This window comes from Azospirillum mesophilum (assembly GCF_053470405.2).
In genome coordinates this window covers 39,995-86,197 of sequence record NZ_JBPXMQ020000027.1, presented here as the reverse complement: position 1 = coordinate 86,197, position 46,203 = coordinate 39,995, and the positions used below count along the sequence as shown (strand labels likewise).

Here is a 46,203-nt window from a genome sequence, read left to right as displayed (position 1 = left end):
ATAAGCACCCGTTTATCTGGGGGCGCCGACGGCGCCACCGGGCGTCAAAACAATTCGGGGTCGCCGCCCTCCCAAAGGTCGCCTTAATTTAGCGGATGCACCATTTAGGCTCAAACGGCCTCACTCGCCGGCTCTCAGCGGATGCCTGTGGCATCCGCCTGCCGCCAGCGGGAACAGAGTTCCCGCGATAGGCCGGGCTTCGGCCGCATGGGCGGCCGGGTCCGCCGTCGCGGTCCAAAGCGGATTGAAATCCGCTTCAATCACAACGGATCCCCACAACAGCGAAAAGGGCGGCGCTTTCGCGCCGCCCTCGTCGTTTCCACTCGCTTCCCGAGTCGGCTCAGCCCGATCAGGCGGCCAGTTCGAGGTGATGCAGCGGGTCGACCATGTGGTGGTCGTGGTGGCTGGCATCGTACAGGTGGGCGGTGGCGTCCACCGCGGCGGCCGCCGCGTGGTTCGTATGGGCCGCATGGGCGTCCGCAGCGTGCTGCTGGGCGTGCTGCGACACCACATGCTGCAGCAGTTCCGGCTGCACATCCGCGCTGAGCGTGGAGGCCGTCTTCGCCGCCGGGAAGAAGGTCTTGTCGGCGTTGACGACCAGCGTGCCGTTCCACCACATGCCCGACTGGCCCTTCACCACGTCGACACCGTCCAGCGCGCCCTTGTCGTAGGTGACGTTGGTGGCCGTCGGGGTGACCCCGTGACCGTTAATCGTCACCTTGTTCACGATCAGGTTGCGGTCCTGGCCGTTGATGGTGGCGTCGTTGTCGTACTGCACCTGCACCTTGTGGCCGGCGTCCAGCGTGGTGCTGGTGTTGAAGGTGAAGTCCTTCGCCGTGGTGCCGGCAAAGCCCTCACCGACCTTCTTGCCGTCGATCAGCAGGTTGAAGTGCGCGTTGGTGCCACCGGCCGGGTTGCCCTGGGCGTTGACCGTGACGCTCGACGAGCCGGTCGTCGGCGTCGTGGTGCCGCCGAAGTAGGACTTGTCGGCGCCGACCACCAGCGTGCCGTTCCACCACATGCCCGACTGGCCGGCGGAGACGTTCTGACCGTCCAGCGCGCCCTTGTCGTAGGTGACGTTGCCGTCGGTCGGGTTCACGGCGTGGCCGTTGATCGTCACCTTGTTGACGATCAGGTTGCGGTCCTGGCCGTTGACATAAGCGTCGTTGTCGTACTGCACCTGCACCTTGTGGGCGTCCTGGGTGACGCTGGTGGTGAAGGTGAAGTCCTTGGCCGTGGTGCCGGCGACGCCCTCACCGATCTTCTTGCCGTCGACCAGCAGGTTGAAGTGCGCGTTCGTGCCGCCGGCCGGGTTGCCCTGGGCGTTGACCGTGATGGTCGAGGTGCCCGTGCTGGTGGTCGGGGTCGTCGGCGTCGGGGCCGGCGGAGTCGTGGTGCCACCGGTCGAGGAGCCACCCGTCGAGGAGCCTGGGGCCGGCAGGGCCGGGTAGCTGTTGTCCCCGGTCGGGATGTAGCCGCGGACGTAGTCGATGTTCATGTGCGCCGGCCACTGGGTGCTGCCGTCCGGCAGGCCCGGCCAGTTGCCGCCAACCGCCAGGTTGGCCAGGATGTACATCGGCTTGTTGATGAAGTTGTCGACCGTGCGGGTGGCGGTGCCGTCAACGTACCAGGTGATCTTGCTGCCGGTCCACTCCAGGCCGTAGGTGTGCCATTGGGTGGTGTCGACGTTGTAGACCGTGGACTGGCCGTCGTTCGGGCCGCCATGCGGCGTCTGGTAGACGTGGCCGGCCTCGTCGCCCAGCTGCTCGAAGATGTCGATTTCCGGCGGCCAGCTCTTGTCGGTCGGCAGCAGCCAGAAGGCCGGCCACAGACCCTTGCCTTCCGGCATCTGGGCGCGCATCTCGAAATAGCCCGAGTTGGCGTGGAAGGTGTCGTAGGTGGTGATCATGCCCGAGGTGTAGGGCTGCCCCGTGTTGGCACCCGACGGCGTCGGCTTGGCGGTGATGGTCAGCACGCCGTTGTTGACGCTGAACGGGTCGCCGACAACGTTGTCGTCCATATAGGCCTGGACTTCGCCAGTCGAGCTGTTGGTGCGGGCACCCCAGGGGTAAGTCGTATCCCAGCCAGACTTGCCGTCATACTGCTTGAACGTGTTGAATTCGTCATCGAAGGCAAGCTTGTACTTGGAAAGATCGACAGCCATGATTTTACCTCAACTTACTGATTTTGCGCTTTTCGAGGACCCCGTGGGGGGGGGGTGTGCTCGTTCCGCAACATTCATATAAAATTTTCGGCGACGTTGTCCTATGACAAGAAGCGGTGCGGTCATAGGACAAAGGTTGGGCATTTCCCCGTATTCCGCCCCCTCATCGTGCAGCGCAGCAGCCCTTCGCCGACCGCCAGAAATCAAGAGATTGTAAGGGCTCCGCACCTGTTCCGGACTATTCACGGTGACGACTGGAACGATACCGGGCAAGGGTGTCCAATTCTTTTACACCGGCCCTGCAAAAAAGGGGGAGGCGGCGCAGGACCGGCGTTTGACTGCCGGCCTGCACCGCCTCCCCCATCGTCTGTCGCCGGCCGGTTCGGCCCGGCCGGCCTGATCGAGTCTCGTCGGGTCAGCTCCGCCCGTAGGTGTCCTCGATGCGGACGATGTCGTCCTCGCCGAGGTAGGAGCCGGACTGCACCTCGATCAAGTGCAGTGGCACCTTGCCGGGATTCTCCAGCCGGTGGACCGTGCCCATCGGCAGATAGACGGACTGGTTCTCGTAGACGAGCAGTTCTTCGTCGCCACGGGTGACCAGCGCGGTGCCCTGCACCACGACCCAATGCTCGGCGCGATGATAGTGCTTCTGCAGCGACAGGCGGGAACCGGGCGTGACCGTCAGGCACTTGACCTGGAAGCGCTCGCCCGCGTGGATGGACTGGAACGAGCCCCAGGGCCGGTGCACATGGCGGTGCGTCACCGGCTCCTTACGGCCGTCGCGGCGCAGGCGTTCGACCAGGGCCTTCACGTCCTGCACCTTGTCGCGCGCGGCGACCAGAACCGCGTCGGCGGTGCTGACCACCACCACGTCGTCCAGCCCGACCACGGCGGTCAGCTGCCCTTCCTCGCTGCGGACGTAGCAGTTGTGAGCGTCGTGCGTCGCCACGTCGCCCTGCAGCAGGTTTCCGTCGCCGTCCTTTTCCCCGACCTGCCACAGCGCGCCCCAGCCGCCGACATCGGCCCAGCCGATGTCGCAGGGCACCACGACGGCGTTGTCGGTCTGCTCCATGACCGCGTTGTCGATGGACACCGACGGCGCCCGCGCGAAGGCCTCCTCATCCAGGCGGAAGAAGTCCAGGTCGGCCTTGCCCTGCTCCAGCGCGGCGCGGGCGGCGCTCAGCACCGTGGGGGCGTGGCGCGCCAGTTCCTCGACCAGCGTGGCGGCCGGGAACAGGAAGATGCCGCTGTTCCACAGATGCTCGCCCTCCGCCACGTAGCGCTCCGCGACCGCTCGGTTCGGCTTCTCGACGAAGGCGGCGACACGGTGGACGCCCGGCGGGTCGGCGAAGGCGGAGCCGCGCCGGATGTAGCCGTATCCGGTTTCCGGCGCCGTCGGCGTGATGCCGAAGGTGACCAGATTCCCGGCCGCGGCCGCCGGGGCCGCGCGCTCCACCGCCTCGGCGAAAGCGCCCACGTCACGGATCAGGTGGTCGGCGGGAAGCACCAGGATCAGCGCGTCGGGCGCGGTCTCCAGCGCGCGCAGGGCCGCCACGGCGCAGGCCGCCGCCGTATTGCGGGCGAGGGGTTCCAGCACGATGGCCGAGGGCTTCACCCCGATCTCGCGCAGCTGCTCCGCGATCAGGAAGCGGTGCTCGTGGTTGCAGACGACGATGGGGGCGGCGTAGTGGACGCCCTCCGCCACGCGCAGCGCCGTGTCCTGCAACATCGTCTTGTCGGTGCAGAGCTTGAGCAGCTGCTTCGGGTACAGTTCGCGCGACATGGGCCAGAGCCGCACGCCGGCACCGCCCGACAACAACACGGGAATGATGCGCTTTTCCATTCGCCAGTCCCCTTAATTGGCCAACCGCTGTCGTTTCGAAGCTGTCGTTTCGAAAATGTCTGGATCTGTGTGTCGTCCGTTCATACCCGACCCGCGGCCTCGGGGCGGATGACGCAGGGGGCTTACCGCCGGTTTTGTTGGGGGACGTGCATCCCCCTCTCGATGAATCGATCGGCATAGCGCCATTTCGCCGCCGCGGCGCGACATCCGCGCCACACTCGGCGAACGGGCATGACTGCACCAGAGGGGGTTCAGCCTTTTTGTGGATTTGCAAGCGTCGCATTGCAGCACCACTCTCATTTTGCCTTTTGGTGCAGCGGCTTGCGGCGTGACCCGAAGTGCGGGTATCGCGCCCGGCCTCACCGCAAATGCTTATGCGCGCGCAACACACACTTGCAACCACACCGTCACGACGGCGATGGCACCGCCGTTTGGACAATGGTCGGTCAAAGGCCAGCGGAAGCTGTAGGCCAGCGGGAGTTATGGAATGCTCGATGAAGTGAAAGCCGCGCCGGTCACCACGTCGACCACGTCGACCAGAGGCGCCCGGATCAGAGCGGTCGAGCCGCGGGATTTCGACGCGATCTGCGATCTGGTCGGGCGGCATTTCGACCGGCTCACGCGCGACGAATGGCAAAGGCTGTTCAAGTACCAGTGGACCGGAAGCTCGTCCAACCACGGGCTGGTCATCGACGCCCAGGGCAGCATCGTCGGCTTCGTCGGGATGCTGTATTCCGACCGGATCATCGACGGGCGGGTCGAACGGTTCTGCAACCTGACCTCGCTCTGCGTGGACTCCGCCTACCGGGCGATGACGCCGCTGCTGATCATGGCGTCCGCGCGGCAGCGGGACACGACGATCACCTGCCTGACGCCCTGCCCGATCGTGTGCAAGATCATGGAAAAGGCCGGGCTGACCCTGCTCGACACCGAGCGGATGTTCATCCCGCCCGTCGCCAACCTGCGTGGGCTGGCGCGCGGCTTCCTGCGCTTCGAGACGGATCCCGCCCGCATCCGCCCGCAGCTCGACGAGGCGCAGCGCCAGATCCTCGACGACCATCTGCCCTACGGCTGCGTCCCGGTGCTGGCGCGGCGCGGCGACCGGCGCTGCCTGTTGATCGTCAAGCGGCGCAAGCGGTTCAACGTTCCGGTCTCCGAAATCCTCCACGCCAGCGATCCGGACTTCCTGTCCGACCACATCGAGGCGATCGGCTGGCGGCTGATGCCGCTGCAGAAGACGCTGCTGATCTCCTGCAGCCGCCGGCTGTTCGGCAAGGCCGTGCCCCTCGGCTACGGCCTGAAGCGGAAGGGCTTCTTCCGGTCCCGCACCGTGACGCGCGAGCACATCGACAACCTCTATTCCGAAATCGTCGTCCTGCCGATCTGATCCCCACCGCTCCCGCCCATCGCGCGCCCGGCGCCCCGCACAGGGACGCCGGGCGTCGGTGTTGTCCGTCAGGGCCGCAACGGCGCCTGGACGCCGGCGCAAAAAAGGCCTGCCGCACCATCGGGCGCGGCAGGCCTGGTTTGACGGAACGGGGCACCGTTCTTATCCGGTCAATTCTCGCTTCCGGCCGGCGAAGACCGTGTCGCGCAGCAGCGGCCGGTCGATCTTGCCGTTGGCGTTCTTGGGCAGCACGTCGAGCACGGCCCACTGCATGGGAATCATGTAGGAAGGAAGCCGGGCCGACAGGCGGGTGCGCAGTTCGGCCGGCGGTATGTCCACCCCGGCGTTCGGGACGTAGGCGCAGCAGATGGTCGCTCCCTCGAACTCCCCACGTTCGACGGCCACCACCGCGTATTCCTTCAGCCCCTCCACGATGCCCAGCGCCGCCTCGATCTCGCCCAGCTCGATCCGGTAGCCGCGGCTCTTCACCTGGGTGTCCGCCCGGCCGACGAAATGCACGATCCCGTCCGCGTCCATGCGGGCGAGATCCCCGGTGCGGTACATCAACCCGCCCGTTCCGCCATGCTCCGGAACGAAGGCCGCCGCGGTCTTCTCCGGGTCCTCCCAATAGCCCTCCGCAAGGCCGGCGCCGGCGATGAACAGATGGCCGATCTCGCCGGGAGGCGTCGGCTGCCCGTCGTCGGCCAGCACATACAGCCGCTCGCCCCCGCAAGGGACGCCGATGGGGACGGGCACGCCCGGATCTTCGGGGCAGCGCTCCACCGTGTGGTAGCTCGACGCAATGGTCGCCTCGGTCGGGCCGTAGAGGTTCGTGAAGCGGACGTGCGGCAGGCGCTTCATCCAATGGATGAGGATCGGCGTGGGCAGCACCTCCCCGCACCACAGGACGCGCTTCAGCGACGGGAAGTCGTCGGGCCGGACGGCGTTCATCCGTGCCATGTAGTTCAGCACCGACGGGACCGAGAACCACTGGGTCAGTTCGCGGTCGCGGATGAAGGCGGCCAGCCGGGCGGGCAGGACGATCAGGTCCTGCGGCACCGGATGGAGTTCGGCGCCGGTGGTGAGGGCCCCGAAGATGTCGAAGGTGGACAGGTCGAAATGCAGCGGCGCGTGCCCGGACAGGCGGTCATCCGCGGTGATGCCGAAATAGCCGACCGCCCAGTCCACGAAGGTGCAGACGCTGCTGTGCCGGATGACCACGCCCTTCGGCTGTCCGGTCGAGCCGGAGGTGAAGAGGATGTGCGCCCGCGGCTCCGGATCGCCGGAAAGGGAGAGCGGCGTGTCCGGCTGCGCGGCGGCGTCCGGCGCCCCCAGGGCGAAGGACAGCCCCGGGACCTCCGGTCTCTCGCGCCCGAGCCAGCCGAGCGTCGCCGCCTGCGCGGCCGGGCTGACCGCGACGATCTCCGCCAGAAGCGGGGCCGACGTGTCGGTCGCCAGGATGACGCGGGGTCGGCAGGCGTCGATGATGCGGGCAGCGCGCGCGACCGGATTCTGGATGTCCACCGGGACATACAGGCAGCGCGCGTTGAGGCAGCCGAGCATCGCCACGATGGCGTCCGGCGATTTTGGAAGCAGCAGGGCGACGCGATCGCCGTCGCGGCACCCGGCCTCGCGAAGCAGCCTCGCGATGCGGTTCGCCGCCCCTTGCAGGTCGGCGTACGAGACGCGCTCGTTCGCCGTTACCAGGGCGGTCCTGTGCGGATGGATGAGTGCGGTGTGTGCGACCTTTTCGTGCAGAAGCACGTTCATATGCGGATACCCTCCCGTGCCGAGGACCCGGCGGTTCGGCGCCGGGCCTTCCCGCGGTTGGTCGACGTCCAGTCCCGTTCCGTCCGCTTCCCTGCGGGTCCTACCCGACCCCGGCCTCGGCCGTGTTGCTCGTGCCGTAGTGAAGGCAGATGGCGTTCAGTGTCCGGAAATTGTTCGCGATGTTCTCATCGAGAACAATTTCCTGATCCAGCATTTCTTCCAGGAAGTAAATGAACTGAATGAATGAAAACGAGTCGAGGACTTGCGACTCGAAGAGATCTTCGTCGTCACGCACGACACGGGCTGCGGCGGTGTTCTTTTCGATCCAATTCCGCATCAGCTCGATATCGAGCTGGCTGTTACCACTCATTGCACTCCCCCCATCTGGGAACACTATGCCTGGATGCGATCCGCCACGAAGAAACTGCACGCTGACTTCGCGCGCCGAGGGGTGCGCCTGCGAACGAACACACCGTCCTTGCGCCGCGCCCATCACGTCCCGGGCTTCCATCCTCGGCTTATTATAGAAATCGTAGCAATACAACCACATACGATATTTTGTGCTGACACCTGTTGCTACCAAACAACCCCCTTGTGGTCAAGACGGTTCCTTAGCGATTATCCATTATCCTTCTCCCATTACTGACTATAGAGAGCAACGAATTAAGTAAAAGACCTTATTCAAAATGATTAAGCCACGATCCCCTCTTCTCTTTCGGCCGATCGGCCTTGGCAAGCGGCCGGACGGCGCTCCGCGCGCGGTCGGCCCGAACAGGGCACCCGTCCGCGCCAGGCGCTCCGCCCACGCGTCCAATCGCCCCATCACTCCGTTTTAAGCCAAATGATCCGGCCAATTTCCTTTGAACCACAGCCCGCAATATCTCCGCAACACTTACTAATTTGGGAGTATGGAGTTAATAACTACACGCTTTTTTCTTGTCTTGTTTTCCATTGACGGAAGCCGGGCGGTAAGATGCTATACCATCGATACAAGGCCTCGAAAGATGTAAAGCAAAGGACCGCCCCGAACACCGAGAAAATAACAGCGCAGTCACTCGTCCGAGACTCCGCCCAATACTGATGAACTCATCGGAACGAAGGGCCACATGGCCGGCGAAGAAGCCTTGGCGCCCTTATCAGGAGGAATTGTTCATGTTCTCGCACCGAGGCTCACTCCCGGCGCCGGAGGCTTTTGAACCACGCGGCGCGGGACTGCCGCGCGAGGTTCAGGACATCACCGTTCTCCTGTTCGACGAGATGCCGCTGACCCGCGAATGCCTGTCGGTCGGCATCACGCTCTGCGACCGCGGACTGCGCGTGCTGACCGCCGCGACACTGGCCGAAGCGACCGCGATCCTGCACGGCGGCGCGCCGCCGGACGTGGCGTTGTGCAACCTCTCCGGCTTGCCCCCCGGCGATGCGGCCTTCGCATCGAGGCTGCGGGGCTTGGCCGACGTCCTTGGGCGTGTGCCGCTGATCGTCTTTTCGGACCGCGACGATGCCGAAACCGTCCTGGCGGTCTTCCGGTTCGGGGCGCGCGGCCATGTCCCGACCAGCGTCGGCCTGTCCGTGGCGCTGGGAGCGTTGCGCCTCGTCGCCGCCGGCGGCACCTTCGTTTCAACCACCTTTCTGCACCGGATGATGCAGGAGCAGGTGGTGCTGCCGGAGCAGCCAGACGCCGTGAGGCCCCCGCTGCTCACCGTCGACACCGGCCGGAACGGGCTGACGCCGCGCCAGCGTTCCGTGATGAAGTGCCTGCGCGAAGGGAAGCCGAACAAGGTCATCGCGCACGAACTCGGCATGCGGGAAAGCACGGTCAAGGTCCATGTGCGCAGCATCCTGAAAAAGCTTGGCGCGACCAACCGGACGCAAGCGGTCTATCGGACCCTGCAGGACGCAGAACAATGATTCGCCTGCATCAACGCTGAAGGCTCGGGATGACGGTGGCGCCCTGGTGAATTTGCCGGAGCGCCCCGATTACCGTGCTCAGCGGAGCCAATCCCGACACCACCCCCCGCAGACCGATGCGCACGCCGGCCCGAACCATGGCCCGGCCGGCCGCGTCCGACAGGACGGCAACCGGCGGATGGCCCGGTTCGGCGGCCAGCGCGCGGATCAGGCGGTTCGCCGATCCCCGGGACAGGCTAGCCCGCCCGATGCAGACCAGCACCACGTCCGGCCCCCGCAGCACCAAGGGCAGATTTGCCAGCACATCGGCGCTCCGCCAATGCGTCACCGCGAGATCGGATGCCTGCGCGTTCATCGCCATGGCGAGGCTTTCGCCGAACAGGACCCGGTCGTCGATCAGCAGGACGGCGATCCGCCCGGCGTCGCCCGGCGGATTCTGCGGACGCGCCGCCCCTCCGCCCCTGTTCCCGTCAGGCGCGGAGCAGGCCGGTGTGCCGCGATATCGAGCCGGCAGACCATAGCCATCCATATCGGTGATTCCGGATCCCTGCTGAGAGAATAGAACCAAGCCTCCACGGCCCACGGTTATGGCCCAGGTCATGGGCTCGGCGAAATTTATAGACCGTTTTTCTAGGCCTGTTACAGGCATCAATTTGGACTAAAGCATCTTTATTATGGAACGGCATGGTCGCGCCGCACAGTTTTCGGGCAGCGGTCGCGTGCGTGGCTGATGCCGATAGCCTACCCCCTCGGTGGGATGGACGGGATGGCTTGCACCGGCCTAGCATACGTCGGCGTGGATCCGGTCTCGCGTTCCCGCGAAGCGATCGGTTCATCGAGCGGAGGCGTCACGATGCGTGGTGAAGCCGGCCCCCTCTTCCGCAATCGGCCATCCGCCGACCGCCGCCGCTCCGTCCGCCGCGCGGCCTTCTTCGCCGCCGCCATGACGGCGGCGCTCCCGGCCCACGCGGCGACGGCCCACGCGGCGACGGCCCACGTGGCGACGGACGGTCCGGGCAGCCCCGGCTACGGGCGCCAGCTGGCCCAGGAAATCTGCGGGGAATGCCACCGTGTCTCGCGGGACCGGACGCCCAAGCCGCCGGCGATGGCGGAGGACACCGTCGCCCCGGACCTCACCGAACGGGTGCGCGACCCCGGCGTCACCGAAATGGCGCTGCGCAGCTACCTGCGGACATCCCACCCGGTCATGCCCAACATCCGCCTGACCGAGGAGGAGACCGACGACATCGTCGCCTACCTGATGAGCTTGAAAGGAGCCCCCCAATGAAAGCGGGACCCTTCGGGGCGGCGATGCTGCTGGCGCTGCTGCCCCTGGCCACGTCCGCCCTGGCCACGGCCGCCCTGACCACGGCCGCCCAGGCGGCGGACCCCGTGGCCGGCCGCCGCATCGCCGACCGCTGGTGCACCTCCTGCCATGTGGTGGAGAGCGGGTCCGGGCAGACCTCCGCCGGGCAAACCGGCACCCGCGGCACCGACGCCGTGCCGACGCTGGCGAGCATCGCGCGCGACCCGCGACGCGGGCCGGACTGGCTTCGGCAGTGGCTGACCTCGCCCCACCCCCCGATGCCGGACCTCAACCTGTCCCGCGCGGAGATCGACGACGTGATCGCCTACCTGCAAAGCCTCCCCCACTGACGCGCATAGGCGCTGACCCAAAAAATCCCCTCGCCCATCCCCGATGGGAGGAGGGAGGGGCCCGCCGAAGGCGGGAGGGTGAGGGCAAGGTTTTGCCGAGAACCCCTGGTCCACATTCCCTGGATTCTCGGGCAGGCCTTGCCCTCACCCTCCCACCGCTTCACGGTGGGTCCCTCCCTCTCCCGCCTCTCGCGCAAGCGAAGCTTGCGCTGACGGCGTCAGGCGAATGCCTTCGGCATTCGCTGAGAGCCGGAGGCGGGCGAGGGGGTGCGGGAGCGTCACTTCGGCAGCTTCACGATGTTGAACCAGTAGTTCTCCAGCCCGCTGACCACATTGAAGAACTCCTGCAGGTCCAGCGGCTTGGTGATGAAGCTGTTGGCGCCCAGCCGGTAGATCATCTCCACGTCGCGCTCGACATCGGAGGTGGTCAGCACGACCACGGGGATTCCCCGCAGGTCGGGGTCCTGTTTGATCGCCGCCAGCACCCCGCGCCCGTCCAGCCGCGGCATGTTGAGGTCGAGCAGGATGAGGTCCGGCCGCCGCGCCGCGGCGTAGCGCTCCCCTTCCCGCCGCAGGTAGGCCAGCGCCTCCACCCCGTCCACGGCGTGGTGCACGTCGCACAGGATGCGCCCTTCGCGGATGGCCCGCTTGGCAAGGCCGGCGTCGGCCGGGTCGTCCTCGACCAGCAGGATGTGGAAGGGCGCGTTCGGGACGATGCTCATGTCGTGAATCCCTGGCTGGACCCGGTGCCGACGGCCGGCAGGCATACGGAAAAGGTGCTGCCCCGGCCGGGTTCGGACGCGACGGCGATGCCGCCGCCGAGCCGTTCGGCCATCTTGCGGGCGATGGCCAGCCCCATGCCGGTCCCCGGATGATCCTCGCGGCCGTGCAGCCGGCGGAACACCTGGAAGATTTGCTCATGATAGCGCGGTTCGATCCCGATGCCATTGTCCTGGACCGTCAGCAGCTCGGCCGCCCCGTCGCGCCGCGCGCCCACATGGATCTCCGGCGGGCGGTCCGGGTGGCGGTATTCCAGCGCGTTGCCGATCAGCGCCGCGAAGATCTCCCGCAGGCGCCGCTCGTCGGCCATCACCGCGGGCAGCGGGTCGCGCGTGATCGTGGCCTCCGCCGCCTCCACCTTGGCCGCCAGCGCATCGAGCGCCTGGTCCAGGGCGTCGTCGGCCGGCACCGGCCGGTCCGGCAGCGGGATGGCGTTCTCGGCGATGAAGATCTGCACGTCGCGCAGCAGCGCCTTCAGCCGCCGCGCGCCCTCCACCACCTGGGCCAGCAGGGCGGAGCGTTCCTCGTCCAGGCTGGCGCCGATCTCCCGTTGCAGCAGCTGGGCGTAGCTGCCCATCGCGCGGACCGGCTCCTGGAGGTCGTGGGCGGCGGCGAAGGCGAACTGCTCCAGTTCCCGCTGGGCGAGCGCCAACTGGTCGGCCTTGCGGTCGGCGTCGCGGCGGGCGAGGTCCAGTTCGGCGGTGCGCTGCTCAACCAGCCGCTCCAGCGTCGCGCGCCGTTCCGTCAGCAGCAGAATGATGGTGATCACCAGCAGCCCGACGCCCAGAAAGGCCACAGCCACCGGCACGCGGTCGGCACGGTCGCGCGCCGCCGCCTTCCACCCCTCGGCCGGTGCCACCGCCAGTTCCCAGTCGCCGTCCGGGACGTGGATGCGCTGAAGGATCGGGTCCATGCCGAACACCGCCCCGTTGCCGGCGAAGACCTGCCCGTTGGTCCGCCGCACCGCGTAGACGTAGCGCGCCTCCAGCGCCGTCAGGTTCGCCTCCTCCAGGATCGGCGGCAGGTCGAACACCGCGCCGACGGCGCCCCAGAGCCCCTGCCCGTCCAGCATGATCCCCTGGCGGGCGATCACCCCGACGCCGCCCTGAAGCAGCTCCAGCGGCCCATGGGTCGCCACGTCGCGGGTCGCGATGGAGCGGCGCACGGTCTCGGGGAAGCCGGGGCGCGGGTCCTTGAGCAGGTCGTTGCCCATCACCCGCTCGTTCCCGGCCACCGGGTTGACCATGCGGACCACGAAGCCGGGGGCTGCGGAGATGTTGCGGATGCCGGGCATGGACGCGCGCAGCGCGTCGGCGAAGGGCGCGAATTCCTCGTCCAGGTCGCCCTTGTTCACCTCCACCGTCACGAAGGCGGCGAGCCCCCGCACCAGGGCCAGCCGCTTGGCGAGCGCGCTTCCCAGGCTGCTGGCGTAGGAGGTGACGGTCATGGTGGTCCCGGCGCGGACCTCGGCCAGGGCGGAGCGCAGGCGCATGCCGTCGACCCAGGCCCAGGCGCCGGCCAGCAGCAGCACGCTGGTCACGATCGCGCCGGCGGTGACCGGCCGGCAGAACCGGCTTCTGCTCTTCGGGGCGGGACCGGTCATGCGTCGCCGCCTGTCCGGCGCGGCAGGACGACGTGGAAGGTGCTTCCCCGCTCCGGTTCGGACTCGACCCAGACGCGGCCGCCGTGATGCTCGACGATCTTCTTGCAGACGGCCAGCCCGACGCCGGTGCCGTCATACTGGTCGCGGCTGTGCAGGCGTTGGAAGATGCCGAAGATGCGATCGAAATGCTCCGGCGCGATGCCGATGCCGTTGTCCGCGACGGTGAAGTGCCAGCCCTCCTCCTCGGCGGCGCAGGCCACGCGGACGACCGGCGGGCGGTCGGCGGCCCGGTACTTCACGGCGTTGCCGATCAGGTTCTGGAACAGCCGCACCAGCTCGTTGTCGTCGCCCCACAGCGCCGGCAGGTCCGGCGCGACCGTCACCGTGGCCTGGGCCTCGGCGATGGCCGCCTCCAGATTGTCGCGCGCGGCGGCGAGGATGTCGGACGCCGCGTGCAGCGCGAAGGGCCGGGTCTTGCGCCCCACCCGGCTGTATTCCAGCAGGTCGACGATCAGCCGGTCCATGCGCTGCGCGCCCTGCCGGGCGAACTCCATATACTCGTTGGTTTCCTCGTCGAGCGTGCCGTCCAGATCCTTCTGCAGCAGCGCCAGATAGCTGTTGATGGTGCGCAGGGGCTGGCGCAGGTCGTGGGAGGCGACGTAGGCGAAGGCCTCCAGCTCGGCGTTGGAGCGTTCCAGTTCCGCCGTCTTGCCGCGCAGCGCCGCTTCGGCCTGCCGCCGCTCCGTGATGTCGTGGACGAGCGACAGCAGCAGCGTCCGCCCGTTGACCTCGATGGGGCTGGAATAGACCTCCACGTCGCGAACCTCGCCGGAGGCGAGGCGGTGGCGGAACAGGAAATGGGTGCGCTGCTCGTGGCTTGCCCGCTCCAGCTCCCGCTTCACCTCGTCGGACGACAGGACGTTCACGTCGGAGATGCGCATGGTGCGCAGCGTGTCGAGCGGATAGCCGTAGAAGGCCGCCGCCGCCGGGTTCGCGTCGACGATCCAGCCCTCCACCGGGTCGACCAGCATCTTGACGGCGGAATTGGCGACGAAGATGCGCTCGAACAGCTCCTGCCGCTCGCGCAATGCCTGCTCGGCCTTCTTGCGCTCGGTGATGTTGATCATGGCGCCGACGATGCCGGCCGGCGTGCCGGCGGCGTCGACGAACACGGCCTTGGAGAATTCGATGTCGAGATCAACGCCGTCGGCCCCGCGCGCCCGCGTCTCGTACACCTGGTTGTGCGGTGCGGCCAGCAGTGCCCGGTCGGCCTCCTCGTAGGCGCGGGCGGCTTCGGGCCGGGCGATGTCGAACACCGTCTTGCCGCGCAGGTGCTTGCGGTCCATGCCGACCCACCGCTCGAACGCGGCGTTCGCGTCGATGTAGCGGCACTGGCTGTCCTTGACGAAGATCGGGATGGGCACGGTGTCGATCAGCACGCGCTGGAACTTCAGGCTGCCTTCCAGCGCCTTTTCCATGGCCTTGCGTTCGGTGACGTCCTCCACCACCCAGACGATGCCGAGCGAGGAGTCGTCCATGGACACGCGCTGCCCGACGATCCGCGCCCAGAAGGCCGTCCCGTCGCCGCGGCACATGCGGACCTCTTCCCGGACCAGACCGCCCCGGTTCATCACCGTGTAGAGCCGCCGGCCGATCTCCTCGAACATCTCGTCGTCCTCGTAGAGGACGCGCGTGGTGGCGCCGACCAACTCCTCCGCGCCGCGCCGGACGATCTGCTCCATCTTGGGGTTGACGATCTGCATCCGCCGGTCCGTCCCGACGATGGCGATGCCGAGCGGCGCGCTGTCCAGGATGGCGGTCAGCCGGGCGGCGGAGGTGCGCACCGCCTCTTCGGCCTGCTTCAGCCGGGTGATGTCGGTGTGCGTGCCGACGACGCGCAGGGGCGCGCCGTCCGGCCTGCGCGTCACCACGACGCCGCGGTCGAGGATCCATTTGTAGCGCCCGTCCTTGCAGAGGACGCGGTGCTCGTTGGCGTAGTAGGGGGTCTCGCCCGACAGATGGCGGCTCAGGTCGGCCTGGATGGCGCCCCGGTCTTCGGGATGGACCCGTCGCTCCCATTCGTCCAGCCGGTTCGACAGCTCATCCTCGCGGAAGCCCAGCATGCTCTTCCAGCCGCGGGAAAAGAAGACCTCGTCGGTCTCGGCGTTCCAGTCCCAGACGCCGTCGCCGACGGCCTCCAACGCCAGCCGCCAGCGCTCCTCGGTGTCGGACAGCAGGCGCTGCGTCGCCTCCAGCCGCCGGGTGTGGAGCAGGTGCATCCGGATCAGCCAGGCGATCAGCAGCAGCGCGCCCAGACCGGCGGCGCCAACGACGGCGGTCGCCGTCAGGACGGTCTGTTTGCGCTCCTCGAAGGGCGCCAGCGCTTCCTCCACGCCGAGCGCCACGATGGCGATCAGCGGATAATCCTTCAAGCGCCGGTAGGCGACGATGCGCAGGATCCCGTCGATCTCGCTTTGCAGGTACACGATTCCGGAAGGCGGCCGGGCCGGATCGAGATAGGGGCGGTCCACCAGATAGGCCCCGACGCCCAGCTTCGGCGCCTCGACCGCGGAGGCGCGTGCGCGCACCACCCGGTCCATGCCGACCAGCATGATCGACCCCTGCACGCCCAGGTCGTTGGTCCCGTAGAAGCCGGTGATGTCGCCGGGCTGGACGGACAGCACCATGACGCCGTCGAAGGAGCCGTCGGGCTTGCTGATCCGCCGCGTGAACTGGATCGACCATTTGCCGGACACCCGGCCGAGGACCGGCTTTCCGATGAACAGCGCGTCGTCCGCCGAGCGCTTGTGCACCTGGAAATGCTCGCGGTCGCTGAGGTCGACGCGGTCCCGCTGAAGGGTCAGGTTGGAAAAGCGCAGGACGCCATCGGCGTCGGTGGCGCTGATCTGGAAGGCCAGATCGGCGTACAGCGTCTTCTGCCAGTTCTCCGCCCGCGCCAGGAAGCTGCCGGGATGCGCGGTGTACTCGTCGCGCATGTGAACCAGCGCCTGGTCGACGCGGCGCACGGTCTGCCGGATGTTCTCCTCGAAAGCGCGCGCGAGATTGGCGGCGTCCGCCTCCTTCGCCCGCACGATCTCCGCGCGCTCCCGCTCCAGGCTGTCGGCGGTCAGCCAGACGCCGGCGGCGATCAGCGCACCCCCCAGCAGGACGATCAGGACCGGCAGGGCGGCCAGCACGCATTCCCATCGGCGCCGTTCCATTCGGCCCAAGCAGGCGGATGCGGGCTGGGTTGTGGAGGAGCCTGCATCAGGCTCTCCATCATCGGATTCGACTGTCTGCGCGCGTGTCATGGCGTCATAACTCCTGCGGCGCGACCGAAGGCGCCGGCGCGATCAGGCCGAAACGGCTAGGGCTTCGCCGGCGGACACCAGCTGGTCGTGAACGGCCGACGCCGGCTGGACACGGCCGGCCGACGCCGGTTCCGGGGCGGCGGCGACCACGCGGTTGCGGCCGCCGTCCTTCGCCTCGTACAGGGCGTGGTCGGCGCGCCCCAGGGCGCGGTCGATGGTCCCGTCCTCCTCAAGGCAGGCGGCGACGCCGATGCTGACGGTCATGCGGATGGTGCCGTCGCCCACCCGCACGTCCATCTCGCCCAGCCGCTGGCGCAACCGCTCGGCCACGTCCACCGCCTCCGCCAGGCCGGTTTCGGGAAGCACCACCGCGAACTCCTCGCCGCCCAGACGCCCCAGATGGTCGGTCTCGCGCAGCGTGTTCCGGCACAGCTCCGCCAGGCGGCACAGCGCCTCGTCGCCGGCGGCGTGGCCATAGGTGTCGTTGATCGCCTTGAAATGGTCGATGTCCAGCATCAGCACGGACACCGGCCGCCCATAGCGGCGCAGGCGCGACAGCTCGCCCTCCGCCAGTTCCAGGAAGCGGCGGCGGTTCCACAGGGCGGTCAGCGGGTCGGTGGTGGCCATGCGGCGCAACTCCGCCTCGACCCGCTTGCGCTCGGAGATGTCGCGCACCACGGCGGTGTAGAGCATGCCGTGCGGGTGCTGGAGCTTGGCGATGGACACCTCCGCCGGAAACTCGCGCCCGTCGAAGGTCAGGCCGGTCACCTCGTTGCGTTCCGACATGGCGCGGGTCGAGACGGCCGACCCGGAGAAGCCGGCGATGGCCGACGCGTGGCTCGGCCGCATGCGCTCCGGAATCAGCAGCGACAGCGGGCGGCCGACGATCTGCTCCGCCGAATAGCCGAACAGCCGTTCGGCGGCGGGGTTGAACAGGGTGACGTTCAGGTTCTCGTCGGTGGTCAGGATGGCGTCCTGGGCCAGTTCGATGATGCCGGCCAGCCGCTCCTCCGACAGGCGCAGCTGCTCCTCCAGGCGCTTGCGGGCGATGGCGTGCTGGACGGCGCGCCAGACCAGGGCGCCGTCCGCCTGCCCCTTGACCAGATAGTCCTGCGTGCCCGCGGCCAGCGCCTGGAGCGCGAAGTCCTCGTCGTCCAGCCCGGTCAGCACCACCAGCGGCAGCGACGGCACGTCGCCGCGCATGCGCCGCACCGTGTCGAAACCGAAGCTGTCCGGCAGCGACAGGTCGAGCAGCACGACGTCGCAGGCGTTGCGCCGCAGGAAGGCGCGCGCCTCCTGCAACGACGTCGCGCGGGTCAGGGTGAAGCGGCGGGCGTAGGGGCGCAGGGCGCGGATGACCAGCCCCGCGTCCGCGTCGTCGTCCTCCACCAGAAGGATAGCGGTGGTAGCGGTAACACCCGCTTCGGATGCCGTTCCGTTCGCCGCCGCGGTTCCGGTCGGCCCGGTTGCGGTCGGTAAATGCACGTCCATGACCCGGTCCTCCTTCAGCGCGGCAGGCGAACGACACGGAACCAGTATTCCTCGACGCTGCGGATGGCGTCGAAGAAGGCGTCCATGTCCATGGGTTTGGTGATGAAGCTGTTGGCGCCCAGCAGATAGCTGGCGTTGACGTCCCGGTCCACGTCGGAGGTGGTCAGGATGACCACGGGGATGGTCTTCAGCTCCGGATCGCTTTTCATCGCCTCCAGCACGCCGCGCCCGTCCAGCCGCGGCATGTTGAGGTCGAGCAGGACGAGGTCCGGCCGCGGCGCCCCCGCGAAGTCCCCTTCCCGGCGCAGGAAGGCCAGCGCCTCCACCCCGTCGCGGACGTGGCTGACGCGGCACACGATCTTGCCGTCCTTCAGCGCGCGCTTGGCCAGCCCAGCGTCGGCGGGATCGTCTTCCACGAGCAGGATTTCAAAGTCGACGGCGGCGTCGGATTTCGCGGGGGTTTTCGCGGGCTGGCTCATGACGGGCCTCGAAGGCGGGTGTGGGGAAGGACGACGGAGAAGGTGCTGCCGATGCCCGGGGTGGATTCCACGGTGATGTGGCCGCCCATCCGCTCGGCCATCTTGCGGGCGATGGCCAGGCCCATGCCCGTTCCGGGATGCTCCCCACGGGAATGGAGGCGGCGGAAGACCTCGAAGATCTGCTCGCGGTACTGCGGTTCGATGCCGATGCCGTTGTCGCGCACGTCGATCACGTCCTGGTTGCCCAGGCGGCGGTGGCCGACGACGATTTCGGCGGCGCGGTAGGGGTGGCGGTATTCGATGGCGTTGCCGATCAGCACGACGAAGATCTCGCGCAGCCGCCGTTCGTCCGCCATGACCGCCGGCAGATCCTCCGCCGTCACGACGGCGCCGGTTTCGCCGATGCGCTTGCCGAGGGTGGTCAGGGCGCCGGACAGGGCCGCGTCCACCAGCGTCGGCTTGATGTCCAGCGGGACACGGTCCTCGGCCAGGAAGAGCTGCACGTCGCGCAGCAGCGCCTTCAGGCGCGAGGCGCCGTCCACGATCTGGCGGATGAACTCCGCACCCTCCTCGTCCACGCGGCCCTCAAGATGGCGCTCCAGAAGCTGCGTGTAGCTGGCGATGGCGCGCAACGGTTCCTGAAGGTCGTGGGCGGTGACGTAGGCGAAGCGCTCCAGCTCCCGGTTCAGGGTGTCAAGTTCGCCGGTGCGCCGCACGACCAGCCGTTCCAGCGTCAGACGCCGGCTCAGCATCAGGTAGGCGAGCGCCTCGGTCATCAGCGCCAGCAGGGCGAAGGCGACCAGGAAGGCGGTGTAGGCGGGGTTGGCGTGGGCCGCCGCCAGCCAGCCGTTGCGCGGCGCCAGCGAGAATTCCCAGGTCCCGTCGGTGAGCTCGATGCTCTCGACGATGGGGCTGTGCCGGCGCACCGACACGTCGCCGGCCACCACCTCCCCGTTTTCCGCGCGCAGCAGGAAGCCGAGATCAACGGCGATGGCGTCCAGCCGTCCCTCGTCCAGGATGGGGTTCAGGTCGAAGACCATGCCCACCGCGCCCCAGGGCTTGTCGCCGCCAGGGACGATCTGGCGCGCGATCAGCCCCCGGCCGCCCTGGATCAGGTCGATCGGCCCATGCACGGTCACGTCGCCGGAGACCAGCGCCCGCTGCACCGTCTCCGCGAAGCCCGGACGGCCATCGGACAGCAGCGCGTTGCCCAGCACCCGCTGGTTGCCCTCGACCGGATGGATGTAGCCGACCACGAAGCCCGGTGCCGCGGAGATGTTGCGCACACCGGGGATCGAGCGGCGCAGCCCCTCGGCAAAGGCGGCGAAGCGCGCGTCGAGCGTGCCGGCCTTCGCCTCCACGTCCACGAAGGCCGTCAGGCCGCGCACCAGGGCCAGCCGCTCGTTCAGGGCGCCGGACAGCGCGCTGGCGATGCCGACGGCGGTGACGGCGGTCGAGGCGCGGTGCTCCGCCACCAGATAGCGCAGATAGACGTCGTCCGCCCAGACGAAGCCGACGGCGAGCAGAACGGTGACGACGATCTGCCCCGCGATCAGCATCCCGTAGCGGCGCAGGGGTGCCGCCGCACGCCCAAGGAGCGGGGTCATTCCGCACCTCCCTCCGGCGAGGTCCCGAAATCCCGAACCGGCAACTCCCGGATTGGCAGCGTGAAGCGGAAGGCGCTGCCCTCGCCGGGCACCGATTCGACCCAGATGGTTCCGCCGTGGTGTTCGACGATCTTCTTGCAGACGGCGAGGCCGACGCCGGTGCCCTCATACTCGTCGCGGCGGTGCAGGCGCTGGAAGATGCCGAACACGCGCTCCAGATTCTCGGGCGCGATGCCGATGCCGTTGTCGCGCACGTCGAAGACCCAGCGCCCGTCCTCCCGCGCGCAGGCCACCCGGACCACGGGGGCGCGCTCCGGCGTGCGGTACTTGACGGCGTTGCCGACCAGATTCTGGAACAGCCGCACCAGCTCGTTCTCGTCGCCGGCCACGCTGGGCAGCGGGCCGTCCACATGGACCGACGCCGACGCCTCCTCCACCGCGACCTGGAGGTTCAGCAGCGCCGTGTCGACCGCCACGCCCAGGTCCACCGGCCGGAAGCTCTTGGCCTTGCGCCCGACCCGCGAATATTCCAGCAGGTCGACGATCAGCCGGTCCATGCGCTGCGCCCCGTCGCGGGCGAAGCCGATGAACTCGGACGTCTCCTCGTCCAGCGAGCCGGCCAGCGCGCGTTCCAGCAGGGCGAGGTAGCTGTTGATGACGCGCAGCGGCTGCCGCAGGTCGTGGGAGGCGACGTAGGCGAAGGCCTCCAGCTCGGCGTTGGAGCGTTCCAGCTCCGCCGTCTTGTGGCGCAGTCCCTCCTCCGCCCGGCGGCGTTCGGTGATGTCGTGGACGAGCGACAGCAGCAGGCGCCGCCCGTTCACCCGCACCGGGCTGCAATAGACCTCCACGTCCCGGATGTCGCCGGAGGCGAGGCGATGGCGGCTCAGCACCGTCTGGGCGCTCTCGTGCCGCGCCCAGCTCGTGTCCGGCACGGCGCCGCCATCCGGCCCCCCATCCGGCGGCACGCTGATCTCGTCCAGCCGCAGGCGGCCCAGCGTGTCGAGCGCGTGGCCGTAGAAGGCGGCCGCCGCCGGGTTGGCGTCCACGATGCAGCCGCTGGCCGGGTCGATCAGCAGCTTCACCGCCCGGCTGGCGACGAAGATCTGCTCGAACAGGGCGTGGCGCTCCAGCAGGGCCTGCTCCGCCCGCTTGCGCTCGCTGATGTCCACCATGGCGCCGACGATGCCCGCCGGCTTGTCGCCGCTGCGGCAGTAGACCGCCTTGGACACCATGACGTCGCGCAGGGAGCCGTCGGCGCAGCGGATCTGCGATTCGAAGCTCTGCGTCCGCCCGCTGGACAGCAGTTCGCGGTTCGCCGCCTCGTCCTGCTCGGCCAGACCGCCGGGGGCGAGGTCGGCCAGCATCTCGCCGAACAGCGCCTGCCGGTCCAGCCCCAGCCACTCCTCCAGCGCCGCGTTGGCGTCGGTGAAGAAGCCGGACACGTCCTGGATGAAGATCGGCACCGGCACCGTGTCGAGCAGCACCCGCTGGAAGGCAATGCGGTCGTTGAGCGTCTGTTCGGCGCGGCGGCGGACGGTCACGTCCTCCACGATCCACACGAAGCCGAGCGACGCGTCGTCCTGGCGGATCTGGCGGCCGATGATGCGGCACCACACCTCGCCCCCGTCGGCGCGGCGCATGGGGATGGTGTCGGCGAAGGTGTCGCCCTGGCGCATCGCCGGATAGGCGCGCCGACCGATGTCGGCGAAGACCGCGTCGTCGCCGTAGATGACGCGCGTGCTGGCGCCGACCATGGCCTCCATGGGCCGCTGGAAGATGTCGGCCATGGCGTCGTTGGCGCGCTGGATGCACCGGTCGCCGTCCACGATGAAGATGCCGACCGGCGCGTTGGCCAGGATGGCGTCGAGTCGCGCGCGGGAATCGGCCAGTTCCGCGTCCGCCGCCTTGCGCGCGGTGATGTCGGCGTGCGTGCCGACCATGCGCAGCCCGCGGCCCTCCCCGTCGCGCTCGACCACCCGGCCGCGCGTGAGGATCCACACCCAGGAGCCGTCCTTGGCGCGCAGCCGGTATTCGCAGCCGTAGCCCGGCGTCCGTCCGTCCAGATGGTCGTTCAGCGCCTTCTGGACCTTCTCGCGGTCGTCGGGGTGAAGGTTGTCTTCCCAGAAGCCGAAGTCGTGCGGGACCTCGCCGGGCTCGTAGCCCAGCATCGATTGCCAGCGCGGGCTGAAGTAGGTCTCCCCGGTCAGGACGTTCCAGTCCCACAGCCCGTGCTGGCTGGCGTCCAGCGCCATCTGCAGGCGTTCCTCGCTGGCCTGGAGGTCGCGCTGCAGGCGCATCCGCTCCGTCACGTCGTGCTGGATCGCCAGCAGCGCCGGCTTCCCCGTCGCCGGGTCGGAGACGGCGCGCAGGGCCATTTCGTGCCAGCGCTCGCCATGGCCGGTCAGCGCGCGGACGACCGTCGTGTGCTCCTTGCTGTCGGCCAGGACCCGGCGCGACGCCAGCGCCTGGGCCGGGTCGGCGAAGCTGGCCATGAAGCGGTCGGGCTCGCCCGGCAACGGCGCGTCGAAGGCGACCTGGGCGGCGGGGTTGCGCATCAGCACCGCGCCGTCGGTCCGGTAGAGCGACACCATCTCCGGCGAGTGGCGCAGCGCCTCCATGCAGCGCTGCTCGGTCTGTTCGGCGTCGGAGCGCGGCACGACGCGCCCCTCCACCAGCAGGACCGTCCGCCCCTCGTGGGGCCAGCCGGAGCACAGGCAGTCCACCGTCACCGGCCGGCCGTTCGGGTAGAAGGTCCACTGCTCGCCGACCGTCTCGCCGCGCGCGAAGGCCTCCCGGCAGAGATTCAGGCGCGTGCGCGACGCGTCCGACAGCGACGCCGCGAAGTCGCGCGCCAGCAGCGACGGCATGTCCGCCGCCCCCCACAGTTCGCACGCGCTGCGGTTGGCCCACAGCATGCGGCAGGCGTCGGGGTCGAACAGCCACACCGGCGACCGCAGGGCATCCAGCGTCACCAGCGCCGCGAGGCCTTCACCCTGCGGCGCGATCAGGTTCGCGGCGTTCGTCCGTCCGGTATTCGTTGGAGATCCCAAAGATCCTGATGCCTTCCTATACAGATCAGACACTCAACAAACAGGTTCAGCGCCAGAAGTCCGTTTAGAAATCCCCCTTCAACTCAACCTGTCCATTGACAAATTGTCACAGCTATAACTCTGGGTGGACGTTGATCGAGCAACCTCTAGTGATGGACACAGCCACAACCATAAAATTTCCGGTTTGGTGGGTTTCCGGTCTTGCCCGCTCTACGAACGGGAAAGAAAGCATCCCGCCGTGGGCAAAAAGAAAAGGCGCGGCCGATCCTGTCGGCCGCGCCCTCATTGCATCGGTGTTTTCCCGACGACTCAGTGCGTCAGATGCGCCGTCTTCTCGCCATGCGCGGCGCCGGAGTCCGGCAGGGAGATGCGCACGTTCTGCATCATGCCCTGGTCCTCGTGGTCGAGGATGTGGCAGTGCAGGACGAACTCGCCGATGTAGCGCTGGTAGCGGGTCCGGACGACCACCTTGTAGCCTTCCTTCACGAAGACCGTGTCCTTCCACAGCCCCCGCATGTCCAGATACTGCGGGTCGTTGCCGGCCAGCTTCAGCCGCTCCTCGTACCTCTTCGCCGGGTCGGTGATGTCCTCGCCCTTCTCATTGAGGACCTTCACGACCTGGAACGGGTTGATGTGGATGTGAAAGGGGTGGGACGCCCGGTTGGAGGTCAGCTCCCACTGGTCCACGCCGCCCAGCGTCAGCGGACGGTCCACGCGCGACGGGTCGTAGGGCTGGCCGTCCACCTGGAAGACCGCCGGCTTCTGCGCGATGTCGATGTTGAAGGCGAGCTGCTGGTGGCCCGTCACCTCCTTCTCCTCAATCGGCTTGTGCGGCACGAAGGAGGACAGCTTCAGCCCGTCCTTCAGGTCGTCCGCGACCTTCTTGCGCACCTTCTCCACCGGCAGCCGGTCGGCGGCGGCCAGCAGGGCGGCGCGGATGGTCGGCTCCTCCTCGACCGTGCCGGTGCCGGACGCGGTGACGATGCCCAGCACGTTCTGCGCCTCCGCCTGGAAGCTGATGGAGCTGGCGGCGTCGACCTCCTCGTCCAGCAGGCAATAGTCGCCGGCCTCCGGGAAGGCCACCAGCACGTCGCTGCGGTAGCCGGGCTGGAGGATGTTGGTGTCCTTGCGCTCGAACTGCGGGCGGGTCAGGCCGTCGGTGGCGAACTCCCACTGGCCGACCGCCGGGCCGGTGCAGTTGGCCTTCACCCAGGCGGCGCGGTCCTTGGCGGGCACCGCGTCGAAGCTGGTGGCCCCGGCGCGCACCTTGCGGATGCGCAGCTCGATGGTCTCGCGCGACCCGGCGTGCAGCAGGCGCCAGCGCTGGATCTGCCCGACCTTCACGTCCACATAGTGGGGCAGCACCTGCCCGTTGATCATGGTGAAGCGGCCGGACTTCTCCCAGGTGCCGAAGGTCAGCTGGTCATAGCCGTCCACCCCGCCGACCTCGCCCTCGCCGCAGGCCCACTTGCCGGTGGCCGGGTCGGTCTTGATCGTGCCGTCGGCGTTGCGGCAGGCGTAGGGGATCTGGCCGAACAGCATGACGACGTCCTTGAAGGACGCGCCGGTCTTTTCCTTCAGGATCAGGTCCACGTCGCCCGGACGCTTGTCGCCGTCCGGCAGGCGGTTGCCCTGCACGATCAGCGCGCCGGCCATGCCGCTGGCCACCTGGATGGCGGTCGAGCCGTGGCGGTGCGGGTGGTACCAGAAGGTGCCCGACGGATGGTCCGCCGGCACGTTGTATTCGTACTGGAACTCCATCTTCGGCTTCAGCACGACCAGCACGTTGTCGCTGTTGCCGGTGGGCGACACCCACAGCCCGTGGGCGTGCAGGTTCGTCCAGTTGAAGCAGGCCGGCGTGTTGTGGTCCTTGCCCGGTTCGCAATGGTCGTCCGGCAGCCCGTTGTGCAGCGTCATGCGCACCGTCTCGCCGGGCCGGACCGCGATGGTCGGCGCCGCGAGCTGGTTGTTGTAGGTGCGCAGCTTCACGCGGTCCTTCCGGTTGGTGACCGGATTCCAGATGTCCGTCGTGGTTTCCACGGCGTCGAGCCGCAGGCTCGCCTCGCCGCGCACCACCGGCACGTCCGACAGCGTCTGGCGCCGCGGCCCGGCCCCCGTCGCCGAGTCCTTCAGCGGCGCCAGGGGCGAATTCGGGGCGGCGGCCGGAAGGCCACGCTCGATCCCCAGCACCGGCGGGGGCTGGAGAAGGCGCTGCTCGGTCTGCGCGGCGGCGGGCGCCGCCTGGGCGAGCAACGCGACCACCGGCAGGGCGGCGGCCCGGAAAAGGGTGAATCGCGGCGCGCGGAGCGTGCGCCGCGCCTTGGCTGTGTCTCTGGTGGACGTCATGCGGGCTCCCCAATGGACCTGCGGCGCCATGCCCGCCCGGCGGGCGCGACCGCGGCTTTGTGTGATGCGCCCAATTGGGTAGCATAAATTGTTGCTATTATCAAATATCAGTAGAGTATCGATACAGATAATCGCGCATTGCGCATGGTTGCGTTCCCATTTCACCATCATTCATAGGCATGTCGCCCCGCAAACGGAGCGGCGCCACGGAAGGCATGGCCGCGTGACCTTTTTGCGCTGCACGATGGTATGAGGGCGCGGGCCGGGGCTTGTGATAGGATGGGGCCGTTAGACCGAAGCCTCGGAACCCATGTCGAGCCTCTCCTCCGGACTGAACGCCCTCGTCGCCACGGTGCTGCGCAGCCATCCCTCGCTGCGCATGCTGCCGATCTCCCGCTACACGCAGGATCAGGCCGCCGTCTACGCCACGGCCAACGGGCGCGCCATCGCGCACGAGGTCGATGCCGACGGCCGGCAGTCCCTGCTGGTCGCGCTGGGCGGGCTGGATTACGTCAGCGTCTGCGACCTGGAGCACGACCTGTGGCTGCCCAGCCACCAGCCGGTGTCGCTGATCATCCCGGAACTGCGGGCGGGCCTGCTGGCCCGATTCGCGCCGAAGACGGCCGGCGACGTGTGCCGGATCGTGGAAGCCGTCTGCCCGGTCTGATCCTCCGCCTCCCTTGGTCGCCGGGGCGCCCCCGGTGCCCCTTAACGCGGCACGCGGCCGGACTGGCAGGCCTCACGCGCCTTGGCATCCACCACGGCGGCAGGCGTGGCGGCGGACGTGGCCGGGTCGGCGGGCTTGCCCGGCTGGTACAGCGCCGCCGGCAGCGGATGGCCGTCCTTGGCGCCCTCCCGCAGGTGCCAGGACAGCACGCAGGAGCAGAGCCGCGCCGCCTCCGCCGGGTCGGGGCCGTTGGAGGCGGCGAAGGGGCTGGCCTCGCAGGCCGACAGGAAGGCCCGGCTGTCCACCGCCCTGCCCCCGTCCGATGGGTCGTTGCCGAAGACCAGCAGCGCGGCACCGCAGGCGAGCAGGAAGAGCAGCAGAATGGAGCGGGTGCTTCGAAACACGGGCGGAATCCTCAGGCGGCGGGTGACGCCTCTTGTGCACCAGAACCGCCTCCGCGCGCACCATCGGATCGCGATGGGGGACGCTTCAGGGCCGTCCCGCCCGGAGTAACGCGCACGCACGGCTGGGCAGGACGGGGGCAGCCGGCGCGACAATCGGGAACACACAGGGGGAAACACACAGGAGGTTGCGGCCCATGCCCTCCCCGATCCCTGCCCTACTTGGCGCCAGCGCGCTTCTGCTCTCCGCTCCGGTCTTCGCGCAAGGCGTGACGCCCTACGACACCTACCGCGACGCCTACGGCGATCCGCATTACAGCGGCAACCTGACCCCGCAGCCCGATGACCGGACGATCCTCGGCCCCGGTGTGGCGGCGGGCGATCCGTGGCTGACCCGCACACGGCCGGCGCGCGGCTGGGGCGAGGTGGACGACCTGAACGCCGGCTTCTGGGAATGGCAGGCGGACCGTATCCAGCAACGGCGTCAGCAGGCCGCGGAGGACGAGGCCTTCTGGCGCTGGCGCGACGACCGCTACCGCGCCCGAACGCACCGCTGAGTCCGCACCGGTAAGCTTGCCCGGTCAGGCGGAGCGGATCCGGTCCAGAAACCGTTCGGCCTGATCGCGCAGTTCGGTGGCCTGCCTGCCCAGGTCGTCGGCGGCCGAGCGGACCTCCGACGCCATGGAGCCGGTCCCCTGCGCGGCCTCCGACACGTCGCGGACGTCGCGGGTCACCTCCGCCGTGCGGTCGGCGGCGCGCTGGACGCTGCGGGCGATGTCGGCGGTGGTGGCGCCCTGCTCGTCGGCGGACTGGGCGATGCGCCCGACCAGATCGCTGACGGCAAGCACCTTGCGCCCGATGCCCCCGATGGCCGTGACAGCGCTGCCGGTCACAGACTGGATTTCCGCGACCTGCTGCGCGATCTCGTCGGTGGCCCTGGCGGTCTGGTTGGCAAGGCTTTTCACCTCGCCGGCCACGACGGCAAAGCCCTTGCCGGCCTCGCCCGCGCGGGCGGCCTCGATGGTGGCGTTGAGCGCCAGCAGGTTGGTCTGCGCGGCGATGGACTGGATCAGGGTGACGACCTCGCCGATCCGGCCGGCCGCCGCCGCGAGCCCTTCCACCGTCTGGTTGGTGCGGTCCACCTCCTCCACGGCGGAGCGGACCATCGTCGAGGACTCCTCGATCCGGCGGCCGACCTCCCCGATGGACGCGGACAGTTCCTCCGTCGCGCGGGCGACGGTCTGCACGTCGTCGCTGGCCTCTCCGGCAGCGGCGCTGACCGACGCGGCGCGGCCGCTGCCGTTCTCAGCGATCTCGTGCAGGTGCCGGGCGTTGGATTGAAGTTGCGCCGTGGTGGCGCTGAGCGTGCCGACGACGCCCAGCAGCGTGCCTTCGAAGGACCGGGCGACCGCGTTCAGGGCGTCCTTCCGCTCGCTCTCGGCGCGGGCGCGCTCCTCGGCCTGGGCGGCTTGCAGGCGCGCGACCGCCTGGGCGTTGTCCTTGAAGACGCTGAGCGCCTGGGCCATGCCGCCGATCTCGTCGGCGCGGCCGAGCGCCGGGACGGCGACCGCGAGGTTGCCGTGGGCCAGTTCCTCCATGGCCCGGCGGATGGCGCTGAGGGGGCGGAACATGCGGCGCGACAGGGTGAGGCAGCCGCCCGCGACCAGCAGCGTCACCAGGGCGCTCAGCCCGGCGATCCACGCCTGGGTGTCGCGGATGGTCGTGAAGAACTCCGCCTTCGGGACGCCGACATACAGCACGCCGATCACTTGGCCCGCGGCGTTCCTGATGGGGTCGTAGGCGGTGAAGAAGGGAACGCCCAGGATGTCCGCCTGCCCCCGGTAGGGCTGGCCCCGCCCGAGCACCGCGTCGTGCACCGGCCCGGCGGCGAGCTTCGTGCCGACCGCACGGCCCCCGTCGGGCTTGAGCACGTTGGTGGTGACGCGCGTGTCCCCCATGAAGACGGTCGCCGTTCCGCCGACCAGCTGCTTCACCCGGTCCACCGGCTCGAAGAGGTCATTCAGCGCCCGATCGCCGGCGAGCAGCCGGCCGTCGCGGGCGTCGAAGTCCCGCCCGTACTGCCGCAGCACGTCCCAGGCGACGCGCATGTTCGTCTCCTGGCGCTCCATCGCCATGCGCTCGGCATAGCCGGTGAGCAGGACCTCGTTGACCCCGAACGTGGCGGCCGCGAGCAAGACCAGCCCGCCCACGCACAAGGCCACCGTCTTCGCCGCCAGCGACAGCGCCCCCATCTTCACCCCGGTCCCCATGCTCATCCCCGCCATCCCCGCGCGTCGAAAATTAGCGTTTTCTTTTAAAGGCTTAGTCTTTTCGCAGTTGCGTCCGCAAAGGATGGCCGACCGGATCGTTAAAAATTCGTTTGAAATCGAAACATACCGGGAGCTGCGCGGCATCGGGTCGCAAGGGAAGGTATCCGCTCTTTAGAGGGTTTCCAAAGTATCTGAACAGCTGTTCATATAGATTGACGCCAAGCCCGGTTGGCTGTAGCGTCCGGCCCGTCATTGGGGAGTAGCCACCCTCCGTGGAGAGGGGCGCGCGCCAACAGACTCGGGGACCTTCCCCGTGGCGCGTGCGGCGGCCGGACCAAGGTCCGGTTGGTTCGGCGAGACCGATGGTGCGGAAGCGACCCGAAGGCCAAACCGGGGACGCCGATGCGCTGTCGCGTCCTGTTTGGCCGGAGACCACCCCATGCTCGGCGCCACCTCTCTCGCGCTCGCCATCAGCCTTTCCATGGACAGCTTCGCCGCGGCGCTCGGCCGCGGGGCGGGCCAGCAACGCCCCGGCATGGGCGAGGCCCTGCGCGTCGGCTTTGCCTTCGGGGCCTGCCAGCTCGGCATGGCGACGCTCGGCTGGGCGCTGGGCGCCACCTTCGCGGAGATGGTCCAGGCGGTGGACCACTGGATCGCCTTCGGCCTGCTGCTCCTGATTGGCGGCTCGATGATCCGCAACGCCATCAAGGGCGAAGAGGACGACGAGGCGGCGGCCACCCGGTCCGGCTGGCTGGCCCTGCTGACCATGGCGGTGGCGACCAGCATCGACGCCAGCGCGGTCGGCGTCGGCCTCGCCATGGCCGATGTGGACATCGCCGTCACCGCCTCGCTGATCGGCATCGTCACCTTCCTGATGGGCTTCGGCGGCGTCCTGCTGGGCCGCGCCGCCGGGCCGCTGCTGGGCCGCCGGGCGGAATTGGTGGGCGGGCTTGGCCTGATCGCCATCGGCACCAAGATCCTGGTGGAACACACGCTGCTCTGACCGGAAAGGCCACATGCACACCCATTCGCTCGACCGCTGGAAACACGACCACGCTTTCGGCCAGGAAGAGGCGAGCGCCGCGGAGCGCCGCACCCTGATCGTGGCGGGTCTGACCGCCGTGACCATGGTGGTGGAGATCGCCGCCGGGCTCTGGACCAATTCCATGGCTCTGCTGGCGGACGGCGTGCACATGGCCTCCCACGTCCTGGCGCTGGGCATCTCGGCCTTCGCCTACATCTACGCCCGCCGCCACGCCCGCGACCCGCGCTTCAGCTTCGGCACGGGCAAGGTCAACGCGCTGGGCGGCTTCACCGGCGCGCTGCTGCTGGCCGTCGTGGCGCTGGGCATGGGGTGGGAGAGCATCGCCCGCCTGATCTCCCCCGGCGCCATCGCCTACGACGAAGCCATCGTCATCGCCGTCCTCGGCCTTATCGTGAACGCCGCCAGCGCCCTGATCCTCGGCGGGCACGGGCATGACCATGGGCATGGGCATGATCATGGGCATGGGCACCACGACCATCATGGGCATGATCATCACGGGAATGGACACGCCCATCACCACGATCACCATCATGGGCATCACCACGGCCACGCGCACGAGGACCACAATCTGCGCTCGGCCTATCTGCATGTTCTGGCTGATGCGCTGACCTCGGTGCTGGCCATCGCCGCCCTGCTCGGCGCGAAATATTCGGGCGCGACCTGGCTCGACCCGGTGATGGGAATCGTGGGCGCGGCGCTGGTGGCGAACTGGTCGCGCGGGCTGATCCGCACGACCAGCCGCGTGCTGCTCGACCACCAGGCCCCCGAGGACGTGCGCGAGGGCATCCGCGCCGCCATCGAGCGCGGGGACGACCGCGTGGCCGACCTGCATGTCTGGTCCATCGGCCCCGGCGTGAACGCCGCCATCGTCAGCCTCGTCACCCACGACCCCCAGCCGCCGGAGCATTACCGGGCGCGAATCCCGGCCGAACTGGGCATCCGGCACCTCAGCGTCGAAGTGAACCGCTGCGTCTGAGCAAAAACTTTCAGGATGCGCGTCCATCCCGTCTGTTGTCGTCGCGCGGACAACATCGCAAGGACGGGACATCACACCATGGCCGACCTTCAGAACATCCTCGGCACCATGCTGGCGACCGGCATGGGCGGACGCAGCGGCATGGGCATGGAGAACATGGGCTCCATCCTGAACAACACTGGCCTCAACAACACTGGCCTGAACGACACCGGCCTGAACGACACAGGGTTCGGCGCCGCCCCGACCCAGGCCCGCAGCGGCATGAACGTCGGCTCGATGGCCGGGCTCGGCGCGCTGGCCTACATCGCCTATCGGGCCTTCCAGGAGCGGCAGCGGAACATGCAGGACTCCGCCGGACCGGCGCCCTCCCCACAGCCCTCCCCTTCCGGGGGTGGCCTGTGGGGAGGATCGTCCGGCGGCGGCATTCTGGGCAGCATTTTCGGTGGCAGCTCCGGCGGCGGTTCGCTGGGCGACCGGCTGTCGCAGGTCCTCCAGCCCCGCTCCGCCCCGCAGCCCGAGGCCGGTAGCGAGGGCGCCTATCCGTCGCTGGCGATGGAGGACCAGCACGCGCTGCTGCTGATCCGCGCCATGATCGCCGCCGCCAACGCCGACGGCCAGATCACCGCGGAGGAGCGCCAGCGCATCCTGTCCGCCCTGGACGAGGCCGGCGCCGGCCCGGACGAGCGGCGCATCGTGGAGCAAGAGCTTGACCGTCCGCAGTCGCTGGACTCGCTGGTGCAGGCGGTCCACGACCCGCAGACGGCGGAGCAGGTCTACATGGCCTCGATGATGGCGGTGGACCGGAATTCGGACACGGAACGGTCCTACCTGAACTATCTCGCGACGCGCCTGCGCATCGACCCGCAGCGCCTTCAGCAGCTCAACCAAGCGGCCTGAAGCCGGCAGATTCACTTCACGTCCGCGCGCTCAGGGCGAGCGAGCGGACGTGCACGCGCGCGACGGCCTCGGCCCGGTCGGGGTCGCGTGCGCGGATCGCCGCGACCAGATGGGCGTGGTCGTCGCGCCGTGCGGACAGGTCGCCGTCCGTCGCCGGCATGCCCCGGCACATCGCCCGCGTCTGGGCGTAGAGAGCTTCCAGCATCCGCTCGATGGTCGTGTTGCCGGCGATGCGCAGCACCGCCTGATGGAAGGCCAGCGCCGCGTCGGCGTAGCCAGCCGCGTCGCCCCGCTCCAGGCAGTCCTGCTGGTCCTTGAGCGATTGCTCCAGCGCCGCGACCTCCGCCAGCCCGGCCCGTTCGGCCGCCAGCCGCGCGGCCATGCCCTCCAGCGCTTCCCGAGTCTCGTACAGTTCGGCCAGCCGCCGCGCGTCGAAGCGCACCAGGAACACGCCATGGCGGGGCACGACCTCCAGCAGCCCTTCCGATTCCAGCCGCGCGATGGCGTCCCACACGGGCGAGCGGCTGACCCCCAGTTCCTGCGCCAGCGCGATCACGTTCACCTTGTCGCCGGGCGCGTAGCGACCGCTGTCCAGCAGCAGCGCGCGCAGGCGGTCATAGGCTTCCTCGCCCAGGCTGGGGCGGCGTGTCCGGACGGTCATGGGCTGGGCCTCCTTGTCACATCACCATTGACAGTAACATGTCACCGGCGCATCGTCGAGGCCCGAACCACGAAAGGACCCCGACCCATGCTGGTGGATGCCGCCGTCGAGCGCGTGCTGCGCGAACTGGAAAGCTTCGGCCGTGACAACGACGCCCGCGAGGCGGACCGCAGCCGCAAGATGCTGAACCTGGAGCGGGAGACGGCGGAGCTTCTGCACATCCTCGTGCGCACCGGGCGCCGCCGCCGGGTGCTGGAGATCGGCACGTCCAACGGCGTCAGCACCCTCTGGCTGGCCTCCGCCCTGCGCGCCACCGGCGCCACCGAACCGCTGGTCACGATCGAGCGCGACCCCGCCAAGAGCGCCGAGGCCCGCGCCAACCTGGAGCGCGCCGGCCTCGCCGACCATGTCCGCCTGCTGGTCGGCGACGCGACGGAGACCGTGGCCGCCCTGCCCGGCCCCTTCGACTGCGTCTTCTTCGACGCCGACCGCTGGAGCGCCCCGGACCAGCTCGCCCTCCTCCTGCCGAAGCTGGAGCCGGACTGCCTCCTGCTGGCCGACAACGCCCTCTCCCACCCGCAGGAGATCGCCGGCTACATTGCGGCCGCGGAGGCCCTGCCCGGCTTCGCCGCAACCACCTTCGCCGTGGGCAAGGGCCTGCATGTGGCCTGCCGGGCCGGATAAACCCTCTCCCACCGAAGGTGGAAGAGGGGCTTTTCAGGTGCGCCTCACGCCACCTCCCCCGCCAGCGCCTCTTCCGCGAGGCGGGTGACCGCCGGGTAGTCGGTCTTGCCGGTGCCCAGCAGCGGAAGGGACGGGACGCGGAGGATGTCGCGGGGGATGGCGATCTCCGGCGCGCCCTTGCTGCGCGCGGCGGCGACCAGCGCGTCGCGGGTCAGGGAGGTGCCGGCGGTCACCAGCACGATGCGCTCCCCGCGCTTGGCGTCCGGCAGGGCAACGGCGGCGTGCGCGGCGGTGGGATCGGCGGCCAGCGCCAGATCCTCCACCACGCCCAGCGGGACCATCTCGCCGGCCACCTTGGCGAAGCGCTTGACCCGACCAACGATGCGGATGAAGCCGCCCTCCTCGATCTCCACGATGTCGCCGGTGTCGTGCCAGCCGTCCTCCGGCGGGTCGATCACGCCGGGACGGTCGGCGTGCAGGTAGCCCTTCATCACATTCGGCCCCCGCACGCGCAGCCGACCGCCGACCGGCACGCCGGGCACGGGCACCAGCTCCGTCTCGATGCCCGGCAGCGCCTGCCCCACCGTGCCGGCGCGGAAGCGGGCCGGCGTGTTCACGGCGATGACCGGCGCGGTCTCGGTGGTGCCGTAGCCCTCCAGCAGGTGCACGCGCAGCCGTTCGGTGTAGGTGCGCCGCGTCTCCGGCTGCAAACGCTCCGCCCCGGCGAAGACCAGCCGCAGGGAGCGGAAGTCGTAGGGGTCCGCCGCCCGCGCCCAGGCGCTCAGGAAAAAGTCCGTGCCGAACAGCACCGTCGCGTTGGTCTGGTAGACCAGCTCCGGGATCAGCCGGACGTGGCGCGGGTTGGGGTAGAGCACCGTCTTCACCCCGTTCAGGATCGGCAGCAGCAACCCGCCCAGCAACCCGAAGGAGTGGAAGACGGGCAGGCAGTTGAACACCACGTCCTGCCGCGTGAAGTCCACCACGGAGGCCACCTGCGCCATGTTGGCGAGCAGGTTGTCGTGGGTCAGCGCGACACCCTTCGGCGGCCCCTCCGACCCGGAGGTGAAGAGGATCGCCGCCACGTCGTCCGGCCCGCCCTGCGGCGGCAGCAGCCGCTCCGGCAGGAACAGCGCGGTCAGCGCGCGCAGCTTGTCGCCCAGCGTCAGCCCGCGCTTCACGTCCTCCAGGTGGATGATCGCGTGGTCGGCGGCCAGGGCCTCGACCAGCGCGCCCAGCCGGCCCTTCTCCACGAACTGGGTGGAGGTGACAATCCGGCGCACCCCGGCGGCGCGGCAGGCAGCCTTGATCGAGTCCACCCCGGCGGTGAAGTTCAGCATCGCCGCCGGCCGTCCATAGGCGGTCAGCCCGAAGAACACCGCCGCCGTGGGCGAGGCGGTCGGCAGCAGCACGCCCACGGCCTCCCCCGGCTCCGTGCCCTGCGTCAGGATGCGGCCCAGCACCAGGGCCCGCGCGGTCAGCGCCCGGTAGGACACGGTGGTGAAGTCGGCGTCCTGCACCGCCGCCTCCCGCCGGCCGGTCTTGCGGCCGGCGTCGAGCAGGGCGAGCGTCAGCGTCTCCGGCCGCCGGTTGGCGGCGAAGACCGTCTCGGTCATGACCCGCGACAGCCAGTCCTTCAGGGCGGCGCGGCGCTTCTTGCCGATCATGCCCGAGACGTCCGGCGTGAGGACCGGCGGCATCACGGTGATGGTGATGCGCGGGAACAGGCCCAGCCGCAGCCGTCCGTGCATGCGCGACAGGATGGAGCGCTGGGCACCCTCGATGCAGACCGGCACGATGGGGCAGCGCGCCTTGTCGGCCAGCATGCCGGGGCCGCCGTTGATCTTCATGAGGGAGCCGGTGACGGTGATCCGCCCTTCCGGGAAGATGCAGATCCGGTGCCCCTCTGCCAGCGTGCGGGCGAGCACGCGGGTGCCCAGCGGGTTCGTCGTGTCGATGGTCACATGGTCGGCCAGCGCCAGCAGGGGCTTGGCCCAGACGCGGCTGGCGATGAAGGTGTCCACCGCGAACTTCATGCCCGGCAGGAAGGCGCCCAGCAGCGCGCCGTCCAGGAAGGACTGGTGGTTCGGCGTGATCACGGCGGCACCCGTCAGCCCCTCCAGATGCTCCACCCCGCGCACCTCGACCCGGAAGGCAAGGCGGAACAGGCCGCGCGCCAGGGCGCGGGCGATCTCCATGCCGTCGATGGCGAGCGCCAGCAGCACGGCGGCCAGCATGCTCGCCCCACCCACCGTGGCGACGGTCAGGGGCGACAGGCCCAGACCAAGCATGGCCGCGGCGACGCCGGAGCCCACCACCATGAACAGCGCGTTCACCACGTTGGCCGCCGCGATGACCCGCGCGCGGGCCGACACGGCCGCCCGGTGCTGGATCAGCGCGTAGAGCGGCACCGCGAAGGCACCGCCCGCCGCCGCGATCACGAACAGGTCGGCCAGCAGCGGCAGCGCCCAGGGCTGGGCCAGCAGCGCCAGGGGCGACAGAGGCTCCGCCGACGGTGCCGACGGCGTCAGGAAGGGCAGCGCCGCACCCGCGACCGCCGCGACCAACCCGGCCAGGGCGGCCCGCCGCGCGTCCTTGGTGGAGGGTACTCGATGCCCCAGCCCCGCCAGGACGGAACCGACGGCAACGCCGACCGCGAACACCGCGAGCAGCAGCGTGGCCCCGTCGGCGTCCGCCCCCAGCGCTTCCCGCGCGATGGAGGGGAACTGCGCCATGACCACCGCGCCGACGCCCCAAAAGACGGAGATGCCGTAGATCGCCCGCATGGACGCCCGATCCTGCGACACGGCGCGCAGCACACGCAGCGTCACCGACACAGGGTTCAGCCCCACGCGCACGGCCGGATCCGCGTTGCCGGCGCGCGGGATCAGCAGCGAGGCCACCAGCCCCAGCCCCGCCGACGCGCCGAGCAGCGCCGGCACCGCCCAGGGATCGGCCAGCGCCAGCGAGCCGCCCGCGATGGTGCCCAGCAGGATGGCGACGAAGGTCCCGGCCTCCACCAGCCCGTTGCCGGCGGACAGCTCGTCGGCACTCAACAGGTCGGGCAGCAGGCCGTACTTGACCGGCCCGAAGACCGTGGAATGGGCGCCCATGCCGACCAGCGCCGCGATCAGGATGGGAAGGTTGGCGTCCAGAATGCCCCAGGCGGCCAAGCCCATCAGCCCGATCTCCGCCACCTTGACGGCGCGGGCGACCAGCGTGCGGTCGAACCGGTCGGCCATCTGCCCGGCGGTGGCCGAGAACAGCAGGAAGGGCAGCGTGAAGGCCCCCGCCGCGAGGGTGGAGACGAGGGCGCCGTTGCCGGCCATGCCGTAGACGGCCAGCACCGCGATGGCGCCGCGCAGCACATTGTCGCCGAAGGCGCCCAGGAACTGCGTCAGGAACAGCGGCAGGAAGCGCCGCGTGGCGAGGAGGCCCAATTCGCTCATGACACGGTTCCTTTCCCGGAGTTCTTTTGGGCGATGCCGTTCAGCAGGGCATCGGCGATGGTGCCGGCCAGCGCGCGGAGCGGGGCCTTCTGCCGTCCGTAGACGTGCGACTGCACGTTCATGACGATGGCGCCGATGATGGTGTGGGCCAGGGCCTCCCGGTCGGCGTCGCGCAGGCTGCCCTCCGCGATGCCGTCGCCGACGATGGCGCAGATCACGTCCACCGGCGTTTCCTGCCCGTCCGGCACCAGGGGCAGCGCGTCGTGCTGCGACAGCAGCAGGAAGCGCGCGCGGTCGGGGGCGGCCTCGACCAGATCGAAGGCCCAGGCGACGACCCGCCGCAGCCGCTCCGGCGCCGGGCCGCTGCCGGCGGCCTCCCGCAGGGTTCTGGACATCGCCGTGTATTCGGCGGCGAACAGGTCGGCGGCAAGGTCTTCCTTGCTGGGCCAGTGGCGGTACAGCGCCCCTTCGGACACGCCCGCGGCGCGGGCGATGTCCTTGACCGTCGTGCCCTTCACCCCCTTGGAGGCAAACAGCGCGATGGCGGCGTCCCGCACCTTGTGGCGCACGTCAGTGGATCGGGAATCGTTGGGCATGGTGCTCTCGTTCGTGAGCGGACGCACGTAAGTGAATGTTCATTCACATGCTGCCTCAAACCGGCCGACCGCGCAAGCGGGGATATGGTCATAAGCGGAATCGTCGTTCGGCGATGCCAGGACGCACGCCGCAGGCGCTCGGCTAGTCGCTCAGCCAGTCGTACATCGCCCCATGATGCAGGATCGGGACGCTGAGGTGCGTTTCCCCTTCGAAATACCGTGCGGAGCAGTCTTTCAGGTTCTTCTCGTACCATTCGGTGCAGACGACCGGGGTGATGTCGTCGCTGAGCCCGTGGAACAGCATCACGGGGGCGTGCACGTTTCTCAGGTCGCAGCCGCCCCAGTCCCCCAGATGCATCCGGAGGTCGGCGAGAAGGCCGTCCGTGCCGGGGCGCAGCGCCTCGCGAAAGCTTTTCGTCAGGACCGCGAGCACCCGGGGCTCCAGCGCCCGCCTTTCGATGTCGAGCGTCGCGGGGTCAAAGCGAAGCAGGGCGTGCAGCAGCCGGGGCGGAAGCCGGTACAGCAGGCACCGCCAGTTCACGTTCAGGCGCAAATAGATCGGAAAGGCCGTGAAGAACGGGAACTTGGCGATGTAGCAGCGCCCCAGCGGCACGGAGCCGGCGGGCGAGAGGCCCGCGAATCCGCCGATTTTCAACACCCGCTCCGGATGCACCGACGCGAAGGCAAGCGCGAAGGCCAAGCCGCCGGAATAGGTGAAAATCCGGCACTCCGATCTGCCGAATTCCCCCATCACCCGGACGATGTCGTCGGCGAAGGAGACGGCGTTCTGCCTGGGGTTGAAGTCGGAGCCGCCATATCCGGGACGGTCGATACCGACGATGAAGAAGCGGTCGTCCAGGAACAACGACGCTTCCAGCCGCGAGGAAATCAGGCCCCCGAAATACAGGACCAGCGGCTTGGCCGGGTCGCCGTAGGCCCGAACGCTGAGGGCGCGGCCGTCCGGAAGTCGGACGGCGACATCCCGGCCGGCGTCCCCACACGGCATCATGCGCAGGCCGACGCCGCCCGCAGATCGCGGAACCCGATGAGCCGCCGCGCGTCTTCGTCGAACAGGGCGAGCCGCACCGTCTTCAGGCTGTCCTTCAGGCTGATCGCCCGCACCGCCTGAAGCTCCGGGACGGAGCGGTGGCAGTCGCGCAGGCGGTAGCTCGGAACGCGCGAAGCCAGATGGTGCACATGGTGGTAGCCGACATAGGCGGTCATCCAGTGCAGCCAGCCCGGCAGGTCGTAGAAGGAGCAGCCTTGGATCGCCGCCTCGTGGAAGTCCCATTCCGGCTCGTGCCGCCAATAGACGGTTTCGAACTGGTGCTGGACGTAGAACATCCAAATGCCGATGGTCGCCGCGATCAGCACCACCGGCAGCCACACCTTCAGCACCGGACCCAGCCCGAAGACCGACGCGAGCAGCGCCAGGATGCCCAGGATCATCGCGTTGGTGGTCAGCACGCTGGCCCAGGCCTTGGCGTCGCGCACCTGATCGCCGAGCGGAAAGCGGAACTTCCACAGGAACAGGAAGGTCGGCCCCAGACCGAACAGCACCAGCGGGTGCCGGTAGATGCGGTAGCGCAGGCGCGCGAAGGGGCTGAGCGCCAGATACTCCCGCACCGTCAGCGTGTCGATGTCCCCGGTGCCGCGCTTGTCCAGGTTGCCGGAGGTCGCGTGGTGGATGGCGTGGTCGCGCCGCCACATCTCGTAGGGCGTCACGGTGATGACGCCGAGGCAGCGGCCCACCCAGTCGTTCGCCTTGCCCGACTTGAAGAAGGCGCCGTGGCCGCAGTCGTGCTGGAGGATCCACAGCCGCGCCAGGAACAGCGCGGCCGGCACCGCCAGCAGAAGCGTCAGCCAGTAGCCGACGTGCAGCGTCAGCGCCATCAGCGTGACGATGCCGGCGAGCGGCCCCAGCGTGACGGCGAGCTGGAGGACGCTGCGCGCCGCGCTGGGGTCCTTGTAGGGTGCCGTGCGTTCGGCCCAGAAGCGCGCGGCGCTCTTGCGCGCCGGACGGCCATCCTTTGGCGAATCCCCTTGGGGCGAGTCCTCGTCGGGCGAAGCTGCGGCACCGGCGTGTGGCGCCCCCATGGCGGCGGTGGTCATGAGGAGAAGGTCCCCTGATCGGAGAGAGCAGACGGCCAAGGCTCATCCCGGGGTCCCGCTGAGCCGGCGGCCTCTTGCCCCATGTTATATGACGAAGGTCAAGCGGGTGGGTGCCAAGTCTCTACTGGAGGAACAGGTCATCATCAACTCAACAATGGCAGCGGAAGGGCCTGCGGGGGAGAAACCGGTCAGTCCGCCCCTACAAGCTCCAGCGGAACGTCCACCAGCGGCGCGTTGACGTTGGCGCAGACCGGCGCGGCGCACGCGGCTTTCTCCGGCGTCGGCGCCAGGGCCTCCTCCAGGATGACGTTGCCCTTCCGGTCGGTCACCATGGTGGGGACGAACAGGCCGGCGTGACGGGCGTCCACCGGGAAGGCCGGCGTGAACAGCCCGTCGAGCGGCTCCGTCGTGGTGGCGCCGCTGCGGTTCGGGTGGCGCCGGCCACGCAGGTCGAAGGGCGAGGTGTCGTAGAAGGCACGGTACAGCGGCTTTATGACGCACACCGCCAGCTGGTCCCAGGTGAGGTCATGGCGCCGCCGCCAGGCGAAGCGGAACACCTGCCGGAACAGTTGGGCCCGGTGCTCCCGCATGCTGCTCATCGTGCGGATGTAGGCGGCGACCTCGTCGAGCGGATCCTTCGGCCACACCACCAGCGTGTCGCCGTCCATGTCTCGCAGGCGGGTGTTGGGCAGGAATCCGCCCTCGGCCGCGATCTCGCGGAACATCGGCGTGCCCGGCAGCGGGATCGCCAGACTGAGGAAGCCCGGCGAGGTGACGTCGTCGCGGCTCAGGATATCGTTGATGTCGGCCCGGAAGGAATCGATGGTCTGGTGCGCCGGATCGAAGATCAGGCCGTAATCGAAGACCATCCCGTGGTCGATGCATTTGCGCGCGATGTCGAAGCGGTCGGCGTGGCGGTTCTGCTTCTTCGCGTAGCGCTCGATCATGTCGCTCTGCAGCGACTCGACGCCGGAGAACAGGCCGACGCAGCCGGCTTCCTTCACCAGCCGCAGGTTCTCCTCGCGGGCGAAGAAGTCGGCGGTGACCAGCGCCAGCCAGCCCTTGAAGTAGCCGCGCTGCCAGTATTCCTTCACGATGGCCAGCCGCTCGCGGAAACTGGCGCGGTCGTTTCCGTAGAAGTTGTTGTCCTGGAGCGATATGTAATTGCACTTGCCCAGCGCCTCGAACTGGGCACGGATGAAGCTTTCGGAATAGGGCTGGTACTTGCCGCCCTCCCCCGTCAGGGAGCAGAAGCTGCACGCGAAGTTGCAGTTCCGGCTGGTCTCCACGAATCCGACGCCGTCGATCCTCTTGTACAGATCGAAGCGCGGCACGAGACCGGGCTTCACATGGTCGGGGCCAAAGGCGTCGGTGATGACCTCTTCGATCTCCTCCAGGTCGCCCTGGCAGGCGTAATCGAAGGCGGCGCGGGCCAGACCCGGCAGGGCGCGCACGGTGGGGCCGCCGGCCACCACGATCACGCCCGGATTCTTGGTCCGGGCGTAGGCCGTCAGCTGCCGCATGCGGTCCAGCGAATTGGTCGTGCCGGTCAGCACCAGCATGTCCGGCCAGGCAAAGTCGTCTTCCCGCGTCAAAAGCCCGGACTGCACCTCGCAATGCGTTCGGACCTCGCAAAGATCGGGATTGAAGGCGCCGGCGAGATAATAGGTGGCCGTCGCCGCCGTCAGGAACAGTTGCCGCGGCTCGTAAGTCCGAAAGGAATCGAAGCTCGCATTGACCAGGAGAATCCGTTTTTTGCCGCTTCCGCGTCGAGAGCTGACCATGCTTCCGGTATCCCTTGGCTTGCGAAAGCGCATTACGGGTGACGCCGAACGCGATTCCATTTTTGGGAGTTAGCCGTGGAGATACTTATCGGAAAAGCCGAACAAACGTCAAACGATTTTACCTTTAATTTATTGGGCTAATGAAGCGCCTACCCCACCGAGCCGCCGGAAGCCGGCGCGGAACCATGAGCCCCGCGCCGGGCCGAAGCGCCGGAAACGCTATTTGCCGGTCGGCGTTGTGCCGATGTTGATGATCCCGATCTGGTTGCCCAGCCGGGTCTGCACCGAGCCCGTCGCCAGATTGTTCGAGAACAGAAGCACGTTCATCGAACCGCCATACAGGAAGTTGCCGATCCGGCTGAACCCCCGCGTCAACTGGGCGCCCGGCTTGATCGCCGGATCCAGAACGACCGAGCCGATGGTGTCGAGGCCGACGGGGATGCTCGCCACATAGCCGGTCAGCGGGCTGCCGTTCGTGTTGGCGTACTGCACCTTGATGATGACGACGCCGCGCTGATAGACCTCGAACTCGCTGAAATCCGTGCCGGGCTGGGCCGGGTTGTGGTTCGACGGCATCAGGTTCGGCCAGTCGTCGTACCCGAACGTCGTCCCCTTCACGACTTCTGCATATTCGACGGTGCCGTTCACCGGCGAATGGAAGTTGTGGTAGGTGTTCGGCATCAGAATGCACGATACCCCGGTGCCACCCACGAAGGTCTTCTTCAGGTCATCCGGCGCGTTCCCCAGAAGCCGGTCGACCGAAATCGGGATGTTCTTGATGTCCAGAACCGTGTCGAGCTGGAGGGGATTGTCGATGAATTTGCGCGCGCCGCCCATGACCTTGTCCAGCGACTGGATCAGCGGATTCATGATGCAGTCGGTGGGCGAGACGATGATGTAGTCGCGCTCCGGATACTGGCTCAGCGGCATGGTCGAGGGCCGGCTGGGAATCGTCTGGGTGGCCTCGTCCATGGTGATGATGCGCGAGAAGAAGTCGTTCCAGGACTTGTAGTCCGACGCCTTCTGCCGCGGGTAATCGGCGATCTCGATGCGCGGGTCGGCGATCCACTGGCCGATGTTCTTCGTGGAGGCGGGGCTGTCCATGAACGCGCCGGCCTCGACGCTGAACTGCTTGAGGAAGTCGAAATTGTTGGGAAGCCGGTTCGCCGGATTCGCCGGATCCCGCCCCTGGGCGAAATTCTTCCCGGCGAGGTTCTTGTAATAGAACCAGTACATCGGTCCGATGTACTTCATGCCGTCGTCCGAGTTTCCGCTGATCTGCGGGAGGGCGACGCACCATTGAAGCGTGTAGTCGGCAAGCTTGGCGGCAAGCGCGTCGGCGCTGCCCAACCCTTTCCAGATGTTCTTCTGGCCCGCGGCGCTGGGGGGCGGATCCTGCATGCCGTCCGACGCCATCTGCAAGGCCTTGTGCACAACCGGGTCGGTCGCGTTCGCCACCAGCAGGCTCGCGATGGAATTGGCGCAGGGCGACGCCGCGATGGACGACCGCTTCTCGTCGGACAGCGACGGAACGCCGTCCAGACGCTTCAGCACATCCTTGTAGGAGGATTCCGACACCAGGCTGCGGTATTCGGCCGGCACCGCCGTTTCGTAAGGAGTGGCCGCCTGCACCGCACCTTCAGCCGCGAGACAGCCCGCCATGACCAGGAGGGCGCCCGTCAGAGTGTTTGCATATGTCTTCATTATGTTGCTCATGAATTCTCAATCGAAAGACATCCCACCCTGTCAGATGCAATTTTCTGAAATCAACACTTCTGCTCATACATTTGATGAGGCCAAACATCTTCCATGCAATCGTATGGTCGCAAAATGTCAATGATGGCAATTTGAAAGACGGACTTTTTCAGCTTTGTTACGGGAGATACGATCGTACGTTTTAATCTTCACTGTCGCAGAGAGCGACAGTCGGCCAAACGGGCTCCACTTTACTTACGAGCGAAGGGCCGGGTGCCGCACAACGCAGCCGAGGCGGGCCATCGGGCCCGCCTCGGCATGCTACGGGAAAGCGGCGCGTATTAATCCTCGGTCAGCGCGTGGGCCATGGCGTCCTGCACGGGGGCCAGGACGTAGTCGATGGCGCGGCGCTTGCCCGTCGCGATCATCACGTCCGCCGGCATGCCCGGATGCAGCGCCACGTGGTCCAGCCGCTCCACCGCGCCCGGCAGCGGGCGGACGTGCGCCACGAAGTAGGGGGCGTTGGTCTTGGGATCGGTCAGGCGGTCGGCCGAGACGTCCAGCACGGTCGCGTCGATGCTCGGGGTGCGCCGGGGCTTGTAGGCGCTGAGGCGGATCTGCGCGGTCTGCCCGGCCTTCACCACGTCGATGTCCTGCGGGTCGATGCGCGCCTCGATGGTCATGGCCTCATGCTCCGGCACGATCTCCATCAGCGGTTCGCCCGCCTTGATCACGCCGCCGACGGTGAAGACGGACTGCGACACCACCCGGCCCTGCACCGGCGCGCGGATTTCCGTCCGCGCCACGGCGTCGCGGGCCGCCTTGATGCGCGCGGCCATCTGGTCCAGCGTGCCCTGCGCCTCCACCAGATCGGTGGCGATTTCCGACAGGCGGGTCTTCTCCTTGCTGCGGATCTGGAACTCGGCGACCGCGACGGCCTGCTCCGTCTGCGCCGCGCGGGCACGGGCCTCGTCGCGGGTGCCCGCCAGATCGGCCGCGGAGCGTTTCAGCGACAGCAGGCGCGTCTTGCGCTCCAGCCCCTTGACGACGAGGTCCTCGACGCCGGCCATCTCCTCCTGGATGAAGACGATCTGCTCCGCCGCCGAGCGCTCCTGCGTCCGGTAGGCGACGATTTCACGCTCGGCTTGCAGGCGCTGCTCGCGTAGCACGGCGATCTCGCCGTCGTAGCGGATCCAGCGCGCGGTGAAGAGCTGCTGCTGAACCGCCATGGCGCGCTGGGTGGCGGGATCCTCGGCCGGCAGTTCCTCCGGGCGGGAGAAGCCGCGCAGGCCGGCCGCCTCGGCGCGCAGGCGGGTCACCCGCACCAGCGCCGCGGCGTACTCGGCGGTCAATTCCTCCAGGGTGGCGCGGCTCTGCGTGCCTTCCAGGCGCAGCAGCACCTGCCCCGCCTGCACCACGTCGCCATCGCGCACCCGCAGTTCGGCGACGATGCCGCCTTCCAGATGCTGGACCGTCTTGCGGTTGCCGTCGACCACCACCGTGCCGGGGGCGTGCGCCGCGCCGTCGAGCGAGGCCAGGAAGCCCCAGCCGAGGCCGCCGCCCAGCGCCACCGCGATGGCCAGGGCGCCGGCCCGGATCGCCCCGCTGATGCACGGCTCGCCCCGGCGCGGGACCAGCACGACATCGTGTCGGCCAAGGATCATGTCGGTCGTCGTCATCGTGTCATCTCCGGTAAGGGCGTTATTGTCGGGGGCGTGTCGTTGGGGGCGTCGTGTCGAAGGGAGGATCAGGGCGCGGCGGTAGCCACGGAGTGGGGAGCGCCATGCCCGGCGGGTGGGCCACCGGCGCCCAGGCGCCGGAACATCTCGGCGCGGGAGCCGGCCTGGTCGATCATGCCCTCACGCAGCACGATGATGCGGTCCACGGCGTTCAGGATGGCGGGCCGGTGCGTGATCACCACCACCGCAGCGCCGGTCTCCTTGGCTTCCTGGATGGCCTGCGCGAGTGCCGCTTCACCGGCCTGGTCCAGGTTGGCGTTGGGCTCGTCCAGCACGATCAGGCGGGGCTCCCCGTACAGGGCGCGGGCCAGGGCGATGCGCTGGCGCTGGCCGCCGGACAGCCGGGCCCCGCCGTCGCCGATCTCCGTGCGGTAGCCGTCGGGAAGGCGGCCGATCATGTCGTGCACGTCGGCGTGCCGCGCCGCAGCGACCACGGCGGCCGGATCGACGGTGCCCATGCGGGCGATGTTCTCCTCGATGGTGCCGCCCAGCAGGCTGACGTTCTGCGGCAGATAGCCGACGTGCCGGCCGAAGTCGTCGCGCTCCCACTGCCAGACGTTCTGGCCGTCGAGGTACACGCCGCCCGCTGTCGGTTCGATCACGCCGACCAGCAGCCGGGCCAGCGTCGACTTGCCGGCCGCCGAGGAGCCGACGATGCCGATGGCCTCTCCCGGCTCCACGGAGAGGGAAACGTTGCGCAGCGTCGGACGCCCGGCCCCCGGCGGGACGTAGGTCACGCGGTCCAGCAGCAGGTGCCCACGGGGGTTGGCCAGGGTGGCGGACGGCGCCTCGGGGATCGCCGCGACGACGTCGCGCAGGCGGCGGTAGGATTCGCGGGCCGAGGACCAGTTGCGCCAGGAGTCGATCAGCTGTTCGAAGGGCGCCAGGCCGCGGCCCATCAGGATGGAGGCGGCCAGCATGCTGCCGGGCGACACCTCGCGGCCGATCACCAGCGCCGTGCCGGTGGCGACGATCGCCACCTGCGCCGACATGCGGCAGACCTTGGCGAGCGACGCGAAGGCCTGGGCGCGGCGGCCGGTGTCGTTGATCAGGTGCAGGTAGTCGTCGTTCGCGTCCTGCCAGCGGCGGCGCAGGCCGCCCATCATGCCCATGGCCTCGATCGCCTCGACGCTCTGGGACGCGGCCTCGATCTCGACGGTGTTGCGGTACAGCGCGCGGTTCGCCTGCGCCACGGCCGAGGAGGTCATCACCCGGCCGAGCAGGCTGAGGCCGACCAGGCACAGGATGCTGAGCCCGCAGACGATCCCGTAGGCCGGGTGGATGAGGTACAGGAACAGCAGGAACACGAGGCTGAGCGCCGCGTCGAAGGGGGCGGTGATGCTGGTCCCCGACAGGAACTGGCGCAGCTCGTTGAAGTCGCGCAGCACCTGGGCGGGCCGGCACTCGCCGCCGCGCAGCAGGCCGCGCATGGAGGATTCCAGGGCGCCCATGGTCAGCGTCTTCACGACCAGATGGCCCATGGCCTGCGACAGGCGGCTGCGGATGGCCTCGACAAGGCCGAACACCGCGAAGCAGCCCAGCGCCAGAAGCGACAGGGCGACCAGCGTCTCCATGCTGCGGCTGCCCAGCACGCGGTCGTAGACCTGCATGGTGTAGAGCGGCATCGCCAGCTGGACGAAGGCCAGGAAGACGCTGAAGGCGCCGGAGGCCGCGATGCCGGTCCGGATGCGCCGCCGGATGGTGCGGAGGAACGTCGGATCGTCGTGAATATCCCGTGCGGCCATCGGATGGGCGCTCCTGTCGGGTGTGGGTGCGCGGCGGGGGGGGGGGGGGGGAAGGAAGGGGAGGAGGAAGATCCCATGGGGGGGGGTGTT

Annotated in this window: 34 protein-coding genes and 1 riboswitch; of the genes, 10 read left to right on the top strand and 24 right to left on the bottom strand. The window is 68.8% G+C overall.

Annotated elements, in window-relative coordinates; all coding sequences use genetic code 11:
* Positions 1-349: 349 nt before the first annotated feature.
* Together ACSVC7_RS22765 and ACSVC7_RS22760 are read right to left on the bottom strand one after the other, a co-directional pair.
* On the bottom strand, positions 350-2,164 hold the full coding sequence (locus ACSVC7_RS22765) for a carbohydrate-binding domain-containing protein (RefSeq protein WP_483508675.1): 1,815 nt from the start codon (positions 2,162-2,164) through the stop codon (positions 350-352).
* A 415-nt stretch (positions 2,165-2,579) separates the two neighbouring features.
* Positions 2,580-4,007 (bottom strand): mannose-1-phosphate guanylyltransferase/mannose-6-phosphate isomerase, encoded by a 1,428-nt coding sequence (locus ACSVC7_RS22760; protein ID WP_448206889.1) that lies wholly within the window; start codon positions 4,005-4,007, stop codon positions 2,580-2,582.
* A 487-nt stretch (positions 4,008-4,494) separates the two neighbouring features.
* On the opposite strand from ACSVC7_RS22760, the gene ACSVC7_RS22755 reads away from it, so the two are divergent.
* Complete coding sequence (locus tag ACSVC7_RS22755) at positions 4,495-5,394, top strand: GNAT family N-acetyltransferase (RefSeq protein WP_448206890.1); 900 nt, start codon at positions 4,495-4,497, stop codon at positions 5,392-5,394.
* Between the two features lie 162 nt (positions 5,395-5,556).
* Here the strand turns inward: ACSVC7_RS22755 and ACSVC7_RS22750 are convergent, their stop codons facing one another.
* Positions 5,557-7,164: an amino acid adenylation domain-containing protein gene (locus tag ACSVC7_RS22750; protein ID WP_448206891.1), complete on the bottom strand. Its 1,608-nt coding sequence runs from the start codon at positions 7,162-7,164 to the stop codon at positions 5,557-5,559.
* A gap of 100 nt (positions 7,165-7,264) precedes the next feature.
* A complete protein-coding gene (locus ACSVC7_RS22745; protein ID WP_448206892.1) occupies positions 7,265-7,675 on the bottom strand; it encodes a hypothetical protein in 411 nt (136 codons plus the stop codon).
* Positions 7,676-8,316: 641 nt separating this feature from the next.
* Between ACSVC7_RS22745 and ACSVC7_RS22740 the strand changes: the two genes are divergently transcribed.
* On the top strand, positions 8,317-9,072 hold the full coding sequence (locus ACSVC7_RS22740) for a LuxR C-terminal-related transcriptional regulator (protein WP_448206893.1): 756 nt from the start codon (positions 8,317-8,319) through the stop codon (positions 9,070-9,072).
* A 10-nt stretch (positions 9,073-9,082) separates the two neighbouring features.
* Here ACSVC7_RS22740 and ACSVC7_RS22735 read toward each other — a convergent pair whose 3' ends face one another.
* Complete coding sequence (locus ACSVC7_RS22735) at positions 9,083-9,601, bottom strand: response regulator (RefSeq protein ID WP_448206894.1); 519 nt, start codon at positions 9,599-9,601, stop codon at positions 9,083-9,085.
* A 324-nt stretch (positions 9,602-9,925) separates the two neighbouring features.
* Here ACSVC7_RS22735 and ACSVC7_RS22730 point away from each other — a divergent pair, with 324 nt between their 5' ends.
* Positions 9,926-10,360: a c-type cytochrome gene (locus ACSVC7_RS22730; protein WP_448206895.1), complete on the top strand. Its 435-nt coding sequence runs from the start codon at positions 9,926-9,928 to the stop codon at positions 10,358-10,360.
* Positions 10,357-10,728, top strand: coding sequence for a c-type cytochrome (locus ACSVC7_RS22725; protein ID WP_448206896.1), 372 nt, complete (start codon positions 10,357-10,359; stop codon positions 10,726-10,728). Before ACSVC7_RS22730 ends, ACSVC7_RS22725 begins: the two co-directional genes overlap by 4 nt.
* Before the next feature lie 278 nt (positions 10,729-11,006).
* Here the strand turns inward: ACSVC7_RS22725 and ACSVC7_RS22720 are convergent, their stop codons facing one another.
* The 8 genes from ACSVC7_RS22720 to ACSVC7_RS22685 form a co-directional block, all read right to left on the bottom strand.
* Positions 11,007-11,450 (bottom strand): response regulator, encoded by a 444-nt coding sequence (locus ACSVC7_RS22720; protein WP_448206897.1) that lies wholly within the window; start codon positions 11,448-11,450, stop codon positions 11,007-11,009.
* Complete coding sequence (locus tag ACSVC7_RS22715; RefSeq protein WP_448206898.1) at positions 11,447-13,111, bottom strand: sensor histidine kinase; 1,665 nt, start codon at positions 13,109-13,111, stop codon at positions 11,447-11,449. The genes ACSVC7_RS22720 and ACSVC7_RS22715 overlap by 4 nt, the downstream gene beginning before the upstream one ends.
* Positions 13,108-16,332, bottom strand: coding sequence for a PAS domain S-box protein (locus ACSVC7_RS22710; protein WP_448206899.1), 3,225 nt, complete (start codon positions 16,330-16,332; stop codon positions 13,108-13,110). The genes ACSVC7_RS22715 and ACSVC7_RS22710 overlap by 4 nt, the downstream gene beginning before the upstream one ends.
* Positions 16,333-16,464: 132 nt before the next feature.
* Positions 16,465-17,913 carry a GGDEF domain-containing protein gene (locus ACSVC7_RS22705; RefSeq protein WP_448206900.1) on the bottom strand — a complete coding sequence of 483 codons (1,449 nt, stop codon included), beginning with the start codon at positions 17,911-17,913 and terminating at the stop codon, positions 16,465-16,467.
* A gap of 14 nt (positions 17,914-17,927) precedes the next feature.
* Entirely contained in the window at positions 17,928-18,392 is a 465-nt protein-coding gene (locus ACSVC7_RS22700) for a response regulator (RefSeq protein WP_448206901.1), read from the bottom strand.
* Positions 18,389-19,999, bottom strand: a complete 1,611-nt coding sequence (locus ACSVC7_RS22695) for a sensor histidine kinase (protein WP_448206902.1) — start codon at positions 19,997-19,999, stop codon at positions 18,389-18,391. The genes ACSVC7_RS22700 and ACSVC7_RS22695 overlap by 4 nt, the downstream gene beginning before the upstream one ends.
* Positions 19,996-23,049: a PAS domain S-box protein gene (locus ACSVC7_RS22690; RefSeq protein ID WP_448206903.1), complete on the bottom strand. Its 3,054-nt coding sequence runs from the start codon at positions 23,047-23,049 to the stop codon at positions 19,996-19,998. Before ACSVC7_RS22690 ends, ACSVC7_RS22695 begins: the two co-directional genes overlap by 4 nt.
* Positions 23,050-23,358: 309 nt before the next feature.
* Positions 23,359-25,395, bottom strand: coding sequence for a multicopper oxidase family protein (locus tag ACSVC7_RS22685; protein ID WP_448206904.1), 2,037 nt, complete (start codon positions 25,393-25,395; stop codon positions 23,359-23,361).
* 310 nt (positions 25,396-25,705) lie between these two features.
* Between ACSVC7_RS22685 and ACSVC7_RS22680 the strand changes: the two genes are divergently transcribed.
* Positions 25,706-26,062 (top strand): hypothetical protein, encoded by a 357-nt coding sequence (locus ACSVC7_RS22680; RefSeq protein WP_448206905.1) that lies wholly within the window; start codon positions 25,706-25,708, stop codon positions 26,060-26,062.
* Between the two features lie 41 nt (positions 26,063-26,103).
* Here ACSVC7_RS22680 and ACSVC7_RS22675 read toward each other — a convergent pair whose 3' ends face one another.
* The gene (locus tag ACSVC7_RS22675) at positions 26,104-26,466 is read right to left on the bottom strand and encodes a hypothetical protein (RefSeq protein WP_448206906.1); all 363 of its coding nucleotides are present in this window, start codon (positions 26,464-26,466) and stop codon (positions 26,104-26,106) included.
* A 194-nt stretch (positions 26,467-26,660) separates the two neighbouring features.
* Here ACSVC7_RS22675 and ACSVC7_RS22670 point away from each other — a divergent pair, with 194 nt between their 5' ends.
* A complete protein-coding gene (locus ACSVC7_RS22670) occupies positions 26,661-27,020 on the top strand; it encodes a hypothetical protein (protein ID WP_448206907.1) in 360 nt (119 codons plus the stop codon).
* Between the two features lie 24 nt (positions 27,021-27,044).
* Here the strand turns inward: ACSVC7_RS22670 and ACSVC7_RS22665 are convergent, their stop codons facing one another.
* Positions 27,045-28,739 carry a methyl-accepting chemotaxis protein gene (locus ACSVC7_RS22665; protein WP_448206908.1) on the bottom strand — a complete coding sequence of 565 codons (1,695 nt, stop codon included), beginning with the start codon at positions 28,737-28,739 and terminating at the stop codon, positions 27,045-27,047.
* Positions 28,740-28,975: 236 nt separating this feature from the next.
* Positions 28,976-29,084: riboswitch (yybP-ykoY riboswitch) on the top strand.
* Positions 29,085-29,172: 88 nt separating this feature from the next.
* Here ACSVC7_RS22665 and ACSVC7_RS22660 point away from each other — a divergent pair.
* The 3 genes from ACSVC7_RS22660 (at position 29,173) to ACSVC7_RS22650 (ending at position 31,651) form a co-directional block, all read left to right on the top strand.
* The gene (locus ACSVC7_RS22660; protein WP_448206909.1) at positions 29,173-29,736 is read left to right on the top strand and encodes a manganese efflux pump MntP; all 564 of its coding nucleotides are present in this window, start codon (positions 29,173-29,175) and stop codon (positions 29,734-29,736) included.
* Between the two features lie 13 nt (positions 29,737-29,749).
* The gene (dmeF, locus tag ACSVC7_RS22655; RefSeq protein ID WP_448206910.1) at positions 29,750-30,754 is read left to right on the top strand and encodes a CDF family Co(II)/Ni(II) efflux transporter DmeF; all 1,005 of its coding nucleotides are present in this window, start codon (positions 29,750-29,752) and stop codon (positions 30,752-30,754) included.
* A gap of 78 nt (positions 30,755-30,832) precedes the next feature.
* Positions 30,833-31,651 (top strand): tellurite resistance TerB family protein, encoded by an 819-nt coding sequence (locus ACSVC7_RS22650; RefSeq protein WP_448206911.1) that lies wholly within the window; start codon positions 30,833-30,835, stop codon positions 31,649-31,651.
* A 16-nt stretch (positions 31,652-31,667) separates the two neighbouring features.
* Here ACSVC7_RS22650 and ACSVC7_RS22645 read toward each other — a convergent pair whose 3' ends face one another.
* Positions 31,668-32,312 (bottom strand): GntR family transcriptional regulator, encoded by a 645-nt coding sequence (locus tag ACSVC7_RS22645; protein ID WP_448206912.1) that lies wholly within the window; start codon positions 32,310-32,312, stop codon positions 31,668-31,670.
* A gap of 87 nt (positions 32,313-32,399) precedes the next feature.
* On the opposite strand from ACSVC7_RS22645, the gene ACSVC7_RS22640 reads away from it, so the two are divergent.
* Entirely contained in the window at positions 32,400-32,996 is a 597-nt protein-coding gene (locus ACSVC7_RS22640; RefSeq protein WP_448206913.1) for an O-methyltransferase, read from the top strand.
* Between the two features lie 44 nt (positions 32,997-33,040).
* On the opposite strand, the gene ACSVC7_RS22635 is transcribed toward ACSVC7_RS22640, so the two are convergent.
* The 8 genes from ACSVC7_RS22635 to ACSVC7_RS22600 form a co-directional block, all read right to left on the bottom strand.
* On the bottom strand, positions 33,041-36,442 hold the full coding sequence (locus tag ACSVC7_RS22635) for an acyl-[ACP]--phospholipid O-acyltransferase (protein ID WP_448206914.1): 3,402 nt from the start codon (positions 36,440-36,442) through the stop codon (positions 33,041-33,043).
* Positions 36,439-37,038 carry a TetR/AcrR family transcriptional regulator gene (locus tag ACSVC7_RS22630; RefSeq protein WP_448206915.1) on the bottom strand — a complete coding sequence of 200 codons (600 nt, stop codon included), beginning with the start codon at positions 37,036-37,038 and terminating at the stop codon, positions 36,439-36,441. Before ACSVC7_RS22630 ends, ACSVC7_RS22635 begins: the two co-directional genes overlap by 4 nt.
* Before the next feature lie 142 nt (positions 37,039-37,180).
* The gene (locus ACSVC7_RS22625) at positions 37,181-38,047 is read right to left on the bottom strand and encodes an alpha/beta hydrolase (RefSeq protein ID WP_448206916.1); all 867 of its coding nucleotides are present in this window, start codon (positions 38,045-38,047) and stop codon (positions 37,181-37,183) included.
* A complete protein-coding gene (locus ACSVC7_RS22620) occupies positions 38,044-39,150 on the bottom strand; it encodes a fatty acid desaturase (protein ID WP_448206917.1) in 1,107 nt (368 codons plus the stop codon). Before ACSVC7_RS22620 ends, ACSVC7_RS22625 begins: the two co-directional genes overlap by 4 nt.
* A gap of 188 nt (positions 39,151-39,338) precedes the next feature.
* Positions 39,339-40,934 (bottom strand): B12-binding domain-containing radical SAM protein, encoded by a 1,596-nt coding sequence (locus ACSVC7_RS22615; protein ID WP_448206918.1) that lies wholly within the window; start codon positions 40,932-40,934, stop codon positions 39,339-39,341.
* A gap of 219 nt (positions 40,935-41,153) precedes the next feature.
* A complete protein-coding gene (locus ACSVC7_RS22610) occupies positions 41,154-42,638 on the bottom strand; it encodes a phosphatidylserine decarboxylase (RefSeq protein WP_448206919.1) in 1,485 nt (494 codons plus the stop codon).
* Positions 42,639-42,970: 332 nt separating this feature from the next.
* On the bottom strand, positions 42,971-44,308 hold the full coding sequence (locus ACSVC7_RS22605) for an HlyD family type I secretion periplasmic adaptor subunit (RefSeq protein WP_448206920.1): 1,338 nt from the start codon (positions 44,306-44,308) through the stop codon (positions 42,971-42,973).
* A 68-nt stretch (positions 44,309-44,376) separates the two neighbouring features.
* Entirely contained in the window at positions 44,377-46,113 is a 1,737-nt protein-coding gene (locus ACSVC7_RS22600; RefSeq protein WP_448206921.1) for a type I secretion system permease/ATPase, read from the bottom strand.
* Positions 46,114-46,203: the final 90 nt, after the last annotated feature.

Coding starts and splice junctions, on each gene's coding strand:
- ACSVC7_RS22765 (WP_483508675.1), bottom strand. CDS start 2,164: ATGGCTGTCGATCTTTCCAAGTACAAGCTTGCCTTCGATGACGAATTC.
- ACSVC7_RS22760 (WP_448206889.1), bottom strand. CDS start 4,007: ATGGAAAAGCGCATCATTCCCGTGTTGTTGTCGGGCGGTGCCGGCGTG.
- ACSVC7_RS22755 (WP_448206890.1), top strand. CDS start 4,495: ATGCTCGATGAAGTGAAAGCCGCGCCGGTCACCACGTCGACCACGTCG.
- ACSVC7_RS22750 (WP_448206891.1), bottom strand. CDS start 7,164: ATGAACGTGCTTCTGCACGAAAAGGTCGCACACACCGCACTCATCCAT.
- ACSVC7_RS22745 (WP_448206892.1), bottom strand. CDS start 7,675: ATGGAAGCCCGGGACGTGATGGGCGCGGCGCAAGGACGGTGTGTTCGT.
- ACSVC7_RS22740 (WP_448206893.1), top strand. CDS start 8,317: ATGTTCTCGCACCGAGGCTCACTCCCGGCGCCGGAGGCTTTTGAACCA.
- ACSVC7_RS22735 (WP_448206894.1), bottom strand. CDS start 9,601: ATGGATGGCTATGGTCTGCCGGCTCGATATCGCGGCACACCGGCCTGC.
- ACSVC7_RS22730 (WP_448206895.1), top strand. CDS start 9,926: ATGCGTGGTGAAGCCGGCCCCCTCTTCCGCAATCGGCCATCCGCCGAC.
- ACSVC7_RS22725 (WP_448206896.1), top strand. CDS start 10,357: ATGAAAGCGGGACCCTTCGGGGCGGCGATGCTGCTGGCGCTGCTGCCC.
- ACSVC7_RS22720 (WP_448206897.1), bottom strand. CDS start 11,450: ATGAGCATCGTCCCGAACGCGCCCTTCCACATCCTGCTGGTCGAGGAC.
- ACSVC7_RS22715 (WP_448206898.1), bottom strand. CDS start 13,111: ATGACCGGTCCCGCCCCGAAGAGCAGAAGCCGGTTCTGCCGGCCGGTC.
- ACSVC7_RS22710 (WP_448206899.1), bottom strand. CDS start 16,332: ATGGAACGGCGCCGATGGGAATGCGTGCTGGCCGCCCTGCCGGTCCTG.
- ACSVC7_RS22705 (WP_448206900.1), bottom strand. CDS start 17,913: ATGGACGTGCATTTACCGACCGCAACCGGGCCGACCGGAACCGCGGCG.
- ACSVC7_RS22700 (WP_448206901.1), bottom strand. CDS start 18,392: ATGAGCCAGCCCGCGAAAACCCCCGCGAAATCCGACGCCGCCGTCGAC.
- ACSVC7_RS22695 (WP_448206902.1), bottom strand. CDS start 19,999: ATGACCCCGCTCCTTGGGCGTGCGGCGGCACCCCTGCGCCGCTACGGG.
- ACSVC7_RS22685 (WP_448206904.1), bottom strand. CDS start 25,395: ATGACGTCCACCAGAGACACAGCCAAGGCGCGGCGCACGCTCCGCGCG.
- ACSVC7_RS22680 (WP_448206905.1), top strand. CDS start 25,706: ATGTCGAGCCTCTCCTCCGGACTGAACGCCCTCGTCGCCACGGTGCTG.
- ACSVC7_RS22670 (WP_448206907.1), top strand. CDS start 26,661: ATGCCCTCCCCGATCCCTGCCCTACTTGGCGCCAGCGCGCTTCTGCTC.
- ACSVC7_RS22665 (WP_448206908.1), bottom strand. CDS start 28,739: ATGAGCATGGGGACCGGGGTGAAGATGGGGGCGCTGTCGCTGGCGGCG.
- ACSVC7_RS22660 (WP_448206909.1), top strand. CDS start 29,173: ATGCTCGGCGCCACCTCTCTCGCGCTCGCCATCAGCCTTTCCATGGAC.
- dmeF (WP_448206910.1), top strand. CDS start 29,750: ATGCACACCCATTCGCTCGACCGCTGGAAACACGACCACGCTTTCGGC.
- ACSVC7_RS22650 (WP_448206911.1), top strand. CDS start 30,833: ATGGCCGACCTTCAGAACATCCTCGGCACCATGCTGGCGACCGGCATG.
- ACSVC7_RS22645 (WP_448206912.1), bottom strand. CDS start 32,312: ATGACCGTCCGGACACGCCGCCCCAGCCTGGGCGAGGAAGCCTATGAC.
- ACSVC7_RS22640 (WP_448206913.1), top strand. CDS start 32,400: ATGCTGGTGGATGCCGCCGTCGAGCGCGTGCTGCGCGAACTGGAAAGC.
- ACSVC7_RS22635 (WP_448206914.1), bottom strand. CDS start 36,442: ATGAGCGAATTGGGCCTCCTCGCCACGCGGCGCTTCCTGCCGCTGTTC.
- ACSVC7_RS22630 (WP_448206915.1), bottom strand. CDS start 37,038: ATGCCCAACGATTCCCGATCCACTGACGTGCGCCACAAGGTGCGGGAC.
- ACSVC7_RS22625 (WP_448206916.1), bottom strand. CDS start 38,047: ATGATGCCGTGTGGGGACGCCGGCCGGGATGTCGCCGTCCGACTTCCG.
- ACSVC7_RS22620 (WP_448206917.1), bottom strand. CDS start 39,150: ATGACCACCGCCGCCATGGGGGCGCCACACGCCGGTGCCGCAGCTTCG.
- ACSVC7_RS22615 (WP_448206918.1), bottom strand. CDS start 40,934: ATGGTCAGCTCTCGACGCGGAAGCGGCAAAAAACGGATTCTCCTGGTC.
- ACSVC7_RS22610 (WP_448206919.1), bottom strand. CDS start 42,638: ATGAAGACATATGCAAACACTCTGACGGGCGCCCTCCTGGTCATGGCG.
- ACSVC7_RS22605 (WP_448206920.1), bottom strand. CDS start 44,308: ATGACGACGACCGACATGATCCTTGGCCGACACGATGTCGTGCTGGTC.
- ACSVC7_RS22600 (WP_448206921.1), bottom strand. CDS start 46,113: ATGGCCGCACGGGATATTCACGACGATCCGACGTTCCTCCGCACCATC.